The sequence below is a fragment of the Paraburkholderia sp. JHI869 genome (assembly GCF_038900775.1).
In the GTDB taxonomy this organism is placed as follows: Bacteria; Pseudomonadota; Gammaproteobacteria; order Burkholderiales; family Burkholderiaceae; genus Paraburkholderia.
In genome coordinates this window covers 1-57671 of record NZ_JAYMSC010000002.1, presented here as the reverse complement: position 1 = coordinate 57671, position 57671 = coordinate 1, and the positions used below count along the sequence as shown (strand labels likewise).

47 protein-coding genes and 2 pseudogenes are annotated in these 57671 nt (G+C 64.1%); 33 read left to right on the top strand and 16 right to left on the bottom strand.

The genetic code is table 11. The features are described from left to right. Positions 1–190 precede the first annotated feature (190 nt). Positions 191–883 carry an alpha/beta family hydrolase gene (locus tag VSR72_RS03580; RefSeq protein ID WP_342951056.1) on the top strand — a complete coding sequence of 231 codons (693 nt, stop codon included), beginning with the start codon at positions 191–193 and terminating at the stop codon, positions 881–883. A 489-nt stretch (positions 884–1372) separates the two neighbouring features. On the opposite strand, the gene VSR72_RS03575 is transcribed toward VSR72_RS03580, so the two are convergent. Further along, the gene (locus tag VSR72_RS03575) at positions 1373–1867 is read right to left on the bottom strand and encodes a GNAT family N-acetyltransferase (protein ID WP_342951055.1); all 495 of its coding nucleotides are present in this window, start codon (positions 1865–1867) and stop codon (positions 1373–1375) included. A gap of 134 nt (positions 1868–2001) precedes the next feature. Beyond that, complete coding sequence (locus tag VSR72_RS03570) at positions 2002–2958, bottom strand: LysR family transcriptional regulator (RefSeq protein WP_342951551.1); 957 nt, start codon at positions 2956–2958, stop codon at positions 2002–2004. Between the two features lie 144 nt (positions 2959–3102). On the opposite strand from VSR72_RS03570, the gene VSR72_RS03565 reads away from it, so the two are divergent. The 3 genes from VSR72_RS03565 (at position 3103) to VSR72_RS03555 (ending at position 7918) form a co-directional block, all read left to right on the top strand. Beyond that, positions 3103–4389 carry an amino acid permease gene (locus VSR72_RS03565; protein WP_342951054.1) on the top strand — a complete coding sequence of 429 codons (1287 nt, stop codon included), beginning with the start codon at positions 3103–3105 and terminating at the stop codon, positions 4387–4389. 60 nt (positions 4390–4449) lie between these two features. Next, complete coding sequence (metC, locus tag VSR72_RS03560) at positions 4450–5637, top strand: cystathionine beta-lyase (RefSeq protein ID WP_342951053.1); 1188 nt, start codon at positions 4450–4452, stop codon at positions 5635–5637. Positions 5638–6034: 397 nt separating this feature from the next. Further along, positions 6035–7918 (top strand): kelch repeat-containing protein, encoded by a 1884-nt coding sequence (locus tag VSR72_RS03555; RefSeq protein WP_342951052.1) that lies wholly within the window; start codon positions 6035–6037, stop codon positions 7916–7918. A 289-nt stretch (positions 7919–8207) separates the two neighbouring features. On the opposite strand, the gene VSR72_RS03550 is transcribed toward VSR72_RS03555, so the two are convergent. Further along, complete coding sequence (locus tag VSR72_RS03550) at positions 8208–9230, bottom strand: hypothetical protein (RefSeq protein ID WP_342951051.1); 1023 nt, start codon at positions 9228–9230, stop codon at positions 8208–8210. A 754-nt stretch (positions 9231–9984) separates the two neighbouring features. Beyond that, on the bottom strand, positions 9985–11514 hold the full coding sequence (locus VSR72_RS03545; RefSeq protein ID WP_342951050.1) for a DUF1254 domain-containing protein: 1530 nt from the start codon (positions 11512–11514) through the stop codon (positions 9985–9987). A 355-nt stretch (positions 11515–11869) separates the two neighbouring features. Here VSR72_RS03545 and VSR72_RS03540 point away from each other — a divergent pair, with 355 nt between their 5' ends. Beyond that, positions 11870–13381, top strand: a complete 1512-nt coding sequence (locus VSR72_RS03540) for a DUF1254 domain-containing protein (protein ID WP_342951049.1) — start codon at positions 11870–11872, stop codon at positions 13379–13381. Between the two features lie 260 nt (positions 13382–13641). Here VSR72_RS03540 and VSR72_RS03535 read toward each other — a convergent pair whose 3' ends face one another. Then, a complete protein-coding gene (locus VSR72_RS03535; protein WP_342951048.1) occupies positions 13642–13827 on the bottom strand; it encodes an amidohydrolase family protein in 186 nt (61 codons plus the stop codon). Positions 13828–13842: 15 nt separating this feature from the next. Between VSR72_RS03535 and VSR72_RS03530 the strand changes: the two are divergent. The 3 genes and pseudogenes from VSR72_RS03530 to VSR72_RS03520 all read left to right on the top strand — a co-directional run. After that, positions 13843–14505, top strand: a pseudogene (locus tag VSR72_RS03530) (CoA transferase); the annotation flags it as partial. A gap of 4 nt (positions 14506–14509) precedes the next feature. Then, positions 14510–15313, top strand: a complete 804-nt coding sequence (gene scpB, locus VSR72_RS03525; protein ID WP_342951047.1) for a methylmalonyl-CoA decarboxylase — start codon at positions 14510–14512, stop codon at positions 15311–15313. 101 nt (positions 15314–15414) lie between these two features. Continuing rightward, positions 15415–16722 (top strand): MFS transporter, encoded by a 1308-nt coding sequence (locus VSR72_RS03520; protein WP_342951046.1) that lies wholly within the window; start codon positions 15415–15417, stop codon positions 16720–16722. 5 nt (positions 16723–16727) lie between these two features. Here VSR72_RS03520 and VSR72_RS03515 read toward each other — a convergent pair whose 3' ends face one another. Next, positions 16728–17768, bottom strand: a complete 1041-nt coding sequence (locus VSR72_RS03515) for an AraC family transcriptional regulator (RefSeq protein ID WP_342951045.1) — start codon at positions 17766–17768, stop codon at positions 16728–16730. 119 nt (positions 17769–17887) lie between these two features. Then, the gene (gene dinB, locus VSR72_RS03510; RefSeq protein WP_342951550.1) at positions 17888–19048 is read right to left on the bottom strand and encodes a DNA polymerase IV; all 1161 of its coding nucleotides are present in this window, start codon (positions 19046–19048) and stop codon (positions 17888–17890) included. Positions 19049–19581: 533 nt separating this feature from the next. Here dinB and VSR72_RS03505 point away from each other — a divergent pair. From VSR72_RS03505 to VSR72_RS03465, 9 genes and pseudogenes are all read left to right on the top strand, one after another. Continuing rightward, positions 19582–20364 carry an H-NS family nucleoid-associated regulatory protein gene (locus tag VSR72_RS03505; RefSeq protein WP_342951549.1) on the top strand — a complete coding sequence of 261 codons (783 nt, stop codon included), beginning with the start codon at positions 19582–19584 and terminating at the stop codon, positions 20362–20364. Between the two features lie 71 nt (positions 20365–20435). Further along, complete coding sequence (locus VSR72_RS03500) at positions 20436–21065, top strand: DUF429 domain-containing protein (RefSeq protein WP_342951044.1); 630 nt, start codon at positions 20436–20438, stop codon at positions 21063–21065. A gap of 207 nt (positions 21066–21272) precedes the next feature. Then, positions 21273–21788, top strand: a complete 516-nt coding sequence (locus VSR72_RS03495) for a gamma-glutamylcyclotransferase family protein (RefSeq protein ID WP_342951043.1) — start codon at positions 21273–21275, stop codon at positions 21786–21788. A gap of 442 nt (positions 21789–22230) precedes the next feature. Further along, a pseudogene (locus VSR72_RS03490) lies at positions 22231–22559 on the top strand (hypothetical protein). A gap of 282 nt (positions 22560–22841) precedes the next feature. Beyond that, the gene (locus VSR72_RS03485; protein WP_342951042.1) at positions 22842–23702 is read left to right on the top strand and encodes a MurR/RpiR family transcriptional regulator; all 861 of its coding nucleotides are present in this window, start codon (positions 22842–22844) and stop codon (positions 23700–23702) included. 204 nt (positions 23703–23906) lie between these two features. Continuing rightward, positions 23907–24986, top strand: a complete 1080-nt coding sequence (locus tag VSR72_RS03480) for a C45 family peptidase (RefSeq protein ID WP_342951041.1) — start codon at positions 23907–23909, stop codon at positions 24984–24986. A gap of 28 nt (positions 24987–25014) precedes the next feature. Then, positions 25015–26361: an aspartate aminotransferase family protein gene (locus VSR72_RS03475; protein WP_342951040.1), complete on the top strand. Its 1347-nt coding sequence runs from the start codon at positions 25015–25017 to the stop codon at positions 26359–26361. A gap of 100 nt (positions 26362–26461) precedes the next feature. Further along, the gene (locus VSR72_RS03470; protein WP_342951039.1) at positions 26462–27028 is read left to right on the top strand and encodes a carboxymuconolactone decarboxylase family protein; all 567 of its coding nucleotides are present in this window, start codon (positions 26462–26464) and stop codon (positions 27026–27028) included. A gap of 622 nt (positions 27029–27650) precedes the next feature. After that, positions 27651–27938 carry a YodC family protein gene (locus VSR72_RS03465; RefSeq protein ID WP_342951038.1) on the top strand — a complete coding sequence of 96 codons (288 nt, stop codon included), beginning with the start codon at positions 27651–27653 and terminating at the stop codon, positions 27936–27938. Between the two features lie 89 nt (positions 27939–28027). Here the strand turns inward: VSR72_RS03465 and VSR72_RS03460 are convergent, their stop codons facing one another. Continuing rightward, complete coding sequence (locus tag VSR72_RS03460) at positions 28028–28660, bottom strand: LysE family translocator (RefSeq protein WP_342951037.1); 633 nt, start codon at positions 28658–28660, stop codon at positions 28028–28030. 103 nt (positions 28661–28763) lie between these two features. Beyond that, complete coding sequence (locus VSR72_RS03455) at positions 28764–29084, bottom strand: superinfection immunity protein (RefSeq protein WP_342951036.1); 321 nt, start codon at positions 29082–29084, stop codon at positions 28764–28766. A gap of 171 nt (positions 29085–29255) precedes the next feature. Between VSR72_RS03455 and VSR72_RS03450 the strand changes: the two genes are divergently transcribed. Continuing rightward, entirely contained in the window at positions 29256–30716 is a 1461-nt protein-coding gene (locus VSR72_RS03450; RefSeq protein WP_342951035.1) for a M20 family metallopeptidase, read from the top strand. A 4-nt stretch (positions 30717–30720) separates the two neighbouring features. Here VSR72_RS03450 and VSR72_RS03445 read toward each other — a convergent pair whose 3' ends face one another. After that, on the bottom strand, positions 30721–31209 hold the full coding sequence (locus VSR72_RS03445; RefSeq protein ID WP_342951034.1) for a Cd(II)/Pb(II)-responsive transcriptional regulator: 489 nt from the start codon (positions 31207–31209) through the stop codon (positions 30721–30723). Between the two features lie 82 nt (positions 31210–31291). Here VSR72_RS03445 and VSR72_RS03440 point away from each other — a divergent pair, with 82 nt between their 5' ends. After that, a complete protein-coding gene (locus VSR72_RS03440) occupies positions 31292–33847 on the top strand; it encodes a heavy metal translocating P-type ATPase (RefSeq protein WP_342951033.1) in 2556 nt (851 codons plus the stop codon). A gap of 50 nt (positions 33848–33897) precedes the next feature. On the opposite strand, the gene VSR72_RS03435 is transcribed toward VSR72_RS03440, so the two are convergent. Next, positions 33898–38490 carry a DEAD/DEAH box helicase gene (locus VSR72_RS03435; RefSeq protein WP_342951032.1) on the bottom strand — a complete coding sequence of 1531 codons (4593 nt, stop codon included), beginning with the start codon at positions 38488–38490 and terminating at the stop codon, positions 33898–33900. A 197-nt stretch (positions 38491–38687) separates the two neighbouring features. Here VSR72_RS03435 and VSR72_RS03430 point away from each other — a divergent pair, with 197 nt between their 5' ends. Beyond that, on the top strand, positions 38688–39740 hold the full coding sequence (locus VSR72_RS03430; RefSeq protein ID WP_342951031.1) for an aldo/keto reductase: 1053 nt from the start codon (positions 38688–38690) through the stop codon (positions 39738–39740). An 81-nt stretch (positions 39741–39821) separates the two neighbouring features. Here VSR72_RS03430 and VSR72_RS03425 read toward each other — a convergent pair whose 3' ends face one another. Next, on the bottom strand, positions 39822–40166 hold the full coding sequence (locus VSR72_RS03425) for a BON domain-containing protein (protein WP_342951030.1): 345 nt from the start codon (positions 40164–40166) through the stop codon (positions 39822–39824). On the opposite strand from VSR72_RS03425, the gene VSR72_RS03420 reads away from it, so the two are divergent. The 3 genes from VSR72_RS03420 to VSR72_RS03410 all read left to right on the top strand — a co-directional run bounded on the left by VSR72_RS03420 (position 40165) and on the right by VSR72_RS03410 (position 42855). Then, a complete protein-coding gene (locus VSR72_RS03420; RefSeq protein ID WP_342951029.1) occupies positions 40165–40467 on the top strand; it encodes a hypothetical protein in 303 nt (100 codons plus the stop codon). The two genes, VSR72_RS03425 and VSR72_RS03420, sit on opposite strands and share 2 nt — an antisense overlap. Positions 40468–40504: 37 nt before the next feature. Then, on the top strand, positions 40505–42037 hold the full coding sequence (locus VSR72_RS03415; protein WP_342951028.1) for an RNA polymerase factor sigma-54: 1533 nt from the start codon (positions 40505–40507) through the stop codon (positions 42035–42037). Between the two features lie 182 nt (positions 42038–42219). Beyond that, positions 42220–42855: a TetR/AcrR family transcriptional regulator gene (locus VSR72_RS03410; protein ID WP_342951027.1), complete on the top strand. Its 636-nt coding sequence runs from the start codon at positions 42220–42222 to the stop codon at positions 42853–42855. Here the strand turns inward: VSR72_RS03410 and VSR72_RS03405 are convergent. Both VSR72_RS03405 and VSR72_RS03400 read right to left on the bottom strand, forming a co-directional pair. Continuing rightward, positions 42825–44189 carry a cation:proton antiporter gene (locus VSR72_RS03405; RefSeq protein WP_342951026.1) on the bottom strand — a complete coding sequence of 455 codons (1365 nt, stop codon included), beginning with the start codon at positions 44187–44189 and terminating at the stop codon, positions 42825–42827. The two genes, VSR72_RS03410 and VSR72_RS03405, sit on opposite strands and share 31 nt — an antisense overlap. Before the next feature lie 224 nt (positions 44190–44413). Beyond that, positions 44414–45241 carry a DUF72 domain-containing protein gene (locus VSR72_RS03400; protein WP_342951025.1) on the bottom strand — a complete coding sequence of 276 codons (828 nt, stop codon included), beginning with the start codon at positions 45239–45241 and terminating at the stop codon, positions 44414–44416. 185 nt (positions 45242–45426) lie between these two features. On the opposite strand from VSR72_RS03400, the gene VSR72_RS03395 reads away from it, so the two are divergent. Next, a complete protein-coding gene (locus tag VSR72_RS03395) occupies positions 45427–45831 on the top strand; it encodes a transposase (RefSeq protein WP_342951024.1) in 405 nt (134 codons plus the stop codon). A gap of 49 nt (positions 45832–45880) precedes the next feature. Here the strand turns inward: VSR72_RS03395 and VSR72_RS03390 are convergent, their stop codons facing one another. Then, entirely contained in the window at positions 45881–47686 is a 1806-nt protein-coding gene (locus VSR72_RS03390; RefSeq protein ID WP_342951023.1) for an AAA family ATPase, read from the bottom strand. A 77-nt stretch (positions 47687–47763) separates the two neighbouring features. Between VSR72_RS03390 and VSR72_RS03385 the strand changes: the two genes are divergently transcribed. Further along, positions 47764–48741, top strand: a complete 978-nt coding sequence (locus VSR72_RS03385; RefSeq protein WP_342951022.1) for an acetyltransferase — start codon at positions 47764–47766, stop codon at positions 48739–48741. A 22-nt stretch (positions 48742–48763) separates the two neighbouring features. On the opposite strand, the gene VSR72_RS03380 is transcribed toward VSR72_RS03385, so the two are convergent. Beyond that, complete coding sequence (locus VSR72_RS03380) at positions 48764–51202, bottom strand: phosphoketolase family protein (RefSeq protein WP_342951021.1); 2439 nt, start codon at positions 51200–51202, stop codon at positions 48764–48766. 376 nt (positions 51203–51578) lie between these two features. Here VSR72_RS03380 and VSR72_RS03375 point away from each other — a divergent pair, with 376 nt between their 5' ends. The 8 genes from VSR72_RS03375 (at position 51579) to VSR72_RS03340 (ending at position 57611) form a co-directional block, all read left to right on the top strand. Beyond that, positions 51579–52574 (top strand): zinc-dependent alcohol dehydrogenase family protein, encoded by a 996-nt coding sequence (locus tag VSR72_RS03375; RefSeq protein ID WP_342951548.1) that lies wholly within the window; start codon positions 51579–51581, stop codon positions 52572–52574. 194 nt (positions 52575–52768) lie between these two features. Beyond that, entirely contained in the window at positions 52769–53230 is a 462-nt protein-coding gene (locus VSR72_RS03370) for a universal stress protein (RefSeq protein ID WP_342951020.1), read from the top strand. A gap of 381 nt (positions 53231–53611) precedes the next feature. Further along, entirely contained in the window at positions 53612–54154 is a 543-nt protein-coding gene (locus tag VSR72_RS03365; RefSeq protein ID WP_342951019.1) for a hypothetical protein, read from the top strand. Continuing rightward, positions 54144–54890, top strand: a complete 747-nt coding sequence (phbB, locus tag VSR72_RS03360; RefSeq protein ID WP_342951018.1) for an acetoacetyl-CoA reductase — start codon at positions 54144–54146, stop codon at positions 54888–54890. The genes VSR72_RS03365 and phbB overlap by 11 nt, the downstream gene beginning before the upstream one ends. 251 nt (positions 54891–55141) lie before the next feature. After that, on the top strand, positions 55142–55573 hold the full coding sequence (locus VSR72_RS03355) for an Hsp20/alpha crystallin family protein (protein WP_342951017.1): 432 nt from the start codon (positions 55142–55144) through the stop codon (positions 55571–55573). Positions 55574–55806: 233 nt separating this feature from the next. Then, the gene (locus VSR72_RS03350) at positions 55807–56019 is read left to right on the top strand and encodes a hypothetical protein (RefSeq protein WP_342951016.1); all 213 of its coding nucleotides are present in this window, start codon (positions 55807–55809) and stop codon (positions 56017–56019) included. Positions 56020–56192: 173 nt separating this feature from the next. Then, complete coding sequence (locus VSR72_RS03345; protein WP_342951015.1) at positions 56193–56354, top strand: hypothetical protein; 162 nt, start codon at positions 56193–56195, stop codon at positions 56352–56354. 267 nt (positions 56355–56621) lie between these two features. After that, positions 56622–57611 (top strand): hypothetical protein, encoded by a 990-nt coding sequence (locus tag VSR72_RS03340; RefSeq protein WP_342951014.1) that lies wholly within the window; start codon positions 56622–56624, stop codon positions 57609–57611. Positions 57612–57671: the final 60 nt, after the last annotated feature.

Here is a 57671-nt window from a genome sequence, read left to right as displayed (position 1 = left end):
AATTACGCCGTCGGGCTTGCGGTCGTCAACACATCGCGACTGCGGCGCGGTTCACGATGGGCGCGTGCTCCATGGATCGGCCGGCAAACTCCGCCTGCGCAATGCCTTGCCGGAGACCGCCACAAACGCTCCCCGATGCCTCATTGATGCAGAATCGGCGCGAAGGCCACAACGACACGACCTGAATACGATGGACGACCCAGAATCGCTTTCCCTGGCACTGCCCGACGGCACTGAGGTCTCTGCGCTCCTCCAAGTGCCGGAGGACGCGCGAGCCCTGTATGTCTTCGCGCACGGTGCCGGGGCGGGCATGCAGCACGCCGGCATGTCGTCATTAGCCGACGCGCTTGCGGCGGCCGATGTCGCCACATTGCGCTACCAGTTTCCGTACATGGAGCGGGGCTCCAAGCGAGTGGACTCGCCGGCCGTGGCACATGCTGCCGTGCGGGCAGCCGTCGCAGAGGCCCGCCGGCGGCTGCCAGCCCTGCCGCTCTTCGCGGGCGGCAGGTCGTTCGGCGGCCGTATGACGTCCCAGGCCCAAGCCATCTCCCCGCTCGACGGCGTGCGTGGCCTCGCTTTCGTCGCGTTCCCGCTGCACCCGGCGGGCGCGCCCGGTGTGGAGCGGGCACGGCACCTGGCGGACGTCACGGTGCCGATTCTCTTCCTGCAGGGCACGCGCGACAAGTTGGCCGAGCTTCACCTGCTTAGGTCGGTCGTTGAGACGCTGGGGCCACGCGCCACGCTGCATGTGGTGGACGACGCAGATCATTCGTTCCACGTACGCGCATCCTCCGGCCGGACCGACGCGGAGGTCGTGCTCGAACTGGCACGGACGATGTCGGCGTGGTTCTTCGCCGAAGGAGAGTTCGTGCCCGTTACCTGAGCAAGCGCAGGAATGCTAGCAGCAGAGTCGGGACGGCGAGCGGGCGAACTCGCCGTGCTGCATTCGCCCGCTCAATCCCTTCGCTATCCGCAGATGGTCTGTCGCATAGCCACGATAAGCGACGCCTGTCGCGTCAGCGACGCTTTCCCAGTGCCGAGTGAGTGAAGTTGTCAGATCCACTTGCGGTGATCCGCCCCGGAAATCGCGGATGGCATGTGCTTTGATTTGGCCGACACACCTTCGGTGTCGGCGCCGATCCGTGAGTGACCGCTCTGGGATGCGGACGGAACCAGACTGGCGGAGCGTCGAACGACGCGCATTGGCCGGTCACTGCCCGACGCGGTCGCCCGAAATCAACACTTTGCTGACACTCAAGCCGTCGGTGGAAGAACGACCGGTACTAGTTGGCGAGCGGCCATTCATACGACGAGCGCCGGATTGCGAACGCGTTGCCACCGGCCGTCCATTGTGCTCTCAGACATGTATGCGTTAGAGCACCAGGATCATCTCGCGCCACGCCATGCCACCGTGATCGGACTCCGACGGTCTCACGTATTCGTAACCGAACTTCCGATATAGATCGACGTGCCGGTCCTTGCACATCAGGTGGATGGTGGCTTTGCCCATCGCTCGCATCCGGTCGACGAAGGTCTTCATCAGTAGGGTTGAGTAGCCCTTGCCTTGCTCGGCGGGGTCGACGACAACGGACATGATGACGACGTTTGGCGCCATTGCGTCGTGCCCAACGAGCTCCTTGAACGCTTCGTCCGACATCACGACGTCGTAGGCGCACCCAGAGTTAATGAAGCCGACTATCTGGCCGCTCCGCTCCATGACGAGGAAGCCCTCCGGGTACTGCGCGATGCGCGTCGCAATTTTCTCCCGCGTTGCCGCCTCGTCGCCTTCATAGGCGGAGATCTCGATTTCATAGCAGCGGTCGGCATCAGCCGGTGAGGGTGCGCGAAAGTGAATGTCGTTGGTCATGAAAAGCGCCCGATGAGCAAAATGTCAACCTCGGATCATATGAGCCGGGGCGAATCCATGCGCTGAATAGTCTTCAGCGAAAACTGCATGATATGCAGTTTGGGCGCTTGCGTATCAGGCTAAAGGTCGTCCCGTCATGCCTTGTGTGGCCTCGGAGACGGCTTCTGGTCGTGCCCCTCATCAAACGCCCGAATCAACTGTTCTCGCATCCATGCATGAGCAGCGATGCCTGCATGTCGAATGTGGAAGTACACCCTGAGGGTGTAACCGGGACATTCGAAGGGCGTCGGGAAGATTGCGAGGGGCGTGGCCTTGCTCAACTGCTCGGCGGCTCGTCGCGGCAGCGTGAGCAAAAGCTCCGTGTTGGCCACGATGAACGGCGCAGCCATCAAACTCGGCAGCTGGACCGCAACGCGGCGCCGGTAACCGCCCTTCGTCAACGCCGCGTCAATCACGCTGCCCGAACTCGTCCATGGCAACACGACGACGTGCTTCTCATGCAGATACTGATCGATGGAAAGCGAATCCGAAATGCGCGGATGAGGCTTGCGCGCCGCGACGACATACCCGTCCGTGAAGCAGTCCAGAGATTCCACTCCCTCGCATGACGTGCTTTGCGCATCGGCAAAACTGAGCGCGAAATGCGCCCGTCCCGCCGCGAGATCTTCCAGCGAATCGCGATGGCTCGAATACACGACGTTCACTCGCAAATCTGGAGCGAGCACCTGTAGCCGCGCCATGAAATCCGGCAGCAGCGCGAACGCAGTGAAGTCAGTGGCCGCCAGGGTGAACGTCTGCGTACTTGTCGCCGGGACGAACGGACCCGCCGCGCCCAGATTGTCCGAGAGAAGGTGAAGTGCGTCGGCGACAGCCTGCGACATCTGGTCGGCAAGCGCCGTGGGCTGCATCGCACTTCCGTATCGCACAAAGAGATCGTCACCCAGGGTGCCGCGCAGGCGCGAGAGCGCGTGACTACACGCAGACGCGCTCAGGGCGAGTTCGTCGGCCGCCGCCGCCACGCTGCGGTGGCGATAAAGGGCGTCGAACACCAGCAGCAGGTTCAAATCGAGGCGTCTTAGCGCGGCGTGCATAGCGTGCATCTTGGAGTGATAAGAATGCAGTATGCACAGTTTCCATGTCTTTTACCATACGTCGGCCTGATGAACGCGCGGAGCGTCGGACCGCGCCGTAAGCCCCTCGGGCCCTTCGCACACAACAAAGACGGAGACACCACAATGAGCACGTTGAAACCGGCTGCGCTCGCACGCAGCGAGGCGCGACCTGTCGTCCCATTCACGAGTTACGACGTTGGCTGGATTGTGCTTTGCATCGGGATGGCCATCGGATCGGGCATTGTTTTCATGCCCGTGCAGGTGGGGCTCAAGGGCCTTTGGGTCTTCCTCGCAGCAATTACCTTGTCGTATCCCGCGGTGTATCACCTGCAAAACCTGTTTTTGCGAACGTTGATGCAATCGGAGGTCTGCGAAGACTACGCCGGCGCCATCTCTCACTACCTCGGCAAAAACTGGGGCATCGCACTCGCGTTGGTGTATTTCGTCATGCTCTTCGGCGCGATCGTTACGTACGCGACATCGATCACTTACGACAGCGCGTCTTACCTGCAAACCTTCCATGTCACGGATCATCCACTCTCCGGCAACGGCTGGTACAGCCTTGCGCTGATCGCTGTACTGGTCGCCATCTCCGCGCAAGGAGAGCGACTGTTGTTCAAGGTGGCCGGCCCGATGGTAGGTGTCAAGTTCACGATCATCGTGGCGATGGCGGTTGTGATGGTGCCGCACTGGAACATCCAGAACATTCTCCGTCCGCTGGATGTGGGCAATTTCATGCGGGACGTGGTGCTGACGTTGCCCTTTGCCTTGTTCTCGATACTGTACGTGCAGATCCTGAACCCGATGAACATTGCTTACCGCAAGCTCGAGTCCGATCCCCGTGTGGCGGCATATCGAATCGTTCGTGCGAACCGTATCGCCTACGCAGTTCTTGTGGTGTCGGTGTTGTTCTTCGCCTGCTCGTTCGCTTTCACGATCAGCCAGGCCGACGCCAGGTACGCGCTGGAGCACAACGTTTCCGCACTCGCGATCGTTGCGCGGGTCATGCCCGGTGTCTGGGTCAAGGCCATGTCTGTGATGCTCGACATGTTCGCAATTTTGAGCGCGTTCTTCGGTATTTATCTCGGCTTCCATGAGGCAGTGCGAGGCATCCTGCTCAACGTACTGGGACGCTTCGTTCGACGCGAGGCTATGCACAAATCCGTTGTGAATATCGGCGTCGCTGTTGCGATTACGGCGATGCTGTGTATCTGGGTATCGGCGAACTTTTCGACCATGCTGATCCTTCAGATCACAGGGCCGATCTACGGGATTACCACCTGTCTGGTCCCGTGTTATCTGATCTGGCGTGTTCCCTCACTGCGAAACCTGCGGGGATGGCCGGTCTGGTTCGTGTCTTTCTACGGATTGCTGTTGATCGTGTCGCCACTTTTCAAGCTGTTCGAATAGTGACGACAAATCCATTGCCAGCGTGATCTGGACTTACTCAATAGAGCATTGGAGTGTGTGATGAAACGTGACGCCGAAGCGATAGGAATCGGGACGCAACTGACCCGTCTTGGCCGAGACCCGCAGGAACAGCATGGCTTTGTGAATACGCCCGTCTATCGTGGCTCAACGGTCATCTTCAAGACCGTCGACGATCTTGAGAACTCGCGCGCGAAGTATGCATACGGAACGCTCGGCACACCGACGATTGAGAGTCTCGAGTCAGCCTGGAGTGCGATCGCAGGTGCCGCAGGAACCGTCATATCGCCGTCCGGACTCGGTGCGTTGGCGCTCGCGCTCCTCACGACGCTCAAGAGCGGCGACCACCTTCTGATGCCAGACAGCGTCTACCGACCGACGCGGACATTCTGCGCCACGCTCCTTGCGAAGTTCGGCGTCGAGATCGAGTATTACGATCCGGTGATCGCAGACGGAATCGAAGAACTGTTCAAGTCCAACACGTCGACCATATTCCTGGAGTCTCCGGGTTCGCAGAGTTTCGAAATCCAGGACGTTCCCGCGATCACCCGAATTGCGAGGGCGCGCGGCATCAAGACCATCATCGACAATACATGGGCAACGCCAATTTTCTTCCGTGCGCACGATCACGGTTGCGACATCTCGGTCGAGGCTGGCACCAAATATCTGGGCGGTCATTCGGATCTGTTGATGGGTCTGGTCAGCGCGAATGCTCAAACGTGGCCCGAACTCAGAAAGACCTATGACAGCCTCGCAATGCTGCCCGGCGCCGAGGACTGCTTTTTGGCCCTTCGCGGCCTTCGCACGATGCATCTGCGGCTCGAAGCTGCGCAGCGCCGCGGACTCGAAATCGCTGCCTGGATGGCTGAACAACCCGAAGTGATGCGCGTACTGCATCCCGCGTTGCCTTCATGTCCAGGCCATGAGCTATGGAAGCGCGACTTCAAGGGGGCAACGGGTCTGTTCTCAGTGATCTTGAAGCCTCAGTTTGACAAACAATCCATCGCGGCGATGCTCGACCACATGGAGATCTTTGGGATGGGCTACTCATGGGGTGGCTTCGAGAGCCTGATTGTCCCGTTCGACTGCGGGGAATATCGCACGGCTACGCGGTGGGCGCCGGGAGGGCTTGCCCTGCGTCTTCAGATTGGGCTCGAAGACACGGAAGATCTGAAACGAGACCTGCGTTCCGGACTGGACCGCCTGGGCGGTGGCGCAGGTTCAAGATAACGCGGCAATCGAGGAATGCGGAAGGTCTGCTGTCGCGTGACAAGGCGACCTGCCTTCGCATGAGCAGGCGCCGCCGCGAACGTCGCTTTCTGGCCCGGCTAGTGCCCAACGCGGTCGGCCGTGAACGAAACTAAGCGGCCGCATAATCGAGCCCCCCTCTACGGCGCTTCTGAAGCTGATAGCGGTCTCTCGTGGATATGGTCTTGCTGCAAGAGCTTGCTGCAACAATCGCAACAAACCCGTAGCCCACGCCAGTTCATCATCGGCAACTGCTTTTCGCTCCTGTCGCAATGCACCGCATCTCTTGTGACTGAATTTTTGTGGCGAGCGACCTATCCTGATAGGAAACACGGCGAGGGTCAGGTCCATGTGTATCAGGCAATGCGTGGCGGGCGTCGTGTTCCTCACGGCCATGCTGGCTGCAGGGTGCCATGGGGGAGGTAGCAATAGCACCGCATCGGTGGCGCCAACCGGGCTAACCGAACGCGACCCATCGGTCGTCTACACGGACGGTACCGCAATCATCCCGGATACGTTCAGCAACAGCGGCGGAGCCATTACCCAATGCAGCGTCGTGCCACCGCTGCCGGCAGGCCTCGTCCTCGATCCGCAGACGTGCGCGATCACCGGCACACCCACAACCGTCTCGAACGACACCATTTACACGGTCACTGGTAGCAATCCCGAAGGCAGCGATTCGACACGCATCGAGATCGAGGTCAAGGCTGACCCGGTCGCCCCGGAAAGCTTGAACTATCCGGACGCGGCGGTCATCTACGTAATCAATGCGGCGATCGTGCCCAACACGCCAATGGCCACCGGCGGCGAAATCACTCAGTACAGCGTGTCTCCCGCACTGCCTGCGGGGCTTTCCCTTGATCCGCAGACGGGTGTCATCACGGGAACGCCCACTGCAGCGTCCGCGACCGCCCTCTATACGGTCACCGGAAGCAATAGTGTCGACAGCGTGCAGGCTCAACTCAACATCGAGGTACAGTCGCTGATCCAGCCGCCGACTGGTCTCACCTTTTCCGATACGGCGCCTGTGTTCGTGGTCGGCCAGCCGGTCGTCTACGATGACCCAAAGGCATCAGGCGGCGAAATCACGTCGTTCACGGTTTCGCCAGCACTGCCAGCCGGATTGAGCCTCAACGCGTTGACGGGTGTGATCAGCGGCACGCCGACAACGGCTCAGGCTCAAGCGATTTACACCATTACAGGGAGCAACAGCGCGGGCAGTGTCTCGGCGTCGATTGCAATTGAAGTGAGCAACGCCGTGACCGGTGAATGGACGCCAGCCGACTCCATGAACCAGGCGCGTTTCGGGCACACCGCCACGCTGCTGCCCAACGGGCAGGTACTGGTCGCGGGGGGCGCGAAAAAGCAGGTTATCGCGTCAGCGGAGCTGTACGATCCGGTGAAAGATACGTGGACGTCGACCGGCAGCCTGACACAACCCAGGCAATCGCACACGGCGACGCTGCTGCCCAACGGGATGGTGCTCGTTGCAGGAGGATTCAAGGCCGGAGCGGGCAGCGAGCAGTCCACAGCCGAGCTATACAACCCGGCCACGGGGACCTGGACGGCAACGGGAAGCATGACCGCACTGCGTGACAGCCACACCGCGACGTTGCTGGCCAACGGCATGGTGCTTGTCGCGGGTGGCGAGGGGAAGGCCGGCGCGCTGGCGTCGGCGGAGCTGTACAACCCGGCGACCGGCAGTTGGGCATTGACCGGCACCATGTCTCAGGCGCGCTATTTCCACACGGCGACGCTGCTGCCCAACGGCATGGTGCTTGTCGCGGGTGGCACGAGCGACAAAGGCGCACTGGCATCGGCCGAACTCTACAATCCTGCGACAGGCATCTGGTCGCCCGCAGGCAGTATGAGCCAGGCGCGAATGAACTTCGCTACTGCATCGTTGCTTGACGGCAGGGTACTTGTCGCAGGGGGATCCGACGGAAGCAATACGCTGTCGTCAGTAGAACTGTACGATCCAGCTTTGGGAATGTGGTCGACGACTGGGAGTCTCGCTAACGCGCGCGATTTTCTTACCGCCACGACGCTACCGGGCGGACACGTGCTCGCGGCTGGGGGGCTCGCCCATAGTGTCCTGTCTTCAGCCGAGCTTTACGATCCGGCCGCGGGAGGCTGGTCACTGGCAGCCAGCCTGAGTCAGGCGCGTGAGCAGCACACGGCGACCTTACTACCCGACGGCAGGTTACTCGTCGAAGGGGGGATGGCTGGTGGCAGCCTGGCCTCTTCCGAACTGTTCCGATAATACGGAATCGTCCCTCGCCGCTACATTGCGGCTCGACGCAAAGGTCGATTGTGTGCGTGGCACGGTTGCTCGCCGATGCCTCGCCTCGTGATTCCAGATGGCCGAAATTGTGAGTTCCCGGCTCAGGACTCCGCCGAACCTTCGTCCCTTCTGTCGCCGACCAATGCCTCACGTCACTCCAGCGCGGCGAGTTCGTGGGTCATTCCAGCTGATGACCGCCCGTTATACAGGGGGGCCTTGCAGGAGGAAGCTAGCTATCGGGCGAAGTTCAGCTGGCTTTCTTCACGTTTCATATCGCGCGCGTTGCCGCGTCGATATGCAGTCCCACTGGCGGCAGTTCAGCGCGTGGAAGGCGTACGAGCGTGAACGCTCGCATGCGCGGCGGATCGCCCGGAATGCGCGCGACACGAAATTCGATATCCCGGCTCGCCTGGGTGTCGTCGTTCCTGACCACGTTCATCAAATCCAGCCGCAGGCAGCGCTTCTCGACATAGATATGGTCCGCGGGATGGAAAAATACGTCGCAGACCCGGTCCAACTGAAGTTCGATCACCTCTGTCGGGACACGAAGGGCGGCAAGGCTGCTTGCGTTCTCGGCGATCTGGGTCTCTAGCTGCGCCAGTTCATCAATGTCGGCAACGGGGGCCTCGCCGACCACGGAGCGCATGCCCGCGCCCCGGCGTTCAAGCAACGACACACGAGCTTCGAGAAGTTCTCGTCCTTTCGCGACAAGGTCGCGGCGATCCGCGGCCAGCCTGGCGAGTCCTTCGAGCGCGAGTTGATCGATCAGCCGTCGCGTAATCTCCTCACGCAGTCCGGCGTCGCTTGTGCTGCAGACGCTGATGCGATGGTCGCTGAAACTAAGCGTGGTTTGGGAAACATCGTGGCGTACGGTGTCCCCTTCGAGCGCAACGCCGAGCACGTGACGCTCATACATTGCCATCCCGAGTGTCGCGTAGGCCTCCGTCGCGTCGGAATTTTGTACGAAGTGCGCGCGCAATTCTTCCGAGCGGCTGAACGCTTTCGGCATGTCCTCGGGCGTTGCGAAAAACGTACGAATCAACGGATCATGCGCCCAGGCAGCCATACTGGCCTCGTGTGGCGCAGGCAAGAGCCCTGTCAAATCGTCGATGTGGGTGAGCGAAGTGGAAACGGCTTCTCTGAGTCGTTCCCTGTAACGACGCGCCATCCGTAGACGGGGATTCATCGCAACGGCGCGATCGATCATCTCGTCGAGGCGCGCGCGCACTTCCTTCGTACCGCTGCTATTTGAAGCGGCGTTTGAACCGAACAGCCTGGTGAGCAGGCCCATAGCTGACCTCGATTGAGCAAACCCGCTTGCGCAACGCCATGGGCAATGGCGAGCGGGGATAGTCTCTACTTTACGGTTGTCATGACGTCGCAGCCGCCATGGGCGCCGCTGCCGGTGTTTTTCAGGGTAAGGGTAAGACGGCTCCCTCTGGTTGCCGTGATGACCTGCCCGTAGCTCACCGTGGGAATAAACCGGATATCCGGCGCGACCGCAACGGGGGGATTGGAGGCGTGTTACAGCCAACGATCATGAATGGCAACGCGCAAAGCACTACATATCGGCAGGATCGCATCAGGTTCCCCTGTTGATCTGGTGCATGTAGCATGGCTTCCCGTCGAAGGGTGCCATGTGTGCCGTTCCAGTCAATCAGACCTAGGTCCTAGGGTCTGCGTGACATCGTCTGAATGCGAACGTGAAAGCTGTCTGTCACGGAGTCCTTCATCGGTGATGCTCGACGCGTTTGAGGCCTAACTTCATTCGGATTTGCAATGAGTTTCCAGGAAAGGCTCGCCAATCTCGAGGATGTTGAACAAGACATTTGATTGAGGCCGATCAAGCGAGCGCAGAGAGGGGACAAGGTCCGCACTCGCACGCATTGCCGACGTTTGTATGTCCGCTTTCGTGTGTAGCTGAACGGCAGGTTTAGGCCGGCAACTGCCTGACCCGGTCGGCTGTAGTCGACCCGTCTCTGCCGTTCAGCGAGGCGCAGGCTGCACGGCAGCCATCTGCAGTACGACGGCCATGCCAGAAAGCGTCATGCCACCTTTCGAACCTGAGGCGGTTTCCACGAGCCGTCGAGGATCGGTTCCTTGCCCCAGTACGCGCGGATATACAGCGAGAAGGCGCCGCTCGGGCCAGGTAGCCAGTTTGACTCCTTGTCGCTCCCAGGCGACTTGGCACCCGCGTACAACGTAAGCGAACCGTCCGCGTTGCGCTTGAGTGTCGTGTTCTTGGTGCCAAGCGAATAGCGCTTGAGGTCGTTCGGGTGAAACAGATGTTTTTCGTTATAGAGCGTGAGTGACCAAAAACCGTTGACCGGCGGCTCCTCCCCATTGGCGAACACGATTTCGTAGGTATTGGCGCCGCTCAAAGCTTCGCCGGATCCGTCGTTGTCCGTATAAAAGTATTGTGTTTCCGTGGGGCGATTGTCGAACATGTTCGACTTGGCCGTTCCCGTGCGGTCAAAATAGTCCAAACCCGTCTGCGCATTATTGGTCGATCGGTTCCAGCCGTTGCCCGCCGGTAGCCCGTTGTGCCGCCACTCGAAGAACGGGCCAATAGCGTCGCGTTCCGTGTCGACCGCGGCTGAGACAATCGCCTTCTTGACCTCGGAATCCCGTCCGGCAACCTCCATCAATGACCTGAATTGCGCATAGAGCGCTTCTTCGCCTGGCAAAGGGGGCACGGTGTCGAGCACCTGATTGAATTCGTCGAAGAACTTCTCGGGTACCACCCATTTCGTCTCTCCGCCGCCTTCCGACTGGGGGCCGGGTATCGCGGGCGCCTTGCTCCATTCGATGGTCTTCATGCGGCCGTTGAACGCTTTCAATGGATAGAAGACGATCTGGTTGAGCACGTGCTGGATAGCTTGCTTGTCGACTGGCGTGTCGTTCTGGAATACACGTGGGATTACGTTCGCGAGCGCGGTAGGGCAGCGAATGATCTCCGTGATGCCAGCGGGCTTGTTGCCTTTCCAGTTCGGGCCGACAAGCAGATAAAAGCCCGGCCGCGAGTGATAGGGTTTGCCGAGATGACCGAACTGGTTTGTCCGTGCGTCGTATAACGCATAGACCCAGAAGCGGTCGCCGAAATCGGGTACCTGCGCGACGACGGGCTCCTCGTCGAGCGAGAAGAAGCCAAGCCCGTACACCACGTCCTGGTTCGGGCACGTCACGAAAGTTTCCGTGGGGTCGATGTAGTCGTGAAGCATGGCCACTTGACCGCGCGGCGCAACGGGCAGGACGCCGTTGAGCAGACCGGGTTGCGGCGCCTTCGTGATGGAGCTGGAGCGATTGAGCATGTTGACCATCGGCCAACCCCACACGTAAGCCATGCGGGCAATCACCTGCGCATAACCTGCGTGCATGTTCAACCCTGCCGGAGGCAGGGCTTCCGTTGCATTCGCATGACCGGACGCGTTGGCCTTTTTCGGCGCAGCACCATTCGATTCGGCTGCGGCTGCCGTTTGTGGGACGACTGAAAGGGACGCACAGGCTAGAGGCAGCGCGCCGCTGAGCAAGGTAAAGAGCCTACGTGTCGAGTTAACTTCTTCCTGATCTGACATTACCAGCCTCGCTGTGTTCTGTTGACGCGTTGGTCGCGTGGTACACCAAACTGATACTAGCGTGTTGCCTGACGCCGCAGCGTTGCAATAGGTAGTTGGGGCAATCGTATTTCCCTTTCGGGCAATAGGGTTCAATGGACTTCCCTTCTCAACGGTCCTGACGCTAAATTACGTTTTCCAGATGACACCAGGGATCACGATGTTTTTCGCATTCGCGGGGCTGCGCAGTGATCGGCAATCTGGTTGTCGGCGTTGCGGTCAGCGGGATAGGGCGAGCAACTCGTATACGTGAGCAAGACGGTAAGCCAATCACCTTATTCACTTTCACTAATGAAACACTCCTGGAGTGCAATGGATGAAACGGTCACGACTAACTCAACTGGCATTTGCGGTAACGCTCCTCCTCGCGGCCGCCGCGCACGCGGACGATTCGCGCTATCAGGAACTCGCGAACGCCCCGTTCGAGAAGGACTTTCCGACTGCTGCGACCGCACGCACGCTTGAAAACGAACTCATTTTCCAGCGCGCGACCCAGGCCTACCTCTGGGCGCTGCCAGCGGTCAACATGTGGGCCATGAAGGAAGGCTCGGAGAAGGTTTTCGGCGCAGGCTACAACGTACTGCCGGTGTGGAAGGAACGCATCAAGGCCTCGACCCAGGTGACGACGCCGAATTCCGACGTTGTCTACGCAATGGGTTACCTCGACCTGCATAAGGACGGTCCGCTTGTCGTGGAGGTGCCGGCGGGGGTACAGGGGATGTTCGACGACTTCTTCCAGCGCCCGCTAACCGGCCCGACGATCGACGGACACACGTGGACCGGTGACGTCGGCTTTGCCGGGCCGGACAAGGGCAAAGGCGGCATCTTCGTGCTGCTTCCTCCAGATTACAAGGGCGATCCGAAAAACGTGCCGAAGGGCGCATTCGTCTACCGGTCGCGCACTTACAACGTCTTCCTGTTCTGGCGTGCGTTCTTCAGCGATCCGAAGGATCTTTCGAAGCCGAATGCCGAGATTGCGGCCACACGTATCTATCCGCTTGGCCACAAGGCAACGGCAAAACCGATGCAGTTTCCAAACGCCAATGAAAAGCCCGCCAATCTCCTTTTCCCGCATGACGCCAGTTATTTCGACATGATGTCGCGCTTCATCGACAGCGAATATGTCGACCCGGCCGATCTAGACATGCGCGGCTTCCTGCACACGATCGGCATCGACAAGGGCAAGCCGTTTGCGCCGTCGGCCGATATGCGCGCCTTGCTCGACAAAGCCGCTCAAACCGGCTTCAAGATGAGCAAGGTGGTGATTACCGACATGGTCGCGCGCGAGCCAGGTGGCAAGTATTATCCCGACCGCCAATGGATCAACGTATTCGCTGGCGAGAATACCGCGTTCCAGGCCAGCGACACGTTCACCAATCTCGAACAGCGCTCCGGTTACTTCACGAGCGCCTATTCGGCAAGTCCGGGCATGGTGAAGAATATTGTCGACGCCGGTGCCAAGTATCCAGTTACGTTCCGCGACAAGGATGGCAACTTCCTCGATGGCGGTCAGTCGTACACCCTCCATTTGCCGCCCAACATTCCGGCGAAGAACTTCTGGTCTGCAACGGTCTACGACGGGACGACGGCATCGGGGCTGGACAATGGCCAGCCGTATCCGTCGCTAAACCAGATGGATAAGCCAGTGGCGAACGCCGACGGCTCTATCGATCTCTACTTCGGTCCCGCTGCGCCGGCGGGCAAGGAGAAAAACTGGCTGCGCACCGTGCCGGGCAAGGGTTATTTCGTGATCTTCCGTCTCTACTCGCCGGAGAAAGCGTTCTTCGATCAAACGTGGAAGCCCGGTGATCTCGCAAAAAGCAGTTGACGCTGCGGGAACATCGGTAGGCGAGTGACCTCACCGAAGGTCCGGGTGGCGGCTTTTGCACGCGCACCGGACTTTCGGGTGTCTGAGAATCAACGCTGGCGAGCGGCTGAAAGCTGGCCGACTGCGGCCTCATGCGCGTTGCATTGCTCTCCCGTGCCTGGTCGCGCGGCGAACGGCAGAAAACGACCGCAGCCCCGAGACCGCGGCGTGTGGTGACACATTCACTGTCGCAACGGCGACAGAACTAATGCGGTCTACGTCTACAGCCGCAACAGGTCTTCGGCGTTGCGGTACGCGATCTTTTCCTTGTCTTCCTGGCTGATATTCAGTTGTTCCAGGAAAGTGCGGGCGCCGGTCATCGTCAAATAGGGGTAGTCGATCGCATAGATAATGCGGTCCGCGCCCACTACCTTGTGAACGAATTCGAAATGCGGCAGATTCAGCATGCCGCTGGGCGTGACGTAGACGTGGTCTCTATACGTCAGTCTCATGCCCAACGCTATCTGAGTCTCGGGAATGTGCCGGTACGCACAGGCAATGCGCACTCGGTCATTGCCCCGTACGGGGTGTTCGAGACCGCGGACGGGCCGCTCAATATCGCTCCGATCACGACCGAGATGTGGCGCCGGATGTGTCAACTTCTCGATTTACCGCAATTGCCGGGCGACCCGCGTTTTGCGACCAACGAATCGCGCGTGGCCAATCGTGGTGAATTGAAGGAAATCATCGAAAGCCGGTTGAAGACCAGAAGCAAACGCGAGTGGACGGCGCTTTTTGTCGATGCCGGATTGCCGGCCGGACCCATCAACACGCTCGAGGAAGTGTTCGCCGATCCCCAGGTCGAGCACTGCGGTCTCGTCGAGGACGTGCCTCATCGAGTCCTCGGACAAGTGCGCCAGGTTCCGACTCCCGTGTTCAATGCATAGAAGGACGGCAAGCCTGCGGCTCGTGAGGCGACACGCCATGCGCCGCCTGCGCTGGGCGAGCATTCGGTCGAAGTCTTGCGCGAGACGGGCTTTAGCGAATCGGAGCTCTATGCGCTACTCTGCGCGGGTGTGCTTTATCAAATCCCCCGCGTGCCGGAGAAGGAGTCCGAGCGCGGTCTGGCGCAACATGCGGAGTGACGAAATGAGTGCGATTGAACCGGAAGAACGGGTGAGTGTCACCACGGAAATCATTGAAGGGCGCATTGCCAAGGTGGTCTTTCGCAACGCTTCCAGGCACCATGCCTTGAATGCGGAATTGCTGCGTGCGCTGGAGGATCAACTGGCGGCCCTTGCATCGAAGCGCGTGCCGGTTGTGATTTTGACGAGCGGTGTGGGCGAGAAGGTCTGGAGCGCGGGTCACGACCTGGGCGAACTCGAGGCAGATCACGATCCGATCGCGTGGGGTAAGCCACTGGAGCGCGTTCTGCGGCAGGTGCGCGCCTGGCCGGGCGTGGTCATGGCCATGGTGTCGGGGTCCGTGTGGGGCGGGGCGGTCGACCTCGTGATGAGCTGCGACCTTGTTGTGGCCGACACGACGGTCCGCTTTGCCATGACACCGGCGAACATCGGTCTGCCATACAGCACGAGCGGGCTGCTGCGGTTCATCAACAACCTGCCGATCCATATTCTGAAGGAGATGTTCTTTTGTGCACGACCGCTCGCGGCCGAGGAGGCCGAGCGCCACGGCGTGCTCAATCGGCTGGTTCAGCCTGCTGACGTCGAGGCTGTCGCGCTGGAGATGGCCAGGGGGATTGCGGCCAAGGCGCCTTTGGCGATCGCAGCGGTCAAGGAACAATTGCGCATACTCGAAGACGTCGTGCCGGTGCCGGTCGATGCGATGGAAAGGATCGCGGAGCTGCGCAGGGTGGCGTGCGCCGGTGACGACATGAGGGAGGGGCTGGAGGCATTTTCGCAACGACGCTCACCGGAATTTCGCGGACGATGAATCTCTCAGGACCGCGCGTGGTATGGTGCAAAGCGTTACGCAGCGAGAATGCGTTCTCGACGTGAAACTCATGCGCCACTACTGACCACACTACAAAAATAATGTTCACGCCACCTTGCGCGACGTGCGACCAGCCTCCTGGCAAGCAGGAACATCCCCGTGAACTTCTCAAAACCGTCGTCGCAGCATCGCTTGTGACTGGCCTCGAGATGTTCGATTTCACCGTTTTCGGGTTTTTCGCGGTGATGATCGGGGACCGCTTCTTCCCGGCGAGCGATCCGATGACCTCATTGCTCTGGGCGGTCGGTACATTCGGCGTCGGCTTTTTCATGCGACCTGTTGGCGCGATGGTCATTGGCGCGTACGCGGACCGCGTGGGACGCCGCGCAGCGATGACGAGGACCACCTGGATGATGGCGCTGGGAACCGCTACGCTAGCACTGTGCCCTTCGTTCGCCAGCATAGGCGTGATCGCGCCGCTCATTATCATTGCAGGTCGATCGTTGCAGGGCTTTGCCGTTGGGGGTGACATCGGCGTTGCCGCGGCCTTCGTGCTGGAGGCCGGGCCCGTGTCGCGCCGCGGCTTTCTGGTCAGCTGGCAACTCGCGAGCCAGGGTGCGGCCGCATTGCTGGGCGCAACCCTGGGCGTGCTGATCACCAGTACGGTGTCGCCGGATGCGCTTGCTTCGTGGGGCTGGCGAGTCCCATTCCTGATCGGCCTGTTGATTGCGCCCGTCGGCCTGTACGTTCGCCTCCGGCTTCGCGATGATCTGGTTTTCGACGATAGCGCCAGACATGCCGGCACGCCGCTCGCCGAACTGTGTCGCGAGCACGGGAAGACGATCGTGCTGGCGATGCTGATGATCATGGGACAAACCATACCGGTCTACGCGATCGTCTACTTCATGCCGAGCTACGCGATCCGCGTGATGCACATGCCTGCCGTGACCGGATTCATGGCTTCCGCGTCGTCTGCGCTGCTGCTCGTCATCATTCCGCCGCTGGCTGGCCGTCTCATGGACCGTCTGCGTCGCCGCAAGCCATTGGCCCTTGTGGCCTCAGGATGCTCGGCGCTGCTGGTCTATCCAGTCTTTCTGATGCTCTCCCGTGCAACGAGCGTAGCGCCGATCCTGTGCGGCGTCGCGCTCATCAGCATCATGATGGCATTCAGCGCCGTAGCGGTCAGTCTGCTGGTGCTCGAAGCGCTGCCCGCCAGGGTGCGCGCGAGCGGCATGGCAGTTTCGCATGCGTTGAGCGTCGCATTGTTCGGCAGCACGGCTCAGTTCATCGTGACCGGGTTGATCAAGTGGACCGGTGACCCTCTGTCTGCGGCCTGGTATGTAGCGCCGGCGTGTATGGTGAGCTTTTGTGCACTCATGCTCTTCAAGGAACGGCGCGTCAAAACATGAACGTGTCATGCACGCATCGACGCTTGCCACCGCGACTGAATCCTCTTGCTGGCTAGAGCCCGAAAATCCTGAGGCGCCATGTCGTAGGCACGGCGAAAGGCGCGCGTGAAATCGGAGGCGCTTTTGAAGCCGAGTCCGTAGGCAATTTCGATCACCGCGACGTGCGGATAGCAGATCAGCTCATCGGCCGCGCGGCGTAGCCTCAGGTTTCGGATATAAGCGCCAAGCCCGCCTTCGTGCTGAAACAGGCGATACAGGGTTGGGCGGGTAAGTTGAAGCGCATTGAGCACGCTTTCAGGCGAGAGGTCACTTTCAGTGAGGTGCGCCTGAATATAGCGCCGTACCTGACCGAACATGGCAGCCCGAGCTGCAGCGCGCGCGTCGCCGCTCAGGCCCGCCTGCCGTCCAAACGCTGCGACAAGGAGTTCCGCCGCCGCGCGTATTGCGCCGTCCACTTCCGAGGCATTCAGGCTCGCGATTCTCCGGCTGAGCGTCGCAACGTGATCGATGATCAGTGGCACGAGCGGCATCGATGTGTGGAGCATACGGCCATGGACGGCCTCCGGATCAGGAAAGACTTCCTGCACCAACGCAGCCGGCACGAAAAAGGTGATGACCCTGCATGCCAGGCGTTGCATTCGAATGGGTTGGTTCATATCGAGTGCAAGGATGCTGGCGGGCGATTGCGCGCTATCGCGCTGCGAGGTGCGCACGGTGACGTTCTGAACGGCACCCTCCAGAAACACGTGAAAGACGAAGTCGCGTACCCGGTCTGTCGAGATCCGCGTCTGTGAGCGCTCGAGCATGAGGAGGTCCGACCGGCAGTCCGTAAATACAAGGTCGCCCACCTGATAGCGGTCGATTGAAGCCTGAAACGGCTTCTCGAGGTCGGATCGCGAGGGCAGCACGTCGATAAGATGACCCACCCGATCCCGCCAGGCGAGCAAGCGCCGTTGTGGCGGTTCGCCCCGCACGCTGAAATGATTGTGGGCAATGCCGTGATCAAGCGGACGGAAGGCATCGACCGTGGGTACGCGGGAGGTCATGTGGAGAAGCCTTTGCTGAAATGCGCCTGAAAGTCTTCTGGAATAGACGCACTGAGAATCTAACCGAAAATCTGCCCGTCGTGAATTTTTTGAAAAGACCTGCTTCGAATCGAGGAAAGTCAGCGATCGAAAGGCAACTCGCACTGCGTTGGGACTGCGGCAGATGCGGTAGTCGAGGCGGGCTCAAGAGAGCCAATGCGTACACCGATGAGGCGGATCCTCCGATCCAGCGACACCCGCTTCAGGCATTCGCCGACGGCTCGCCGGATAGCCACGGCATCCGCCACCGGTTCCGGGAGAGAGAGGTCGCGAGTAACGATCTTGAAGTCGGCGAACTTGATTTTCAGGCCTACCGTTCGGCCGCGATACCCTTTGCGCTGAAGATCCTCCGTGACCCGCTCGCAAAGACGTGTCAGCGCCGGCGTCAGGGTGGCGCGGTCGCGGGTGACATGCATGTCGCGCTCGAACGTGGTTTCCCGGCTCATGGACTTGGGTTCCGAGGAAACCACGACGGCGCGCTCGTCGAGGCCTCGTGCGATTCTGGCCAGCCACGCGGCGTACGTTCGCCCGAAGTGTTCCTGCAATAGCCCGAGGTCCGCCGAAGCCAGTTCGCCGACCGTTACGATCCCAATGCTCGCCAGACGCTCGCTTGCACGCGGGCCGATTCCATTGACTTTCTTTGCCGGAAGCGGCCAGATGCGCGACTCGAGGTCCTCCATCGTGAGTATCGTGAGACCGTTCGGCTTGTCCAGTTCCGAGCCGATTTTGGCGAGCAGCTTGTTCGGTGCGATGGCAATAGAGCAAGTGAGGCGGGTCGCCTCGTGCACCGCCGCCTTGATCCGGCTGCCGAGTTCGCGCGATTCGCCATCGATGCCTGTGATGTCGATATAGATCTCGTCGATGCCGCGGTCTTCGATCTGGTCCGTGAACGTGCGAACCGCATCCTTGAATTGCCGCGAATAGCGCCGGTACGAATCAAAATCGGTAGGCAGGAGAATGGCGTCGGGCGCGAGCTGCGCGGCCTTCATCATGCCCATTGCAGAGAAAACGCCGAGGGCGCGTGCTTCGTAGGTGGAAGTCGTGACGACACCGCGGCCCACATAGTCGCGCAGCCGGGCAAAGCGGCGCGTGCCGTCGGCCAGGACTTCTGGTGCCGCATTGCGTCCGCCGCCGATCACGACGGGTTTGCCGCGCAATTCGGGGTAGCGCAGCAGTTCAACGGACGCATAAAAGGCGTCCATGTCGAGATGCGCAATGCGGCGTGGTCGGTGGCTTGTCACGTTGCAATTACTGTGGATTCGGCCGGGCGGCCCCTGAGCGTTAGCGCCGTAATGCAGTGCCCGAACGCTGATGCCATACAAAGTACTGTATGTTTGCACAGTATTCTACCGCATGCTCCCGGCCGCGCCGCGAACTTCCTTCGGCGAGAAAGGATCGTCGTTGTGTCGCGCCAACGGGGGGATTTCGATGATCAATTCGAACGTGCGCGAGAGTGCGAGAGGGTGCGCGAGGATGCAGACAACGAGTAAGAAAAAAGACGGATCGAAGTGGAGGGACGAGCAACGCTAATCGGGAGTGTGCGTTTTATTGTGTCGGAGCGATCGGTGCGGTTCGGCTCGAAAGACGGGATAGCGAGGAAGCTATTCGCGACGATGCTTATGAGCGCAATTCGAACGCGGTGTTTCGTGAGTTGATCTGAAATAGACAGTAATCTTTCTCACTGCGGGATCAAAGTAATTCGGCACTAAACGTTGTATTCGTCGTCCAATGTGGCATAGTGCGAAAAACTATCTTTTCAAAGGAAAAACCACGAATGGCTACGCTCCAATCAATTCAGGCAAGAATCGCAAAGCTGCAGGCTCAAGCAGAATCGCTGGCGACAACGAAATCGACGGTGGTGCTCGAGAAGATTCGCGGCCTGATGGACAAACACGCAGTGACTCTGGCCGATATTGAAGCATTCGTTGGCAAACGGCGCGGCCGCAAGCCGGGAACGGCCGTTGCGGCGAAGCAGGGCTCGTCGGCTGCGAAATATGTCGATCCGAAAACTGGCGCGACCTGGACTGGCCACGGCCGTGCGCCTGCATGGATCGCCAATGCAAAGGACCGAAGCAAGTTCCTGATTGCAGGCGGCGCACCGAAATCGGCTGCTGCTGTGAAAACGCCTAAGGCGGGTAACTACGTGCGCGGACCGCAGCCGCCGAAATATCGCGACCCGAAAACCGGCGCGACGTGGTCCGGCCGTGGTACCGCACCGGCATGGCTCGCTGGCGCGAAGGATCGGTCGAAGTTTTTGATTGAAAAGGCTGAACCTGTGGCAAAGACGGCGAAGACGGCCAAGGCGGCCAAAGCGCCGGCAGCGAAGAAAGCCGCTGCGAAAAAGAATACGGCAACCAGGAAGGCGGCTGCCAGGAAGGTTTCGGTGAAGACGGCAGCGCCGGCACGCAAGGCTGCTGCGAAGAACGGTGCAGCGGCGAAATCACCTGTCACACGAAAGGCCCGTGCGCCGAAGCTCGTGGTGAAGTCAGCGGCGCCTGCTGAGGTTGCCGCGCCCCAGCAGACCACTGAAGCAGCGACCACGGCCGCTGCAGCCTAAGCGCCAAGTACCGGGCCCTGGAAGTGTGCTTCCGGCCCGGTTCAATCCTGGCTCCGCCTGGCGCGAACCTCTTGAATACATGCACGGTTGCCGGCATTGACGTGGGCGGGGACAAGAAGGGCTGCCATCTGGTCGTTCTGGAAGGCAATCGCGCTTTCCGGCCTGCGGATGCGAAAACACCGCAAGAGATGCTGCAAGCGTGCCTCGAGTACGGCGTCCAGGCCGTCGGCATCGACGCGCCGTGCCAATGGAGTGTTGAAGGCGAAGGGCGGCTCGCGGAGAGGGAACTTGCGAGTCAACGCATCTTTTCCTTTGCCACGCCAACTCGAAAACGGGCAGATGAGAGCCCGAGTCGCTTCTACCGGTGGATGTTCAACGGAGAGGCGATTTACGAAGCCTTTTCTTCCGCTTATCCGCTCCTGGCAACCCGCGATTTCAAGGGCGGCCGTGTTAGCTTCGAAACGTTTCCCCATGCGGTGACCTGTGCTCTCAGGGGCAAGGAGGGAACGTCTGCGAAGGAGAAGCGCCGGCAGCGGCCGAAGGTGCTCGAAGACGCGAAGATCGACGCTTCAAGCTTGAAATCGATTGACGACGTCGATGCCGCGCTGTGTGCGCTGACCGCAAGATACCTGGTCGAGGGGCGGACGTTTGCCTACGGCGATGTGCGAGGCGGTTTCATTCATGTACCGATTCCATCGTAAGTGAATACGTGAAATCAATTACTTAGCATGACTATTTATTGACGAGACCAATGCTTGCCGAATTCAATTTTCTGACCCTTCGCCTGCGTGGCGGCACCCAATAGGAGGCAAGGGCATGTGCCAGTCGGCTATAGTGGAGTGAGGTGAACATCCCCTCTACCGATTGATGGAGGGGCGGGCTTGTTTGTCACAAGGGCAATAACGGTAATGGACTCGAGCACCGAATTTTCCTATTTCGCGTACGGCTCCAACATGTCGGTACGACGCCTCGTCGTGAGGCTTCCGTCAGCAAGGGTGGTCACCACGGGGTTCGTGACTGGCTACAAGCTCACGTTCGACAAATTGAGCAAAAAGGATGGCTCGGGAAAATGCGATTGTGAGTACACCGGAAACGCCAATGACCGGGTCTATGGCGTCATTTTCTCGGTGGTGCGTGGCGAAAGGGAGGCGCTCGACGGATTCGAAGGGGCAGGTAAGGGCTACGAGCCTTTGAGTGTCCGGGTCGAGACCGCAGCCGTCGGAGTGTATGCACTGACTTACGTCGCCACGAAGAAACAAACTGGCCTGCAGCCGTACCACTGGTACAAGCAACATGTATTGGTGGGCGCGAGGGAGGCAAACTTGCCCGAAGATTACGTGCGGGCCATTGAGGCAATTGTCTCTATCGACGACCCTGACTCTGCGCGAACCGAGTCGGAGCTTCGGGCTTACTCGGCTACTTGATTAGCCCGCGGCCTCGCAATCAAAGTTGTCCGGGGTACTCCGCCACGCAGCAGTCTGTTTACCTGCGAGACCCAGGGAAGCGGAGCCCCGTTGGCCGTGTTAATAGCGGTGGTAGTAACCGCCTGCAGGTACAACGATGCAGCCGCTCAACGCGGTTCCGAGACATACAGCCAGCAGCGCCAGCGCTAAAATTCGTTTCATACATTCCTCACTTGTCGGTAGTAGAGGCAATATATTTGGAGCGCAAATTACGGGTGTGTTTGTGTGTAACGAGACGTGTAATCTGCAACATCTGCCCGTTCACGAATGCTCCCGGTCGCCCTGTCTCACGCGAAATATCCGGTTTCAGAACTCACAACTCTTCAGTCAACATCGTGGTCGTCCGTGCCGTTGAGGAGGTGAACGGCGAGAAGCCGTCCCTTCAACGGAATCGGAGACGAACATGCACAACGTTGTCTACAGAATCGCGGCGGTTACTGTACTTGCTTTGTCATTCGCGGGCACCGCGTCGGCGCAGACTCACTGGGATGCAACGCACCCACGTCGCGCAGAAGTCAATCACCGCCTGGCGAATCAGGACCGACGCATTCACCAGGAAGTGCGCGAAGGGGAAATGTCGCACGCCAGGCGGCGAGACTCCATCGAGACGACCATCAGATTCGGCAAGAGGAGCGCGATATGGCAAGCCAGAACGGCAGCCATATCAGCCGGCGAGAGGACTACGTGCTAAACCAGCAGGAGAATCACGTGAGCCGACAAATCGGCCAGTGACGTTTTCGCCGACGGTAAGCAAGCCTCGAACTGGGGAAGCCGATTCGCTCTCCCCAGCCTCGGCAGCCCTCACGAGCCGAAGGGGAACATGAAAAGCACGATTGAAAAGTCTCAGCGCCGCGGCCGATTTCTCAGGAAAGTCGCGTTTGCGAGGGATAGGGCAGACCAGCATCGCTTGTGACAGGGCAAGAATCGCTTGTCGCCCACCAACATCTGTCCCGACTTGCAACATCAGGCAACACGAGTGGTAACATTTGTTGTCACCCACTGCCCGAGCGACGCATGCCAGACAGTTTCGACCAGCTCGCCGCGCTGATCCGCGCGCGTTTCTCCGACTTGAGCCCCCAGTTCCAGACTGGGGCCGCCTTTTTGCTCGACCACCCCGACGAAGTGGCGGTCTCGTCCATGCGCAAGGTCGCCGAGCGCGCGAACGTGCAACCCGCTTCACTCGTGCGGCTTTCCCAGCAACTGGGCTTTCCTGGCTGGAACGAGCTGCGCGACCTGTTCGTCGCGCGGGTACGCACGCGGCCGGAGCCGCTTTCCTCGCGGGCCCGTACGCTCGTGGCGGGCAGCGCGAAGGACGGTCTTGCGCGCGACCTGCTCGTGGCGCAGCAGCACAATCTGGAGGCGAGCGCCGCCCACAACACACGTTCGATGGTCGAGGCGGCGCGCGTCCTGCGCCGCGCGAAGCATGTGCACGTGGCGGGCTTTCGCTCGTGCTATGCGGTGGCGTTCGGGCTCGTCTACGGTTACCGGCTGTTCCGGCCTTCGGTCTCGCTGCTGAATGGCGAGGCAGGCACACTGGAGATGCAGTTGCTTGGCATCGAGCGCGACAGCGCAACGATTGTTGTCAGCTTCGCGCCGTACTCGGTCGAGGCGGTGCGCGTGGCCGAGGCCGCGCTCGCCAAGGGCAGCCGCCTGATCGCGATTACCGACAGCGCCGTCTCGCCCATCGCGCTGAACGCCGACAAGGCGCTGATCTTCACGCACGAAAGCCCGTCGTTTTTCCCTTCGCTCGTGGCTGCGACGGCGCTGGCCGAGTCGCTCGTCGCCCATCTGCTGGCTCTCGAAGGCTCGGGCGCGATCGCGCAACTCGAACAGGCCGAGCGTACGCTGAACGCGCGCGGCGCTTACGTGCCCTGAGCGCGCCGGGCGCGCCGCCCCGCCGCGTCATTTCTCACACTCGCTGTCCCGCTGCCGGATGCCGTTGCAAAACGGCATCCGGCTTTGTTTGGCCTGGGTCAATCGCATTTGTTGTAATAAATATTTAAATTGACAACATATGTTGTTGAGGCGTATAAAACGCACTACAGGAAGACCCATAGCGGTAGCGAAGCGAGAAAATCGATGCAGGAACGCAAGAATTTCCGGGGGCCGGCCATCCGGGTAGCCGGCTCGCCCGAGGTGATCGGGCGGCAGCTCGGCGCACACGTGAAACCGATCTTTGCCGACTACATGGCGCAAAGCAGCGCCTGGCAGGCGGTGAGCCGTTGGCGCGGCAGCGCGTTCGCGCAGCAGTTGCGCGCCGCAGCCGAGCAGCATTTCCCGGCCTATGTCGCGGAAATCGACGCCATGGCGCAGGCGCTGGACTGGCCCGCAGACGACCTGTTCCTCTGGAATTGCCGCGGCGAGTTGATCCACAACGCGCCGGACGGCTGCACGACGCTTGCCGCACGCATGCCTGCGTCCGCCCTCATTGCACACAACGAAGACGGCGACCCATGGCTGCATGGCCGCTGCAGTGTGGTCGAGGTCGAACCCGAAGGAAAGCCCGGTTTCGTAAGCTTTTACTACCCGGGCTCGCTGCCGGGGCATACCTTCGCGGCCACCCGCGCGGGACTGGCGCAAGCGATCAACAACGTGCGAATCCGCGAGCCGCGCGCGGGTGTGCCGCGCATGATTCTCGCGCGCGCCGTGCTCGATAGCGCGACGCTGGAAGATGCCCTCGCGCTGCTGCGCGACACGCCGCGCGCGAGCGGCTTCCACCACACGATTGGCGGGACCGACGAGGCGGGCGAGGTGCGCGTGTATAGCGTCGAGGCGACCGCGCAGCGCTCTTCGGCGCGCGAAGTGAGCGCGCCCTCGGGCCACGCGAATCACCTCATCCACACGGGCTGCGAGCGTGAGGCGCAAATCGTCACCGATTCGTCTCGCGATCGCCAGATCCGCCTCGCCGAACTGTTGCCCGCGCTTGGCGCGCAGCCCGACGGCGCGGCCTTCGTGCAGGCGCTTCAGGATCGCGCGGGCGCCGGCCTGCCGATCTTCCGCGACGACCCGCACGACCCCGACGGCGAAAACACGCTAGCCACGGCCTGCATGCGGATCGAACCGCGCGGCGTGGCGTTCGATGTCTGGCAGGGCGCCGAGCGCGTGCTCGGCCTCTTCATCGATTCGAACGCGCGCCATGTCGACGGCGCGACCCGTTAATCATTCACGGATTTCATCGAGGACACATATGACCAAGGTGTTTCACAGGATGCCGAAGCAAACCTTGCCCGTCGCGGTGGCGGGCGAGGGTATCGAAATCATCGATTCCACCGGCAAGCGCTACATCGACGCAAGCGGCGGCGCCGCCGTCTCGTGCCTCGGCCACAGCAACCAGCGCGTGATCGAGGCGATCAAGCGTCAGGCGCAACAACTGCCGTACGCGCACACCTCGTTCTTCACGACCGACGCCTCGGAGCAACTGGCCGACCACCTCATCGCCGCCGCGCCCAAGGGGCTCGACCATGTGTACTTCGTGTCGGGCGGTTCGGAGGCGATCGAGGCCGCGCTCAAACTCGCGCGTCAGTACTTCGTGGAAAAGGGCGAGCTTGCGCGCCGCCATTTCATTGCGCGCCGCCAGAGCTACCACGGCAACACGCTCGGCGCACTCGCGATTGGCGGCAATGCGTGGCGCCGCGAGCCGTTCCTGCCGATCCTGATCGAATCGCATCATGTGAGCGCGTGCTACGCGTACCGCGAGCGCCACGAGGGCGAAACCGATGAGGCCTACGCGCAGCGTCTGGCCGACGAACTGGAGCAGAAGATTCTCGAGCTCGGCCCGGACACGGTCGCGGCCTTCGTCGCGGAGACCGTGGTGGGCGCAACGGCCGGCGCGGTGCCGCCTGTGCGCGAATACTTTCGCAAGATCCGCGCGGTGTGCGACCGCTACGGCGTGCTGCTGATCCTCGACGAGATCATGTCGGGCATGGGCCGCACCGGCTTTCTGTTCGCCTGCGAGGAGGACGGCGTGGCGCCCGACCTGCTGACGATCGCAAAGGGCCTGGGCGCAGGCTACCAGCCGATCGGGGCGACGCTCGTGAGCCAGCGCATCTACGAGACGATCGTGGGCGGCAGCGGCTACTTCCAGCACGGCCACACCTATCTCGGCCACGCCACGGCATGCGCGGCGGCGCTCGAAGTGCAGCGCGTGATCGCCGAAGAGAAACTGCTCGACAACGTGCTCGCCCGCGGCGAGCAACTGCGCACGCTTCTGCGCGAACGTTATGCGGACCATCCGTATGTAGGCGACGTGCGCGGCCGCGGCCTTTTCGTGGGCGTCGAACTGGTGAAGGACCGCGCCACGAAGGCGACCTTCGACCCGGCGCTCAAGCTGCATGCGGCAATCAAGCGCGAGGCATTCGCGCGCGGACTGATGGTCTATCCGATGGGCGGCACCGTGGACGGACGCAACGGCGATCATGTCCTGCTCGCGCCGCCGTTCATCTGCACCGGGCAGAACATCGACACGATCGTCGAGCGGCTTGCCGCCGCGCTCGACAGTGCGCTCGACGCAACGGGTGTGGCGCGCCCGGCGTAAGCTTCGCTGTATGCGACTGATCTGCAACTAACTGTCCGCCGCCAACCGCGACCGCAAACGGTCGCGCGCGACCGGCTATGACCTCCAACGGAGTCAATCGATGACACAAAACCCGACCTCGCGTCTTCCCGCATTCGACGCCGCCCAGGCGTCGCCAGAGCAGAAGGCCGTGCTGGACGAGATTCTTTCCGGTCCGCGCGGCAACCTCAACGGCCCGTTCCTCGGCTGGATCCATAGCCCGGAACTGGCGCAGCATGCGCAGCGCCTGGGCGCGTTCTGCCGCTACCAGACCGGCTTGTCGCTGCGGCTCTCAGAACTGGCGATTCTCGTCACGGCCGCGCGCTGGCAGGCGCAGGCCGAGTGGTACATCCACTATCCCATCGCGCTGAAGGCGGGCGTGCCCGAGGCGCTGGCCGAGCAGATCCGCTCGGGCGCCACGCCGCAGTTCGACGAGCCCGACGACGCGCTGATCTACGCATTCACGACCGAGCTGTACGACGCAAAGCGCGTGTCCGATGCGACATACGCGCGCGCCGTCGAGCGCTTTGGCCACAAGACCACGATCAATCTGGTCGGACTGCTTGGCTACTACGCGCTCGTCGCGATGACGCTCAACGTCTTCGACATGCGCGCCGAAGGCCAGACGACGCTGCCGTTCTCCGAATAAGCGTGGCCTGAGCGTGCCTCCCGCACGCGCAGCCCCATCCGGTTTTGCCGGATGGGGCTTTTTTTTGCATTGCACTGAAAATCCATTTAAGTGACAGCCGTATTTCAATCGCATAATCCTTGAAATCCGCGGCTAAAACATGAGGATTCGCGCGCGACCGCGAAGTTCGAGTGTGGGTTCGGGCGAATTAATCGAACGGACGGTTTATTGACGCAGAAAACGTTTCCACTCGCTCTGGCTGGGCTTACGGTTTCCGGCCGCAATCGTTAATACTGCAGCACAGTCGCCATGTTTATTGCGGTTGCAGCGCCGCATTTTCCGGTCGCGGGTTTGAAATAATATGACTGTTTCGCGGGGAAATCTTCCCGGTACCTTTTCCCAGCCACGTACGGCCTTCCGCGTAAATTGTGCGGCACAGGATAAACGGCGGTTTTGCCGCGCACCGAATAACAGGGTTTTCAGCAGGTTTATTGGAAATCGCTTGCGCGCATTAAATCGAGTTGTTAGTCTTGCCAAACTTATTAAAGACCGCCCCATTCTCATTATCGAAAGGGCGGTAGGGAGCCGGGGGTGCTAACCCGCCCGGGGTTTTTCTCTGTGCGACTTTTTAACGGGGAACATCATGCTTGATACGACCATCGACGTAGCCGAAAAGCCGCTCGCTGCCATGGCCGGAATTGGCGACGTTGTCACCCTGAAATCGGGCGGTCCGCGCATGACTGTTATGTATGCCGGCCCGGTTGGCTTTGCCAGTGGTCACTGGCTGATCTGTCAGTGGTTCGACGAGCACGGCGAGCTTCGCCAGGACATGTTCGCCCAGGACATGGTGCAGATCGAACCCCGCTCGATTCCCGCGGCATTCGTCAAAATGCGCAGCCCGGCTGGCGGAAGGGCCTTCGGCGGGATCTGAAGCCTGGAACCAGGCAAACCTGCGAGCGCTTACACGCGCCCAGACACATGCAAAGACTCGGCCGGGCCAGATGCGCCCGGCCGTTTGCTTTAGCGCTGGCCTTCGGCGGCGATACGTACGGCGAGCCCGGCGAGCACCGTGCCCATGAGCCAGCGCTGAAGCTTGAGCCAGCCCGGCCGGTCGCCGAGAAACGTTGCAATCGTGCCCGCCGTCATCGCAACGGCGGCGTTCACGCTGATCGAAAGCGCAATCTGCACGCTGCCGAGCACGATGGACTGCGCGAGCACGCTGCCGTGATGCGGGTCGATGAACTGCGGCAGCAGCGACAAATACAGAATGGCGATTTTCGGGTTCAACAGGTTCGTAACGAAGCCCATGAGAAAGAGCTTGCGCGGGCGGTCGGCGGGCAGGTCTCGCACCTGGAACGGCGAGCGGCCGCCCGGCTTGAGCGCCTGCCATGCGAGCCAGAACAGGTAGAGCGCGCCGCCCAGCCGAAGGGCGTCGTAGGCGAACGGCACGGCCATGAGCAATGCGGTAATGCCGAATGCAGCGCACAGCATGTAGAACACGAAACCGAGCGCGACCCCGCCCAGCGAGATCAGGCCCGCCTTGCGGCCCTGGCAGATCGAGCGCGAGATGAGGTAGATCATGTTGGGTCCAGGCGTGAGCGCCATGCCGAGTGCGACGGCGGCAAAGGCGAGCAGCGGGGCGGCGTGTGGCATGACGGGGCTCCGTGTTGGGCGTGGCTGATGAGTTCGGTGATTATTTCATGCGAGGGCGGCGCGCGCTCGCCGTGGCCTGCAACGTTGGCCAGACGGATAAGCCTCAATGCGGGGAGCGCTTGCTTTCCGCGGTTCGCGTGTCACGCGCCTGGACCCGATCGTCGAGCCGGCGCGAGAAGAGCAGCATGCCCAGCCGGCGGCTGCGGACCTTGGTCTGCCCGCCGAGATCCTTCGGCGGATTCGGCTGAAGGGCCCAGAAGAGCGCCAGCAGCCAGCCGAGCAGGGTCCAGCCGAGCACAGCATTGAAGACCGCGATAACCAGCAGATCGTGACGCTGGCGCCGGTCGGCGATCAGCGCGGGGAGAAAGTAGAGCGCGACCACCGCTGCGAGAACGACGATCTCGAAGACGGAACGGCTCACCATATTTCATTCTCCAGAAAAAAGGGCGGAATATGCTCGATTCATCATTGTCGCGCGGATCGGCCCTGAGCGCACGCCATGCCTTGACCGGACGGCCAACGGTGGACGCGAGGGGTGTCGGCGGGCAAGGGTTCGGGTCTATCATCGAGCTTTTCATCGCAGGGAACCGACACTATGATCTCCGACTCGTCCGAGGCCACCCGCCAACTCGACCACGACGAATTGCGCGCCTTCGTAGAACGTAAATGGCACGACGAGATCGTGCCCGCGTTGACCGATTACATTGCGGTGCCCGCCAAGAGTCCGGCATTCGACCCGCAGTGGGCGCAGCACGGTTATCTCGAGCGCGTCGTGCAGGAGGCCGCGAAGTGGGCGGAGCAGCAGCCGGTGCGTGGTCTGAAGCTGGAGATCGTGCGCCTGCCGGGTCGCACGCCGGTGATTTTCTTCGAGGCGCCCGCCACGCGCTCGGGCAGCAGCGAGACGGTCGTGCTCTACGGCCACCTCGACAAGCAGCCGGAATTCGCCGGCTGGCGCAACGACCTCGGCCCCTGGACGCCGAAGCTCGAGGACGGTCGCCTCTACGGCCGCGGCGGCGCTGACGATGGCTACGCCATCTATGCGAGCGTGACGGCGCTCGCCGCGCTCGACGCACAAGGCATCGAGCGTCCGCGCTGTGTGGGCCTCATCGAAACCTGCGAGGAGTCGGGCAGCTACGACCTGCTGCCTTATGTCGATGCGCTGCGCGAGCGGCTCGGCAACGTCGGTCTCGTCGTTTGTCTCGATTCGGGTGCTGGCAATTACGATCAGCTATGGCTTACGACGTCGCTGCGCGGGCTCGTGGCGGGCGACCTCGAAGTCGAAGTGCTCGAGGAAGGCATTCACTCGGGCTCTTACGGCGGCATTGCGCCGTCCAGCTTCCGCGTGATGCGGCAGCTCTTCGAGCGCCTCGAAGACGCCGCGAGCGGCACGCTGCTCCCCAAGGGCTTTCATTGCGCGATTCCCTCGCAGCGCCTGAGCGAAGCCGAGGCCACAGCGAAGATCCTTGGCGAAGGCGTCTGGAAGACGATGCCGTGGGCATGCGGTCAGGACGGCCGGCGCGTGCTGCCCACCACCACGGACCCGCAGCAGGCGCTGCTCGATTCCACCTGGCGGCCCTCGCTTTCGGTCACGGGCGCGGCGGGCCTGCCCGCACTCGCCGACGCCGGCAACGTGCTGCGGCCGCGCACGGCGTTCAAGCTCTCGCTGCGTTTGCCGCCGCTAGTCGAGGCTTCGAAGGCCGTGGCCGAACTGAAGGCGCTGCTCGAACTCGATCCGCCGTATAACGCGAAAGTCACCTTTAAGCCGGACGCGGGCGCGGCCAATGGCTGGAGCGCGCCGGAACTCGCGCCGTGGCTATCCGACGCGCTCAACGCCGCCTCGCGCACGCATTTCGGCGCGGACTGCGCGTATCTCGGCCAGGGCGGCACGATCCCGCTCATGAACGTGCTGCAAGCGGGCTTTCCCAAGTCGCAGTTCATGGTGTGCGGGGTCCTCGGGCCGAAGTCCAACGCGCACGGGCCGAACGAGTTCCTGCATGTTCCCTACGCGAAGAAACTTACGGCCACGGTGGCCGAAGTGATCGCCGCAGCGCCTTGAGTCTTTAGTGGCGGTGAAGGGAAGGGGCGCCGCTGTCTGCAGGCGGCGCCCCTTCCGCAGCGTGCCCGTCGCCATGGCATGAGCAGTTCTCCTCGTCCATGGGCTGTTCGAGACTCTTCATGATCCCGCATTCGGCGCTGCTGCTCTGGTGGGCATGGCAGCTCTCGCGCAGCGTGCGCAATTGCTGCTCGAGTACGCGCATCGATTCGATCTGCTGGTGAATGCGCTCGATCTGGCTGTCGATCAACTCGTTGACTTCGTCGCAGGGCTGGCTCGGGTCGGCCTGGAAGCGGCGCAGCATGCGGATGTCCGCGAGCCCGATGCCCAGCGACCGGCAATGGCGGATGAAGTTAAGTTGCGCGGCGTGCACGGCCGTGTAGCTGCGATATCCGTTGGTTTCGCGCGCGGGCTCGTCCAGCAGGCCTTCTCGCTCGTAAAAGCGCACCGTTTCGACGTCGCAGTGCGCGAAGCGCGCCAGTTCACCAATTCGCATGGTCGCGGCTCTCCCAAATGACTTGACCCTGTAGTGGCTACAGGCTGTTCAATGATTGTGTCACTTTTGGGAGAAACCGGCTATGAACCAGAGCTACTTGTCGCGGCTCGGCATTGCGCAGCGCTTGCGCGCGCGTGATGAGGAACAGACGGTGGGCTGCGCTCACGGTTCTGGCAGCGTCGCCGGCGCGTGCCGCGGCCACGAGCATGAGCACGAAGATGGCCGCGAGCATGAGCACGATCACGGCGAGGGCCACGATCACGGCCAGGCACATCAGCACGACCACGGCGAGGCCTGCAGTAGCGCGCACGACGCCAAGGTCCAATCCGGCGCCGCTGCGAAGGGCCACACGCACGGCCACGCCTGCTGTCACGACGGCGCACCGCCGCAAAGCCCGCGCCGAGTGGCTCCGGCGCCCGAAGGCACGCGCCGCGCTCGCTGGCGCATCGAAAACATGGATTGCCCGACCGAGGAGCGCCTGATCCGCAACCGGCTCGAGCCCATGCCGGGCGTCGTGCGCCTCGACTTCGACCTGCTCGCGCGCGAGCTGACCGTGCATCATCAACTCGACGATACGCAGCCTGTCGTCGCCGCACTGCGCGCACTCGACATGGCGCCGCGTGCGCTCGACGATAGCGCGGGCGCGCAGGCCGCCCCGCCTGCGTCTGTCGGTCTCGCGCTGCGCCAGAAGCTGTTGCTGGCGGTGAGCGGCGTGGCAGCCGCAGGCGCGGAGGTGCTTGCCTGGAGCACCGGCCGGGAAACCAGCCTGCTCGTACTTGCTTGTGCGGTCATCTCGATTCTGTGTGCGGGGTTGCCCACGCTACGCAAGGGCTGGATCGCGCTGCGCAATTTCACGATCAACATCTATTTCCTGATGTCGCTCGCGTTGATCGGTGCCGTTGCGATCGGCAAATGGCCCGAAGCGGCGATGGTGGTCTTCCTCTTCGCTCTCGCGGAGGAAATCGAGGCGCTTTCGCTCGAACGCGCCCGTCAGGCCATCCGCTCGCTCACCGCGCTCGCCCCCGAAACTGCCGAGGTCTGGCAAGACCGCGAAGGTCCAGCCGGGCAAGGCGAATGGCGCGAGTACGCGGTGGGCGAGGTCGCCGTTGGTTGCCGCATTCGCGTGCGGACCGGCCAGCGCGTGCCGCTCGACGCGCGCGTGATCGCCGGCCGGGCCGCGCTCGATCAGGCGCCGATCACGGGCGAAAGCCTGCCTGTCGACAAGGAGACCGGCGCGGCGCTCTACGCGGGCAGCATCGTCGTCGATGGCGTCGTCGAGGCGATCGTCACCGCGGCTGCGCAGGACAGCACGCTCGCGCGTATCGCCGCGGCGGTGCAGGAGGCGCAGGCGCAACGGGCGCCTACCCAGCGTTTCGTCGACCAGTTTGCGCGCTACTACACGCCGGCCGTGGTCGCGCTCGCCGTGGTCATCGCGCTTGCCGGGCCGCTCGTGTTTGGCGGCGCGTGGAGCGCGTGGCTCTACAAGGCGCTCGTGCTGCTCGTGATCGCGTGCCCGTGCGCGCTCGTCGTCTCGACGCCGGTGACGGTCGTGAGCGGCCTCGCCGCCGCAGCGCGCCACGGCATGCTCGTGAAGGGCGGCGTGTGGCTCGAACGCGGCCGGCTGCTCAAGGCCGTCGCGCTCGACAAGACCGGCACGCTCACGCGCGGCGAGCCTGTCCTGACCGATGCGCTCGCGGCGCCGGTTCGGGCGCTGGCCGCGGCGGGGGAGCGCGGCGAAGTTCAGCCTTCTACGGACGAAGCGCTGCGCATCGCCGCGAGTCTGGACGATGCGAGCACGCACCCTGTCGCCCGTGCGGTGGTCGAAGGCTGGCGGGCGCGTCAGCCGGATGCGCGCCTCTTCGCGGTCGATCAGTTCGCGGTGCTAAACGGTCGCGGCGTGCAAGGCCGCATCGACGGTACGCTCTGGAGCCTCGGCAATCACCGTCTGGTGGAGGAACTGGGGTTGTGCTCGCCCGAACTCGAAGCGCAACTCGCGACGCTGGAGCAGGCGGGCAAGACGGCGATCGTGCTATGTGCGCCGCAGGAGGCCGTCGCCGTGTTCGCCGTGGCCGACGCGCTGCGTGCGGAAAGTGCACCGGCCGTGCGAGCCTTGCGAGCCCTCGGCGTGACGCCCGTGATGCTGACCGGCGACAACGCGTCGACCGCTCGCGCGATTGCCGATCAGCTCAGCATTGACGACGCGCGCGGCAATCTGCTGCCGCAGGACAAGCAGGACGCGATCGCCGCGCTCTCGCAGCAGTACGGCATGGCGGCGATGGTCGGCGACGGCGTGAACGACGCGCCCGCGCTCGCGCGTGCCGACATCGGCTTCGCGATGGGCGCGGCGGGCACCGCGACCGCGCTCGAAACCGCCGACGTCGCGATCATGGACGACGATCCGCGCAAGATCGCCGCGTTCATCGGCCTTTCGCGCAAGACCGCGGGCGTGCTCAAGCAGAACATCACGCTGGCGCTCGGCATCAAGGCCGTGTTCCTCGTGCTCGCGATGGCGGGCGAGGCCACGCTCTGGATGGCCGTGTTCGCCGACGTGGGCGCGAGCCTGCTCGTCGTGGCGAACGGCTTGCGTGTACGCCGGCATTTCGACGGCACGCGCAGCGCGATGAAGCCTTCCGCGTAGACGGCGAACGCAACTAACAGCCAAGCCCGTGAGCGCGCGCCAAACGCGCCTCACCAGGGCTTGGCGAGCCGCGCGCGCAGTTCGGCGCGCGTACTCTCGTCGAACTCGCCGAGAAAGCCGAAGCGGCCGGCAATCAGGGTCGCGACCGGCACGCCGTCGCGGAACACGATGCGGTTGCCGGCGAGCGCCGGCACCTTCTCGCCGGGCAGCAGCGTGCCGAGGAGATTGAGCGGATCGGCGGCGCTCACACAGACGAGCGCCGCGCCTTCTCCCGGTGGCCCGCCTTGTGTCGATCCGCGCCGCCGCACGTCGCGCAAGAGCGCCACGGCTTCGGGCAGTGCGAACTGTTCGCCCGAAATCCCGGTGACGAAGCGTCCGCCGCGCACCTCGCCGCGTGCCTCCATGCGATGCAGCACGCGCAGCAGGTCGCGCCAGGGCGGCAGCCACGCCGCTTCGCGTCCGAGCAGATGCCAGCTGAGCACGCCATAACGGCGCAGCAGCACATTGGCGACGTGCTCCAGCAGATCCGGCTCGGCGGGCGGGCGGCGCGACGTGCTGGCGGTCGTTTGCCTTGTGCGCGCAAGCGACTGTGAGCGCGTACCTGCCGCGATACGTGCATCCGGCTCAGCCGATTCCGCCGCGACGAGCGCCTGCGCATCGGCCATCGCATCGGCCAACGCATCGTTCAACGCGTCGTTCAACTCAACGCGCCGCAGCGTCGCCCAGCGCCCCGCGTCGGCCATGCCGCCTGCGAGCGGCCCGAAGCCGCGCGGCCGGCGCCGGCCGTGATGCGCGCTGCGCTGCGCCGCCGGTTTCACGAGCGCGCGCAGCCCGGCAAAGCTGTCCGCGTTCACGAGGCCCGCCGCCACCAGTTCGCCGAGCGCGTTTTCCAGTTCGACGCCGAGCAGATGCGCATCGGCGGCCAGTTCGTCGAAGAACATCGCGCCATGCCGCAGCAGCGCTTCGTACACACGCCGCGCGCGCGCCGACAGACCCGTGGTGTCGGGCGTGTCGACGAGCGCCATCCAGCGCGCGAGTTCGCGGCGCGCGAGCAGCACGACCGGCGTGTTGCGCACCGTCGATGCGGCCGCCGCGCGCGCAGGCAGCCTGGCCCACGCGAGACGCCCCGAGCGGCACAGCTCATCGAGCAGCATGGGCGTGTAATCGTCGATGCGCGCCGGCAGGATTTCGTCTTCCCACGCAAGCGCCGAGGCTTCCCAGCCTTCGAGCTGGTCGAGCACGGCTGCTAGCGCGTCGCGGCCCGAGCCGCGCGTGCCGGGCGCTACGCGTTGCCACTCGAACAGGAAGCGCATGAAGTCGTGGCGCTCGACTGGCTCGATTTCGCGCCGCAGCTTGCGCACCGTATAGCGGTTAATGCGCGCGAGCAGATGGCGTTCGCACCATTCCTCCTGGCCGCCGTTCATCGCTTGCTGTGTGAAGCGCCCGCGCATCGCGGTGCCTTCGGCTTCGAGGCGCGTGAGCGCGAGCGCCGCCACGCTTGCTTCCAGGGCGAGCGGCCGCGCCACCTGCGCGACCGTGAGCGGCCCGAAGCCCGACAGCCGCGCGCGCACGATCTCCACGAGCGCCGCGTCTTCGGTCCACGTCTCCGCGTATTCAGGAGGCGGCGTGAGCGGCGGCTCGCACTGCGCCTGCGGATAGATCGCCCGCACGCACGCAAGCCTCTCGATGCCGACCCACAGCGCGTCGTGTTCCGCGACCGGCAGCCGCGTGGCGCGGCCTGCCGCCGCCAGATCGGCGAGCCACGCGAGCCACTGGGGCTCTTGCTGCGCTTCGCTTTCGGCCAGCACGCCGAGGCTCGTGAGCGCGTCGTGCATTTCGTCGGCGTCGCGCACTTGGGGCCAGGCTTCCTCGCGCACGCTCGCGATCGCTTCGGGGGCCAGCGCACCGAGATCGTCGGTGGATTCCGGGTCGCTCCAGCGGCGCGACAGCACGGCCTGAGTGCGGCGTTCCTCGATCGGGGCGTCGTCGAGGAACGCATACGGGCGCGCGGTGAGGATCTCGGCCGCGAGCGGCGAGGGCGCGGGCAACTCGCGCACCACGAGCTTCAGCTCGCCCGCCTCGATACGCCGCAGCAGCGCGATCCATGCTTCGGTATCCATAGCATCGTGCAGGCAGTCGTCGAGCGTCTGGTCGACGAGCGGATGACGCGGTACTTCACGCTCGCCCGCGATGTTCTCGACGCACGCCACCTGGTCCGGAAACACGGCCGCGAGCAGGTCTTCGCTGCGCATGCGCTGGATCTGCGGCGGCGTCTTGCGCCCGCTGGTCTGGCGCGGCAGCGCGAGCGACGTAGTGGCGTTCCAGCGCCAGCGCACACCGAAGAGCGGTGCGTCGAGCAGCGCCTGCACGAGCAGATGCTCCGCGGAATTCGAATGCAGATAGCGCCACACCTCGTCCAGCGCGAAGCTGTGCGCGCCGGTGAGCGAGAGGATGATGGCGTCCTCGGTCGCGGCGGCCTGCAGCTCGAAGTTGAACTGGCGGCAAAAGCGCTTGCGAAGCGCCAGGCCCCACGCGCGGTTCAGGCGGCTGCCGAACGGCGTGTGGATCACGAGCTGCGTGCCGCCCGCCTCGTCGAAGAAGCGCTCCATGACGAGCGTGTCCTGGGTGGGCAACACCGTGAGCGCGGCGCGGGCGCGCGCAAGGTATTCGACGATCTGGCGCGCCGCGGCATCGTCGATCTCGAGCGAGGCCGCGAGCGCAGCCGTGGCGCGATCGACCACGGCGGGCGACGCAGCATCATCTGGCGCGCCAGCGGTTGCGCTCGCATCGATCAATGCGGCTTCCACCTGCTTGCGCAGGCGCGAAATCGCGAACGAAAGCTCGTCGCTGCGGCCTGGCGCCTCGCCTAGCCAGAACGGAATGTTGGGCGGCTGCCCCTGGGCGTCTTCCACGCGCACACGGCCCGCCTCGATGCGCAGAATCCGGTACGACGCGTTGCCGAGCTGGAACACGTCGCCCGCAAGGCTTTCGACGGCGAAGTCCTCGTTGACGGTGCCGATCTGCACGCCTTGCGGCTCCAGCAGCACCGAGTAGTCGGCATTGTCGGGAATCGTGCCGCCCGAAGTGAGCGCAACGAGCCGCGCACCGCGCCGTGCGCGCAGCGTGTGACTCACCACGTCGCGATGCAGATACGCGGCGCGCGGTCCGTGGCGGCTCGTGTAGCCCTCGGCGAGCATGCGCAGCACGGCGTCGAACTGCGCGCGTTCGAGCGCGGCCCACGGCGTGGCGCGCCGCGCGAGCGCGTAGAGGGCGTCTTCTTCCCAGGCCTCGCAGGCCACTTCCGCGACGATCTGCTGCGCTAGCACGTCGAGCGGCGCATGCGGCGGCGCGAGGCGATCGAGTTCGCCGCGCCGCACGCTATCGAGCAGCGCCGCGCATTCGATCAGGTCGTCGCGCGAAGTGGGGAAGAGCCGCCCCTTCGGCACGCCGCCGACCTGGTGCCCCGAGCGCCCGACGCGCTGCAGGAAGGCCGCGATCGAGCGCGGCGAGCCGATCTGGCACACGAGATCGACGTCGCCGATATCGATGCCCAGTTCGAGCGACGCCGTCGCCACGAGCACGCGCAGATCGCCGCTCTTGAGCCGCTGCTCGGCGAGAAAACGATGCTCGCGCGCGAGACTGCCGTGGTGTGCGGCCACGGCTTCGGCGCCAAGGCGGTCGGAGAGATGGCGCGCCACGCGCTCGGCCATGCGGCGCGTGTTGACGAACACGAGCGTCGTGCGATGCATGGCGACGAGTTCGGCCATGCGGTCGTATACGCGCTCCCACACGTCGTTCGCCATCACGGCTTCGAGCGGCACGGGCGGCATTTCGATCGCTAGATCGCGCTTGCGCGTGTGGCCTACGTCGACGATCTCGCAGGCGGGCGCGTTGGCGGCCGGATCTTGCGCCGCCTCGCCCATGCCGACCAAAAAGCGCGCGACGGTTTCGATCGGCTTTTGCGTGGCCGAAAGCCCGATGCGCAGCAGGCGCGCGCCGCACAACGCGTCGAGCCGCTCGAGGCTCAGCGCGAGATGGCAGCCGCGTTTGTTGCCCGCAAGCGCGTGAATTTCGTCGACGATCACGCTGCGCGCGCTCGCCAGCATGCGCCGGCCCGACTCGGAGCCGAGCAGCACGTAGAGCGATTCGGGCGTCGTGACGAGAATGTGCGGTGCGCGCTTTCGGAGCGCCGCACGCTCGGGCTGCGGCGTGTCGCCGGTGCGCACCGCCGTGCGGATGTCGACGGGCGGCAAGCCGAGTCGCGCGAGTTCCGCGCCGATGCCTTCCAGCGGCCGTTCGAGATTCAGCCGGATGTCGTTGGAGAGCGCCTTGAGCGGCGACACGTAGACGACGAGCGTCGTGTCGGGCAGCGCGCCGCCGTTCGCGAGGCCTTCGCGCACCAGTTCGTCGAGCGCGGCGAGAAACGCGGTGAGCGTCTTGCCCGAGCCCGTTGGGGCGGCCACCAGCGTCGCGCGCCGGCTCGCGATGAGCGGCCATGCGGCGCGCTGCGCGGCAGTGGGCGCGTCGAAGCTGCGCCGGAACCAGCCGGCGACGGCCGGATGAAAGCGCGCGAGCACGTCACCGTCCGGCCTGGCGGCGGCCTCGGGCGCGTGCGGATCGGATACGGGCGAAGACGGTGTCATGCGCGGTGTCATGCGGAAATCAGGCGGCGTAGAAGGCAGCGTTGCACGCCTGCCAGTCTCGCAGCTTTCGTGCGCGCCTGCCTGACGAGAGAGAGGCGCGGGACGGGCTGGGTGCGGGCCGACGTTCGGCAAGCGTAGCGCGAACGCAGTATCCTCGCCGCGTTGGCTTTTCCCTCGAACCACGACGGAGTCACACCATGCGTTACAACCCCCTCGGCCGCACCGGCCTGTTTGTTTCGGAACTCTGCCTCGGCACGATGACCTTCGGCGGCGGCGCCGGCATCTGGAACCAGATCGGCGATCTCCAGCAGTCCGACGCCGAACGCCTCATTGGCCGCGCGCTGGACGCAGGCGTCAATTTCATCGATACCGCCGACGTGTACTCGCAAGGCGTTTCCGAGCAGATCACCGGCCAGGCGCTCAAGAACCTCAAGATCCCGCGCGAGCAGGTCGTGATCGCGACGAAGGTCTTCGGCGAAATGGGCTCGTCGCCGAACGAGCGCGGCGCCACGCGCTATCACATCATGGACGGCGTGAAGGCGAGCCTGAAGCGCCTCCAGCTCGACCACATCGACCTCTACCAGATTCACGCGTTCGACCCCGTCACGCCGATCGAAGAGACGGTGCGCGCGCTCGATGCGCTCGTGCAGCAGGGCCACGTGCGCTACGCCGGCGTGTCGAACTGGGCGGCCTGGCAGATCGTGAAGGCGCTCGGCATTGCGCAGCGCGAAGGGCTCGCGCGCTTCGAGTCGCTGCAGGCTTACTACACGATCGCAGGGCGCGATCTCGAACGCGAACTCGTGCCGATGCTGGAAAGCGAAGGCCTCGGCTTGATGGTGTGGAGTCCGCTCGCGGGCGGGCTCTTGAGCGGCAAGTACGGGCGCGATCAGCAAGGCGAGGCGGGCAGCCGCCGTACGACCTTCGATTTTCCGCCCGTGAACCGCGAGCGCGCATGGGACTGCGTGGACGCGATGCGGCCGATCGCGCAGGCCAAAGGCGTCTCGGTCGCGCAGATCGCGCTCGCGTGGCTGCTGCATCAGAAGGCGGTGACATCGGTGATCATCGGCGCGAAACGCGTGGACCAGCTCGACGACAATATCGCCGCGACGAAAGTGAAGCTCAGCGTGGAAGAGCTAGGCGTGCTGGGCGAGGCGAGCGGACTGCCAGCGGAGTATCCGGGCTGGATGCTCGCGCGCCAGGGCGAACAACGGCTCGCGCAGCTCAGGCAATCGCGCCAAGAGGAGGAGTGAGGGGGAATACGGAGCGTGATGCGCGATTGCGCGCCCGGACGCAGATTGCGCCGCGTCCGGGCGCGCGGTGTACGCGGTGTATCAGCCCGCCGACACCTTCAGATGGTTCTTCACCGACGTCACACCCGTCACGCCTTCCACGACCTGCCTGGCGTTGTCGCGGTCCTCGGCGCTCGGCACGGTGCCGGTGAGCGAGACCACGCCCTTACGCGTCTTCACGTGGATGTGCTCGGACTTCAGGTTCTTCGCGCCGAGCAGTTCGGCCTTGACCTTGGTCGTGATGGTTGCGTCGTCAACGTGCTGGCCCACGGATTCCGAACTGCCCGATGGTGCGCTGCTGTTCGTGGTGGTTTGCGCACCGGCCATCAGTGCGAAGGTCATGCAGGCGGCGCCAGCCGCGGTCTTGAGGATCAGGATGCGCTTCATGGCTACTCCCTTTCTGGTTGTGGTCGATGCCTCTTTCCGCAAGGTGCGTGCCTCGCCGCGTCCCCATTCGCGCAGCGCGACGTTGAAAGCCTGCTGGAAGCCACCGGGGCCGCCCACTATGCGGGATTGCAGCCGTTTCACGCGGCCGCTGTTTCTTCAGCCGGAACGCGCAACAATTTTTCCGGACCTTTGTAAAAATCTCCAGCGTGGGGTCGGAAAAGAGGCTCGCGCAGCGCCGGTTGCAAACGCCGATCCCGTTTCAAAACAGGGCGTTGTAAAAACTGGCATGGCTGTTGCATGAGGGGTGCTACCACTCAATTCAACAAAACGGGATTGCCATGCCTTCCATCGCGTTACACGCGCGCCAGCATCTGGCGCTTACGCCGCGTCTTCAGCAGGCGGTGAGGCTGTTGCAACTGTCGTCGCTCGAATTCCAGCAGGAGCTGCGCGAAGCGCTCGACACCAATCCGTTCCTCGAATACGTTGCGCCTGCCTCGGAGACCGGTGAGGCGGCCGAAGCGGCTGACGGCGCCGCGGGCATCGGCTCCGCAGCGGCGCCCGCGGCCGAAGCCCCCGCCATGGCGACGGAAGGCGCGGGCGAGTCAGGCCTCGATGCCGGCATGGCGCAGGAAACGTCGCCCTACACCGAGACGTCATACGCCGAAGCCAGCTACGGCGACGAAGGCGCGGGCTATACCGCCGAGATGCCAACGACTGGCGCGTTGCGCACGTCGAGCTATCGCGGCGGCGAGGACGGCGATTCCGAGGCCTCCGACTGGGTGCGCGTGCCGGTCACGCTGCGCGAGCAGTTGCACGAGTCGCTGCGTCTCGCGCCCCTCGAAGAACTCGACCGGATCGCGGCGCAAATCGTGATCGAAGCGCTCGACGACGACGGCTATCTGCGCCAGGACCTCGCCGATCTCGCCGACGTGGACGGCGGAGCAGACACGCTCGACGAGGACCGTCTGCGCGTTGCGCTGCGCGTGGTGCAGTCGCTCGATCGGCCCGGCATCGGCGCGCGTTCGCTCTCCGAATGCCTCGCGCTGCAACTCGAGGCGATGCCTCACGACACCCCGCATCGCGAACTGGCCATGCAGATCGTCTCGCAGCATCTCGAGCGCCTCGCGCGCCGCGAGCACGGTGAGCTGCAGCGCCAGCTCGGCTGCGACGCCGCTTCGCTGCAGGCCGCGAGCGCACTCGTGCGCCGCCTCGATCCGAAGCCGGGCAACCACTATGGGCGCGCCGACGGCGGTTATGTCATCCCCGACGTGATCGTGCGCCAGGTGCGCGGCAAGTGGGTGGTGAGCGTGAATCCGGCCATCGAGCCGCGCGCGCGCATCCACAAGCTCTATGCGGAGATGTTCGCGCGCTCGGACCAGACGAGCCGCTCGCCGCTCGCGCAGCAGTTGCAGGAAGCGCGCTGGCTGATCCGCAACGCGCACAAGCGCTGCGAGACCATTCTGCGCGTGGGCGAGTGCATCGTCGCGCGCCAGAAGGCGTTTTTCCTGTACGGCGAGATCGCGCTGCGGCCCATGCTGCTGCGCGACGTCGCCGACGAACTGGGCCTGCACGAATCGACCGTTTCGCGCGCCACGGGCAACAAGTACATGGCCACGCCGCGCGGCATCTTCGAGTTCAAGCGCTTCTTCCCGCGCGAACTGGAAACGCGCACGGGCGGCACGTGCTCGGCGGCTGCGGTGCGCGCGCTCATCAAGGAAATGATCGACGCCGAAGATCCGCGCGATCCGCTTTCCGACGTCATCCTCACGCAGGAACTCGAAAAGCAGGGCGTGCAGGTAGCGCGGCGCACGGTCACGAAATATCGGCAAATGATGAAGCTGCCAGCGGCGGAAATGCGCCGTCAGATTTGAGGCGCGCGGTTTCATCTGCGTGCCGGAAGACGGGGGGAGGGTCAGCGGCGCAGGACCGGCGTAACGAAACGTGTGGACAACACGTTACGTTGCGCACGCCGCTTCAAAGCAGCATCAAGGCAGCGGGCAGATAGAATACGAGCCATTGCTCATATTCTATCTGCCCGCTGCGCATATCCCCCATGACCCAAACGCCACGACGCAAAAGCCGCGCCGCGCCGCTAGAGGCGCGCAAGCGGCCCGTGCAGCGCCGTTCCGCCGCCACGGTCGACGCGATACTCGAAGCCGCTGCCCGCATTCTCGAAAGCGCGGGCCTGGCCGGCTACACCACGAACGCCATTGCGGCGCGCGCGGGTGTGAGCGTCGGCTCGCTCTATCAATACTTCCCGAACCGCGACGCGCTGACCGCTGCCTTGATCGAGCGCGAGAGCGCGCCGCTGCTTGCCGAGGTCGAGGTTGCCGCGGTGGCGTCGAGTTGCGAGGCGGCGCTGCGCAGGCTCATTCGCGCTGCAGTTGCGCACCAGATGCGGCGCCCGGAATTGGCGCGTCTGCTCGATTTCGAAGAGCGGCGTCTGCCGCTTGGCGAGCGCGACGCGCGCGTAGGCGAGCGCATTCACGCGGCGCTGGTCGGCGCGTTCGAACTCGCCGACGCGCCGAGACTCGACGACCGGCAGACCACTGCGCTCGACGTGATCGCCATCGTGCGCGGCATGGTCGACGCCGCGGGCGAGCGCGGCGAAACCGACGCACAGGCGCTGGAGGCGCGCGTCACGCGCGCAGCGATCGGCTATTTGTGGCGCACCGAGCGCGGCTGGTAGCGTACGTGGCCTTGTTTGCCCGCGTCAGCGGTCCGCAGCACGACGCGTTTGCCGGAAGTCCGTTGCGCGATGCCGAGCCATCGCGCAACACGCCCTAACGTGAGGCCGTTGCAGAGCAGATTCAGCAGCACGAAGGCAGCGGCCATGGCGGCAGCGAACGCGCGGGTGTCGGGCGAAAGCGCGTCGTTGCGCGCGACGCAAACCGCGAGCGTGAGCGTGACAGGCCCGCGCACGCCGCCCCATGCGATCAGCCATTGATGCGTGCGCGGCAGCGGTTCGCAAATTCCAAGGCGGCTCAGCAGCGGCAAGAAGATCGTGAGGATGCCGAATCGGCTCAGAATGGCGGCCACCAGCGCGAGACCGAGCGGGAGGATGTCGCGCATATCCAGCTTGTCCAGCAGACCGGGCACACGTGCCGACGCGAGCAGAAAGACAGCGGCGGACGCGATGCCAGCCTGGTACGTCCATAGCTGGCGAAACAGGGCCTGGCTCGCGGCGGGGTGGCGTGTTCGCATGAGCCGGTTGGCCGCGAGACCCGCGCATACGACAGCGGCCACGCCAGAAACGTGAAGCCGGCTTTGCGCGGCGGGATAGAGCAGCGTGGGCAGCGCGAGCGAGAGCGCGTACTCGGAAAAGGGCAGACTGCGCAGCGCGCTCGACGCGGTGACGAAGATCGCTCCCGCGAGCGCTCCGAACGTGCAACCGCCAACGAGTGAAACGCAGAACGCTGCGAGCGGATAGCCGTGTGTGTTTGCCGCGGACGGCGCGAGCGCCAGCGCGCTGGTGAGGAGCGTGGAGATGGCGATGGCGGCGGCGTCGTTGAGCAGGCTTTCGCCCTCGATCAGCCGGATCAGGCGTTCGGGCGCACCGCTGTTGCGAAAGAGCCCGATTACGGTGGAAGGATCTGTCGTGCTGACGATTGCGCCGAGCAGCAGGCAGACGATCAGGCTCTCGCCGCTGCTGATCCAGGTGACGAGGCCAACGCCTGCCGCGGCGGCCACCACTGCGCCGATCGCAAGCAGGAGGATAGGCGCGAGATCGGCGAGAAGGCCGCGCGTGTCGACCTGCAACGCCGCTTCGAAGAGGATGGGTGGCAAGAAGATCCAGAGATAGGCCTCGGGCGGAAGCGATGGTGTGAGTAAGGGCGCAAGGTTCGAAGCGGTGAAGCCGGGCGCGAAGTGCTGCAACGCGAGATACCCGGTGCCGGCCAGCACGCCTGCACCGGTCAGGCCGAACGAATCGGAAAGGCGAAATCGCTGTGCAGCGGCATGGCAGAGCGCAATGCTGAGCAGCAGGACGCCGGTGCGGACGGTGAATTCAATTGCGGTTTGCAAAGGCGGGAAACTCCGTGTCGAGGCCAGACGGCGGCCAACGGAGACAGTATGCTGTTGCGTTGCAGCAATGCGATTTGACATATGTCAGCGCGCCACTGACAGGGCAAATACGATGCGATTACGGACTTTTACGAGTCAGATGGCGCGCGAGACTGTCCCTTAAAGCGCGCGTGCGCGCGGGAGTCGAGCGTCTTTTAGGGTGCCATGACCGGCGAGTCTCCCGGCTAGCTCGCGCCGAGGCGCTCGATCAGCGCCATGGCCGCCGCCGGGTTGCGTTCCTTGAAGCCGCTGATCACGTAGAGATACACGTCCCGGCCGGCCTTCGCGGCGAGCGGCTGCGCGTAGGTGGCGAGATCGTCGGGTGTTTCGCCGCGCGACCAGGCGAGCGCGCGCTTCGCCCAAATGTCGAGGTCGGCGGCGGCGTAGCCCTGCGGGTGATCCTGGGCGGTTCCCATGATGCGCGCGTAGACGAACTGCGCGCTCGCGTCGCCGATTTGCGGGTAGCTGGAGTCGCCGGAAATGACGATTGCCGCCTTGTGCTTGCGCGCGAGCGCCACGAATTCCGGCGTGCAAAAGCTCTCGTCGCGCACTTCGAGTGCGTGGCGCAGCGCTCGGCCTTCGGCCTCGGCTGGCAGCAGTTCGAGAAATCGTGCGTAATCCTCAGGATCGAAACGCTTGCCTGGCGTGAGCTGCCAGTTGATCGGCCCGAGCTTGTCGCGCAGGTTCAACACGCCACCGCTCAGGAAGCGCTCGATCGTGGCTCCGGCTTCGGCCAGCACGCGGCGATTCATCGCAAAGCGCGGGGCCTTCAGTGAGAACACGAAGTCGTCGGGCGTGTCGTCGTGCCAGCGCGTGAAGCTTTCCGGGCGCTGCGCGCCGTAGTACGTACTGTTGATTTCCAGCGTCGAAAGATGGCGGCTCGCATATTCGAGCTCGCGGCGCTGCGCAAGCCCGCCGGGATAGAACGCACCGCGCCACGGCGCATATATCCAGCCGCCTACACCAACGCGTATGCGGCCGTGCCGGGCCATTGAACGGGATGAGGGCACCATCGGAACTCCATCATCGAAGCCGGGAAACGCGCAGTGTAGCGCAGCACTCGCCGCGGCCGCCGGTTAGCGCCCCGAATCCAAAGCTGCGAATTCATCTCGATTTTTAGGCATAGTCCGATATTTTCTTGTGGGCTGTGAGGCTACTTTAGTCGTGTTGTGTCAGATAACCTCACAGGGACCATCAGATGTCTTCCCGCATATCTCCGGAACTCACCGATGCGCAGTGGCGCAGCATCGAACCCATGTTTCATGAAATCCGCGTTGACGGTCGTCGTCGCGGGCGCCCGGCGCACAATCCTCGTCACGTTTTCGCAGGCATCCTTTGGGTGTTGGCCACCGGCTCGGTCTGGTCGAAGCTGCCCGAGCAGTATCCCGACTTCCGCACCTGCCATCGCCGCTTCAAGCTGTGGTTCGACGCCGGCCTCGTGCATCACGCCATGGAGCGTCTGCACGGCCAGGATGGTCTCGCGCTGTGCACGGCAATGGCCGCACGCATGCAGCCGTGGCGCGCGCCGGTCGGCCGCAAGCCGCGTTTTCCGGTGGCGTCCACGCTGCGCTGGCCGCTCGTGCGCCCCTTCGTGGACCGATAGGCGAGCAGCAAGCGGGGTTCCGGCGGCACTCCACGAGTCCGCTGGAACGTCAAGCCTCCCCGACCTCCGCACGCATGCGTGCGAACAGCGGCGCCCACCAGGGTTCGCGTGAGAGCGCCTCGATCTCCACATCGGTATTGAGGTCAACGGTGCGTTGTCGTTCGCGTGCATCGAGTGGATCCGCTTGCGCGAACTGTGCAGCAAGCACTTCGGCACCGGCGTCGGAAGCGTCGCGCGGCCCGCGCGCACGTGCGTTCACGCGCTCGGCTAGCCGCGCCTGCGGCGCGTGGAAGTTCAGGATCAGCATGGGCCGGTTCAGCTCACACGCCAGTGCTGCGAACTGCGCGCGATGCGTTGCCTTGAGAAACGTCGCATCGACGAGTGCGGTATGGCCCGCGTTCAGCACGTCACGCACATGGGCGACGAGACGTTCGTAATGCGCGTCGAGCGCGGCTTGCGTGTAGGCGCTTGCCGGCAGCGCGTCGAACGAGGGCGGCGCGAAGGGTTCGAGGCGCTTGCGTTCGAGATCGCTCGACACACGGATCACTCCGCTCAACTCGGCGAGCGCGCGGCTCGCCACCGACTTTCCCGACCCAGAAAAGCCGTGGCACAGCAGCAGCCAGGGCGCGGGTTCGCGCATGGCGCGCGCCTCACTCGCCGCGAGTGCGAGGTAGCGCGAGACGTTTTCTTCGTTCGCCTGCGCGTTGCGCCGCGCAGGCGGTCCCGCCTTGAGCAGTGCCACCAGCGCCCTCACCAGCGCGCGATAGACGACATAAAGCCGCAGCGCAATGAGCCCCGCGAAATCCCCCGTGGCTTCCAGATAGCGGTTGAGCAGGCGGTGCGCGTGCGCAGCGTGGCCATGCGCGCGCAGGTCCATCAGCGGGAATGCGAGATCGCAGGTCACGTCGATCCAGCGCAGCGCGTCGCTGAACTCAATGCAATCGAACATCAGCGCGTGTCGTCCGTAGCGCACGATATTGTCGAGATGCAGGTCGCCGTGGCAGGCGCGCACGAATCCGTTCTCGCGGCGCGCGTCGAGGTGTTGCGCCAGGCGCGCGAGTTCGCTTTCGCAAGTCGCGCGCAACGCGGCACTCTCCACAGGGTGCATGGTGCTCGGGTCCGTTTCGAGGGGCGCGAGCGCCGCGAGCACCTGTTCACGCAGCAGTGCGGCCGAGCCGAGGCGTGCAGCGGGCGCCATCGGACCGCGGCCGGGCCGGCGCGCCTGCCGATGGCTCGCGGCGAGCCTGGTTGCGGCCGCATCGATATCGGCGGTACTCAGTTCGCCGTGCGAGAGCAGATTCGAAAACAGCAGGCGCTGGTCGAAGCGGCGCATACGAACCGCGTAGTCGATGACTTTTACGTTGCCGCGCGTGGAAGCATGCGCGTGGCTGAGCCGGCAACGCCGACCGTCAAAAAATAGCGCATCGGTCTCGCGATAAATCGGTCCTGCGAAGGGCGCATTCAGACGAATCTCAGCTTCGCAGCAGCGCAGCCGGGCATCGAGCCGCACAAAATTGACGAAGCCGAAATCGACGGGCTTCATGATCTTGTACGCGTAGCGCCCGGCGAGATACACCACCGAAATATGCGTTTCGATGCGCACGATGCGCCCAGCCGGGTGCGCATACGTCGAGGCGCGCGAGAGCGCGGCGTCCACGAGGCGACCGTGGCGGCGCGCCGCACGCTGACGGTTCAAGGCATGGCGTGAGATCGGCGTGTCGGGCATCGGCGTGGCTATCATGAGAATAGAGGGCTGCGGCGCGGCAATTGTCGGAACCAGCATACACGCGAGCGAGCGCGGGACGGCCGTGGCGCGCCACGTCGCAGCCTTGATCGAAACGGGCTGCACGGGCATCGGCGTGTTGCACCTTTTGTGCAATCCGGCGAGGCTGCGCGATACTCTCAAGTTCAACCCAACGGAATCTCGGAGACATGGCGCATTTCGACGTATTCAACGGCGACGCAGACGGCATCTGCGCGCTGCATCAACTGCGGCTCGCAAGGCCGCGCGAAGCGACGCTCATCACCGGCGCGAAGCGCGATATCGCGCTCGTCGAGCGCGTGCCCGCCCAGCCAGGCGACTCGCTCACGGTGCTCGACATTTCGTTCGACGTGAACCGCAAGGCGCTCACCGCGCTGCTCGCGAAGGACGTCGCGGTCGAATATTTCGACCATCACCACGCGGGCGATCTGCCCATGTGCAGGAACCTCGTCGCGCATATCGACACCACGGCGCAGGTCTGCACGAGTGTGCTCGTCGACCGTCACCTCGCTGGCCGCTACCGGCCGTGGGCGATCGCGGCGGCCTGGGGCGACAACCTGCCCGACACGGCGCGCTCGCTTGCGCAGCAGGCCGGGCTCGACGCCGCGCAGGCCGAACCGCTGCGCGAACTCGGCGAGTCGATCAACTACAACGCTTACGGCGACTGCGTCGAAGATCTCGTGATCACTCCGCTCGATCTGTACGCGGCGATGAAGCCTTATGAGAGCCCGTTCGATTTCATCGCGTCGGAGCCCATCGTGGCGCAGCTCGGCCGTTGCCGCCATGACGATCTCGAACTGGCCCAGGCCATCGCGCCGCTCATCGCGCTGCAGTACGGCAGTGTGTGCGTGCTGCCCGACGAGCCGTGGGCGCGCCGCGTGCGCGGCGTGTTCGCCAACGTGCTCGCGAACGAGGAGCCGTCGCGCGCGCACGCGGTGCTGAGTGTGAACGCGGACGGCAACTATGCGGTAAGCGTGCGCGCGCCGCTCACCGAGCCGCGCGGCGCGGACGAACTCTGCCGCGCGTTCCCCGGCGGAAACGGCCGGGTGGGCGCGGCAGGCATCGACTGCCTCGAATCGGCCCGCCTCGACGCGTTCGTAACGGCGTTCGCGCGCGTGTTCGGGCGCGCGAAGCCGGAGTTGGCCTGAGCAACGAGGCGTCACCAGGCTGTCACTGCGGCGTTTCGCCCCCGCCTTGCGCGTTGCGCGCCGCCGGCCAGCGCCAGTTGCGGATTTCGGGCATGTCGTCGCCGTACTCGTCCACGTAGCGGCGGTGCGCGGCCAGCTTGTCGTGCAGCGTCTGGCGCAGGTGCGCCGCGCGCTGCGAGAGTCCGTCAACGCGGTCGATCACGGCCTCGCACAGGTGGTAGCGGTCGAGCCGGTTGAGCACGGTCATGTCGAACGGCGTGGTGGTCGTGCCTTCCTCGATGAAGCCGTGCACGTGGATGTTCGCGTGATTGGCGCGCCGGTACGTGAGCTTGTGGATCAGCGTCGGATAGCTATGGTGCGCGAAGATCACCGGCTTGTCGGTGGTGAACAGCGCGTTGAAGTCGGCGTCGGGCAGGCCGTGCGGATGGCGGTCGGCGGGCTCGAGCGTCATCAGGTCCACCACGTTCACCACGCGGACCTTCAGGTCGGGCAGGCAGTTGCGCAGCAGGTCCACGGCGGCTAGCGTCTCCATGGTCGGTACGTCGCCGGCGCAGGCCATCACCACGTCGGGCTCACCGCCGTCGTCATTGCTCGCCCATTGCCAGATGCCGATGCCGTCCGCGCAATGGCGAATGGCCGCGTCCATGTCGAGCCATTGCGCCTGCGGCTGCTTGCCCGCCACGATGATGTTGATGCGGTTCCAGGTGCGCAGCACGTGGTCCGTCACGGCGAGCAGCGTGTTGGCGTCGGGCGGCAGATACACGCGCACCGTGTCCGACTTCTTGTTCACCGCATAGTCGATGAAGCCCGGGTCCTGATGGCTGAAGCCGTTATGGTCCTGGCGCCACACGTGCGAGGTGAGCAGATAGTTGAGCGAGGGCAGCGGCCGCCGCCACGGAATCTCGCGGATCACCTTCAGCCACTTCGCGTGCTGATTGAACATCGAGTCGATGATGTGGATGAACGCCTCGTAGCACGACATGAAACCGTGGCGGCCCGTCAGCAGATAGCCTTCGAGCCAGCCCTGACAGGTGTGCTCCGAGAGCATTTCCATCACGCGGCCGTTGCTGGCGAGCTGGACGTCGTCGGGCGTGACTTCCGCGAGCCACGTGCGCGACGTCACGTCGAATACGTCGCTCCAGCGGTTCGACGCCGTCTCGTCGGGACCGAAGATGCGGAAGTTGCGCGTCGGGTCGTTCACGCGCATCACTTCTCGCAGGAACGCGCCCATTACGCGCGTGGCTTCCGCGTCCACCTGGCCGGGGGCGGGCACGTCCACGGCGTGGTGTTCAAAGGGCGGCACACGCAGCTCGCGCACGCGGCCGCCGCCGTTCGAACGCGGGTTCGCGCTCATGCGCTTTTCGCCCTGCGGCGCGAGCGCGGCGATTTCGGGCACGAGGCGGCCTTGCGCGTCGAAAAGTTCTTCGGGCTTGTAGCTGCGCATCCAGCTTTCCAGCAATGCGAGATGCCCCGGCTTGGAGATGTTGGCGAGCGGCACCTGGTGCGAGCGCCACGAGCCTTCGGTTTTCTGGCCGTCGACCGTCTTCGGGCCGGTCCAGCCTTTGGGCGTGCGCATCACGATCATCGGCCAGCGCGGTCGTACGTAGCCGGGCGGCAGGTTGCCGTGTTCGTCGGCGAGTTCGCGCGCGGCCTTCTGGATACGCGCGATCTCGTCGAATGCCGTGTCGAACGCGGTGGCCATCAGACGGTGCGCAACTTGAGGTTCTTCAGCCTCCACGAAAATCGGTTCGTGGCCGTAGCCCTTCATGAGCGAGGCGAGTTCGTCGTCGCCGATGCGCGCGAGCACCGTCGGCCCCGCGATCTTGTAGCCGTTCAAATGGAGGATGGGCAGCACCGCGCCGTCGGTGGCCGGATTGAGGAACTTGTTCGAGTGCCACGCCGTGGCGAGCGGGCCCGTTTCGGCTTCGCCGTCGCCCACCACGCAGGCGACGATCAGATCCGGGTTGTCGAACACCGCGCCGTAGGCGTGCGAGAGCGCGTAGCCCAGTTCTCCGCCTTCGTGGATCGAGCCGGGCGTTTGCGGCGCGACGTGACTGGGAATGCCGCCCGGAAAGCTGAACTGCTTGAACAGTGCGGCCATGCCTTCTATGTCGAGCGGCACGTTCGGCCAGGTCTCGCTGTACGTGCCTTCCATCCAGGTGTTCGCGACGACGGCAGGGCCGCCGTGGCCCGGCCCCGCGAGAAATAGCACGTCGAGATCGCGCGCGTTGATGATGCGGTTCAGGTGCGTGTAGAGGAAGTTCAGGCCCGGCGTCGTGCCCCAGTGGCCGAGCAGGCGCGGCTTCACGTGTGCGAGCTGCAGCGGCTCGCGCAGGAGCGGATTGGCAAGCAGATAGATCTGGCCGACCGAGAGATAGTTGGCGGCGCGCCACCAGGCGTCCATGCGGCGCAGCAGGTCGTCGGTGAGCGGCGGGTGGGCAGGGGTGTCGGTAGCGTTCATGCGGGGCTCCGGTTGCGCGGCGGCGGAAGGCGGACCGAGTCGGACTGCGCGCGCGGTGCGGCAGCGCGCGTGGCGCGAGCCTGAGGCGTGCGCGGCGGGCGCGCAGTTGGCACGCAGTTGGCGCGCAGTTGGCATTTACCGCGCGCGTGGCCGGCGGCGGCGCCTCATGGTCCTGCGGGAATCGTCTTATGTTGCCACGATCGCGCGGCGCGCCACGCGTGGATGCCCCGCGGCTGGCAGTCGCATCGGGCTGCCTGGCTGCGGCGTAGTTGCGGCGCAGCGTGCATTGCACGACAGCCCGCGGCCCGATTGCATAACATGGTTTTATGGTGATCGAAGCGGCGCGCGAGCCGCATATCTGGCGAGGGGGATGGCAATGCGGGCAATGCTGTTCGACGGCGGGAATCCACGGCTGCGCGAAGCCGAATTACCCGACCCGACGCCGGGCGCAGGCGAACTGCTGATCGACGTCCGTGCGTGCGGCGTGTGCCGCACCGACCTGCACGTCGTGGACGGCGATCTCGAACACCCGAAAAGACCGGTGATTCCCGGTCACGAGATCGTCGGCACGGTGGCGGCGCTCGGGGCCGGCGTAACGGGTTTCGCGCTGGGCGACCGCGTGGGCGTGCCGTGGCTCGGCCATACCTGCGGGCATTGCCGCTTCTGCGCCGACGGGCGCGAGAACCTCTGCGACGCGCCCGGCTTCACGGGCTACACGATCGACGGCGGCTATGCCACGCGCACCGTCGCCGACGCCCGCTACTGCTTCCATCTGCCGCGCCAGTACAGCGACGTCGAAGCCGCGCCGCTGCTCTGCGCGGGACTCATCGGCTATCGCTCGCTCGCGATGGCGGGCGATGCGCAGCGCATCGGCATTTATGGCTTCGGCGCGGCGGCGCATATCGTCGCGCAGGTCGCGCGCCATCAGGGGCGCACGGTCTATGCGTTCACGCGTCCGGGCGATGACGCAGCGCAGCAGTTCGCGCGGCGCCTCGGGGCCAACTGGGCCGGCGGCAGCGACGAGCGCGCGCCCGAGGAGCTCGACGCGGCGCTGCTGTTCGCGCCGGTCGGCGCGCTCGTGCCCGCCGCGCTGCGCGCGCTGACGAAGGGCGGCACGGTCGTGTGCGGCGGCATCCACATGAGCGACATTCCCTCGTTTCCTTACGCATGGCTGTGGGAGGAGCGGCACATCGTCTCGGTGGCGAATCTCACGCGCGAGGACGGCGCGACCTTCATGGCGATTGCCGCACGCCACAAGCTCGAAATCGAGACCACGCCGTATCCGCTTGCGCGCGCGAACGAGGCGCTGGCCGATCTGCGCGAAGGACGGCTCACGGGCGCGGCGGTGTTGACGATGCTGACAGAAGGATGACGCAGAGGAGACAACGCGTCGCACTGGCTACGGCGCGCATCCGTACCCAAATGCGCTACAACGATCTTTAGATAGCGCGCGCCGGGAGCCGGCGCGCGCCTCGCAACGGCCGGCGGGCCGCGGCGCGCGACGCTCACGAGGCACGCGCGCGGCGACTACGCCGCGCAATCTGGGCGACGCCCGGGAGGTCAACGATGTACAAGCAGATTCTGGTAGCGGTGGATGGCAGCCGCAGCGGCCGGCGCGCGCTCGACGAGGCCGTGAAGATCGCCAAGGCGACCGGCGGCGCCGTTCAGGCGCTGTACGTCGTGCGCCATCCGGCGCGGCTCGTGGACGTGAGTTCGGGCTTCGCCGAGGAACAGGCGCGCCACTCGGCGGAAAACGACGCAGCAACGGCGGCGCTCGAAGAAGCGAAACTGGTGTTCGCGCAGGCTCAGGTGGCGGGCTCCACGCGCGCAGCGGACGCGAGCGGCGAGGAGATTGCCGCGGTGATCTCGCGCATCGCCGCCGAGGAAGACGCCGACCTCGTGGTGATGGGCACGCGTGGCGTGTCGGGCATGAAGCGCCTGTTGCTCGGAAGCGTGGCGGAATCGTTCCTGCGCATGGCGGACCGGCCGGTCATGCTGGTCCGCGACGAAGAGGCGCCGGCCGCCTGATCGGGGCGCCCGGTTCCTCCGGCCGGTCGGCGGCGAGGGCGCGACCGGCCGGGCAGCGATCGGCCGTATCGACGATCCGTCGCGAAATACCGGCGATCGCAAGCCCAGTTTTGAATTGCTGCGCATCAACTATCTCGATTTGTGACGTCGATCAAGCGACAAATCGCCCATTCGTTACGCGGGAGCTCGTCTTCGTGCCTATGATGTTGGCTTGAGCCGATTGTGTTGCGAACACGCGGCACTCCGAAGTTTCCCGTCCCCCATCGTCGCGCGTGAAGCGCTTTCATTTCGCTCGCCGCAGCCCGCGCCCCACCGCGGTCCTTTAAGCAGCAAACGCATCCGGCCGCGCCGGGCGAAAGCTACATAAGGAGGAGATTGACCATGGCAACCGCTTCCCATCCCTCATTCGACGCGGCCTCAGTCGGCCAGGCGTTGGGCGCCTCGTTCGATAACTACCGTGCCAACACCGCGGCCGCGCTGCGTTTGCTCGTCGGGCAGCAGCAGTGGCGCGAGCAGCTGTTGAAGCTGGAGCAGCGCCGCATCGAGCGCGACCGCGAGGCGGTCGAAGGTCTGCTCGAATCGCTGCGCACCGCGCGCGACTGGACCGATTTCGCGGTCGCCACGCAATCGGTCTGGCGCGACTATCTCGGTGCGAGCACCACGCTCTGGCAAGAGAGCGTGGCGGCGGCGATGCAGGGCGCGAGCACGTGGTCCGACAGTGCGCGCGACTTCACGCAGCAGTGGCAGGAAGCCTGCGCGGGCGCGCAAGCTGGCGCGTCCAAGGTGCCTGGCGCGCTGCCCATGCGCGAGTGGATGAACGCCTTCGAGCGTGCGATGGCGAGCGCCACCAATGGCGCCGCGCATCCGGGCAAGGCGTCGGGCGCAGGCCGTGCGCACGCGGGCGGAGGCCAGCATGGCCACTAAGCGCGTTGCCTTCGTCACGGGCGGCATGGGCGGGCTGGGCGAGGCGATCAGCCGGCGCCTGCACGACGCGGGCATGACCGTCGCCGTGTCGTGCTCGTCGGCGAACACGCGAGCCGATGCGTGGCTTGCCGCCGAACGCGCGGCGGGCCGCGAGTTCGGCTGCCATCAGATGAACGTCGCCGACTGCGAGGCCTGCGAGCGTGCAGCGCAACAAGCGCTCGACGATCTCGGCCAGGTGGACGTGCTCATCAACAATGCAGGCATCACGTGCGACCGCAGCTTCGTCAAGATGTCGAAAGCCGACTGGGACTCCGTGCTGCGAACCGATCTCGACGCGCTCTTCAACGTGACGAAGCCGTTCTTGCCCGGCATGATCGAGCGCGGCTTCGGGCGCATCATCAATATCGGCTCGGTCAACGGCTCGCGCGGCGCTTTCGGGCAGACCAACTATTCGGCGGCGAAAGCGGGCATGCATGGCTTCACGAAGGCGCTCGCACTCGAAGTGGCGAAAAAAGGCGTGACGGTGAACACCGTGTCGCCGGGCTATCTCGCCACGCAAATGGTGGAAGCCGTACCGAAGGACGTGCTGGACGCGCGCATCCTGCCGCAAATTCCGGTAGGCCGCCTCGGCCAGCCGAACGAGGTCGCCGCACTGATAGCGTTCCTCTGCTCGGACGACGCGGCGTTCATCACCGGCGCCGATATCGCGATCAACGGCGGCATGCACATGCAATGACGCGCGGCGCTGCGGCGCAAAAATTTTGTGTGCGGCGAAAAAAGGCCCTTGCAAACGCGCGAGGCGCCTTCATGTTTGGACGGTGAGCGGCAGCGACCGCGCTGCGCGAGCGGCGCGCTTCGTTGCCGGCAATTCTCCGTGGCTGGCTGAAGGGGTGTCATGCACCCGTGGTAGCTGACGGAGAATTAAGGAATCCGATGCAACATCATTGTTGCGTGGACAAGGAAAACGTTCAGCCCATGGAGGCATCAATGAGCAATACCTCGCGTTACGATCCGTTCTCGATGGAAAGCGTGCCCGATCTGTTTCACGGGCTGTTCCGGCCGTTGCGTGCCACGAGCGCTGGGGAAGGGCAGGCGGCCAGCATCCGGATCGACGTGACGGAAGGCGAGGCCAGCTTCACTGTGAAGGCCGAAATGCCGGGCGTCGAGCGCAAAGACATTGATGTGAAAATCGACGGCAATCTCGTTTCGATCGCGGCAAAGGTCGAGCGAAACAGCGACCTGAAGGAAGGCGAGCGCGTCGTGCGTCGCGAACGGTATGCGGGCAGCGTGAGCCGCGCATTTACGCTCGCTGCGGAAATCGACGATGAAAAGGCGAGCGCGCAATACAAGGATGGTGTGCTGACACTCACGCTGCCGAAGCGGGCCGCAGGCGCCAGCAAGCGCCTGGAAATCAACTAAGGCTGAAGAGCCTTTGAGCGTGCGGCGCGCAGACTGCATATCGTGCAGATGCGCGCCGCTTTTTTGCTTTACATCGAGAAGTAACACAGCGAAACACGACTGTAGCGAAACTGTACGATTGACTCGCTATGCTGGGGAGACTCAAGCCCGCGGCCTTTCGGTCGATCGTTTTCGGGCATGTGGCCGTAAACAGCGCTTACGCCCTGGCTCCGGCCGACAACTGGAGAGACCCGATGCTCAGCCACCACGAACTAGCGACACTGCTGCTGATCCGTGATACGGACGCGCCTATTCAGACGCTCGATTCCGATTTCCTCGCGCTGCAGCGCTACCGTCTCGTCGAAATGGACGAAGCGGGCGGCGACCCCACGCTGCGCCTCACCTCCCGCGGCCGCGAACTGTTGCGGCGTCTCACGCACGAAGAAGGCGGCGAGCGCACTATTTGAGCGGCCGCTGCGCACGCCGTGCGGCGCGCCCGGTCTTGCGCACGAAGGCATGTCAAGAGCGTTTCATCGAGCGCTACGCCCGTTACATCCGTGTAATACACCGCGGAACACTCTGCGATAGAGTGCTGGCTTTTGGTTCCATCCACGCTGTTTTCACACGCAAAAGCCAAGTCATGAACGCCGTTTTCAAGCCTGCTGCCCGCCTGTTCGCCCTGATTTCCTGCGCCGCGCTTTTCGCGCCGCTCGCGGCCGTCGCCGCACCGTATCACCACGAGGTGTGCCACATCGAGCACGTTCACCATCACGCAGAGCGTGTTTGCCATCACGCGCACTGATCCTGCGCCGGTCGTAAAGCTGACTGCAAGGCGAACGCCGCACTTTAGTGCGGCGTTTATTTTCCCGTCATGTAATCAGGATGCCAAAATAAATAATCAGGAATTTATACCGCGACATATCGTAATTATCTGAAAGAGTGAACTTACACAAGTAATATTGCGGCGCGATATGCTCGGCGACTCGTTGCATACATTTCCCTTGCAGCTAGTCTCGTCATCTGAACGCGTTCCGCTCGAAAGCTGAAGCGGGGGGCGCAATCGCACACAATGAAAAACGTCACGTCGCTAGCCGCATCCAGTATTGCCGCCAGCGCGCTCGCCATGGCTTCGGGGTCGGTTAGCGCGCAGGAATTCACGCTCTACACAGGGCCGCTCAAGAGCGGCGCCGATCATACCTATTCGTGGCAAATGGATTACACGGAGGGTTTTGGCCAGTATTTTGCCGGCAGCATTGCGTGGCTGAACGAAGGCCATATTCCGGATCATCACCGCGACGGCCAGGCCATCCAGGCGTGGGCGCGATTGCCGCTCGCGCAGCGCCGCTTTGTGTTCGCGCTGGGTGTCGGGCCGTATCGCTATTTCGATACCGAAGCCGCGTCGCAGGGCGACGGCTGGGCCGATACGCACGGCTGGGGCGTGCTCTACAGTGCGCGCGCCACGTGGTACTCGGCGCATCGCTGGACGGCGAACCTGCAGCTCAACCGCGTGCAGGTGTCGCGCGGGCCATCGACGACGGCGCTCATGCTGGGCGTGGGCTACCAGCTCGACGCCCCCGACACGCCAGGTCCGCGCGATTTCGCGTTGCCGCGCACGCAGAAAGTGACGAACAACGAGATCACGCTGATGGCGGGCGAGACGATCCTCAATAGCCTCGAATCGCAGACCTCGGCGGCCGAGGCGATCGAGTACCGGCGCGGCATCACTTCGTTTCTCGATGGTACGGTGGGCTATCTGCATGAGGGCAATGGCATCTCGGCGCGGCGCGATGGCGCGACGGCGCAGCTCTGGCTCACGCGCGCGTTTTTCGACGAGCATCTCACGCTTGGGTTCGGCGCGGGCCTCTACGCGGCGATCCATCACGGCGAGCACCCCGACGAGCGCGATACCGGCGACGGTATTCTCTCGGGGCTCATCTCCGTTTCGGCTTCATATCGCTTGACACAGCACTGGGCCGCGCGCGTTACGTGGAATCGCGTGGTTACGCGTTATAGCCGCGATACGGATGTGATCCTGGGCGGTGTCGGCTATCGATTCTGAGTAGTGATGTAGCCCGCGCGGGCATGGCGTGGTTTGGGACGGACTTGCCCGCGCTACTCG

Excerpts from the sequence above, each read along its gene's own strand:
- VSR72_RS03580 (WP_342951056.1), top strand. The coding sequence starts at position 191 with ATGGACGACCCAGAATCGCTTTCCCTGGCACTGCCCGACGGCACTGAG.
- VSR72_RS03575 (WP_342951055.1), bottom strand. The coding sequence starts at position 1,867 with ATGACCAACGACATTCACTTTCGCGCACCCTCACCGGCTGATGCCGAC.
- VSR72_RS03570 (WP_342951551.1), bottom strand. The coding sequence starts at position 2,958 with ATGCACGCCGCGCTAAGACGCCTCGATTTGAACCTGCTGCTGGTGTTC.
- VSR72_RS03565 (WP_342951054.1), top strand. The coding sequence starts at position 3,103 with ATGAGCACGTTGAAACCGGCTGCGCTCGCACGCAGCGAGGCGCGACCT.
- metC (WP_342951053.1), top strand. The coding sequence starts at position 4,450 with ATGAAACGTGACGCCGAAGCGATAGGAATCGGGACGCAACTGACCCGT.
- VSR72_RS03550 (WP_342951051.1), bottom strand. The coding sequence starts at position 9,230 with ATGGGCCTGCTCACCAGGCTGTTCGGTTCAAACGCCGCTTCAAATAGC.
- VSR72_RS03545 (WP_342951050.1), bottom strand. The coding sequence starts at position 11,514 with ATGTCAGATCAGGAAGAAGTTAACTCGACACGTAGGCTCTTTACCTTG.
- VSR72_RS03540 (WP_342951049.1), top strand. The coding sequence starts at position 11,870 with ATGAAACGGTCACGACTAACTCAACTGGCATTTGCGGTAACGCTCCTC.
- VSR72_RS03535 (WP_342951048.1), bottom strand. The coding sequence starts at position 13,827 with ATGCTGAATCTGCCGCATTTCGAATTCGTTCACAAGGTAGTGGGCGCG.
- scpB (WP_342951047.1), top strand. The coding sequence starts at position 14,510 with ATGAGTGCGATTGAACCGGAAGAACGGGTGAGTGTCACCACGGAAATC.
- VSR72_RS03520 (WP_342951046.1), top strand. The coding sequence starts at position 15,415 with ATGTTCACGCCACCTTGCGCGACGTGCGACCAGCCTCCTGGCAAGCAG.
- VSR72_RS03515 (WP_342951045.1), bottom strand. The coding sequence starts at position 17,768 with ATGACCTCCCGCGTACCCACGGTCGATGCCTTCCGTCCGCTTGATCAC.
- VSR72_RS03505 (WP_342951549.1), top strand. The coding sequence starts at position 19,582 with ATGGCTACGCTCCAATCAATTCAGGCAAGAATCGCAAAGCTGCAGGCT.
- VSR72_RS03495 (WP_342951043.1), top strand. The coding sequence starts at position 21,273 with ATGGACTCGAGCACCGAATTTTCCTATTTCGCGTACGGCTCCAACATG.
- VSR72_RS03485 (WP_342951042.1), top strand. The coding sequence starts at position 22,842 with ATGCCAGACAGTTTCGACCAGCTCGCCGCGCTGATCCGCGCGCGTTTC.
- VSR72_RS03480 (WP_342951041.1), top strand. The coding sequence starts at position 23,907 with ATGCAGGAACGCAAGAATTTCCGGGGGCCGGCCATCCGGGTAGCCGGC.
- VSR72_RS03475 (WP_342951040.1), top strand. The coding sequence starts at position 25,015 with ATGACCAAGGTGTTTCACAGGATGCCGAAGCAAACCTTGCCCGTCGCG.
- VSR72_RS03470 (WP_342951039.1), top strand. The coding sequence starts at position 26,462 with ATGACACAAAACCCGACCTCGCGTCTTCCCGCATTCGACGCCGCCCAG.
- VSR72_RS03465 (WP_342951038.1), top strand. The coding sequence starts at position 27,651 with ATGCTTGATACGACCATCGACGTAGCCGAAAAGCCGCTCGCTGCCATG.
- VSR72_RS03460 (WP_342951037.1), bottom strand. The coding sequence starts at position 28,660 with ATGCCACACGCCGCCCCGCTGCTCGCCTTTGCCGCCGTCGCACTCGGC.
- VSR72_RS03455 (WP_342951036.1), bottom strand. The coding sequence starts at position 29,084 with ATGGTGAGCCGTTCCGTCTTCGAGATCGTCGTTCTCGCAGCGGTGGTC.
- VSR72_RS03450 (WP_342951035.1), top strand. The coding sequence starts at position 29,256 with ATGATCTCCGACTCGTCCGAGGCCACCCGCCAACTCGACCACGACGAA.
- VSR72_RS03445 (WP_342951034.1), bottom strand. The coding sequence starts at position 31,209 with ATGCGAATTGGTGAACTGGCGCGCTTCGCGCACTGCGACGTCGAAACG.
- VSR72_RS03440 (WP_342951033.1), top strand. The coding sequence starts at position 31,292 with ATGAACCAGAGCTACTTGTCGCGGCTCGGCATTGCGCAGCGCTTGCGC.
- VSR72_RS03435 (WP_342951032.1), bottom strand. The coding sequence starts at position 38,490 with ATGACACCGTCTTCGCCCGTATCCGATCCGCACGCGCCCGAGGCCGCC.
- VSR72_RS03430 (WP_342951031.1), top strand. The coding sequence starts at position 38,688 with ATGCGTTACAACCCCCTCGGCCGCACCGGCCTGTTTGTTTCGGAACTC.
- VSR72_RS03420 (WP_342951029.1), top strand. The coding sequence starts at position 40,165 with ATGGCTACTCCCTTTCTGGTTGTGGTCGATGCCTCTTTCCGCAAGGTG.
- VSR72_RS03425 (WP_342951030.1), bottom strand. The coding sequence starts at position 40,166 with ATGAAGCGCATCCTGATCCTCAAGACCGCGGCTGGCGCCGCCTGCATG.
- VSR72_RS03415 (WP_342951028.1), top strand. The coding sequence starts at position 40,505 with ATGCCTTCCATCGCGTTACACGCGCGCCAGCATCTGGCGCTTACGCCG.
- VSR72_RS03410 (WP_342951027.1), top strand. The coding sequence starts at position 42,220 with ATGACCCAAACGCCACGACGCAAAAGCCGCGCCGCGCCGCTAGAGGCG.
- VSR72_RS03400 (WP_342951025.1), bottom strand. The coding sequence starts at position 45,241 with ATGGTGCCCTCATCCCGTTCAATGGCCCGGCACGGCCGCATACGCGTT.
- VSR72_RS03395 (WP_342951024.1), top strand. The coding sequence starts at position 45,427 with ATGTCTTCCCGCATATCTCCGGAACTCACCGATGCGCAGTGGCGCAGC.
- VSR72_RS03390 (WP_342951023.1), bottom strand. The coding sequence starts at position 47,686 with ATGCCCGTGCAGCCCGTTTCGATCAAGGCTGCGACGTGGCGCGCCACG.
- VSR72_RS03385 (WP_342951022.1), top strand. The coding sequence starts at position 47,764 with ATGGCGCATTTCGACGTATTCAACGGCGACGCAGACGGCATCTGCGCG.
- VSR72_RS03380 (WP_342951021.1), bottom strand. The coding sequence starts at position 51,202 with ATGAACGCTACCGACACCCCTGCCCACCCGCCGCTCACCGACGACCTG.
- VSR72_RS03375 (WP_342951548.1), top strand. The coding sequence starts at position 51,579 with ATGCGGGCAATGCTGTTCGACGGCGGGAATCCACGGCTGCGCGAAGCC.
- VSR72_RS03370 (WP_342951020.1), top strand. The coding sequence starts at position 52,769 with ATGTACAAGCAGATTCTGGTAGCGGTGGATGGCAGCCGCAGCGGCCGG.
- VSR72_RS03365 (WP_342951019.1), top strand. The coding sequence starts at position 53,612 with ATGGCAACCGCTTCCCATCCCTCATTCGACGCGGCCTCAGTCGGCCAG.
- phbB (WP_342951018.1), top strand. The coding sequence starts at position 54,144 with ATGGCCACTAAGCGCGTTGCCTTCGTCACGGGCGGCATGGGCGGGCTG.
- VSR72_RS03355 (WP_342951017.1), top strand. The coding sequence starts at position 55,142 with ATGAGCAATACCTCGCGTTACGATCCGTTCTCGATGGAAAGCGTGCCC.
- VSR72_RS03350 (WP_342951016.1), top strand. The coding sequence starts at position 55,807 with ATGCTCAGCCACCACGAACTAGCGACACTGCTGCTGATCCGTGATACG.
- VSR72_RS03345 (WP_342951015.1), top strand. The coding sequence starts at position 56,193 with ATGAACGCCGTTTTCAAGCCTGCTGCCCGCCTGTTCGCCCTGATTTCC.
- VSR72_RS03340 (WP_342951014.1), top strand. The coding sequence starts at position 56,622 with ATGAAAAACGTCACGTCGCTAGCCGCATCCAGTATTGCCGCCAGCGCG.